This window comes from Kineosporia rhizophila (genome assembly GCF_021277265.1).
GTDB lineage: Bacteria > Actinomycetota > Actinomycetes > Actinomycetales > Kineosporiaceae > Kineosporia > Kineosporia rhizophila.
This window is the reverse complement of record NZ_JAJSOH010000017.1, coordinates 1-56,576: the sequence shown is the minus strand read 5'-3', so window position 1 is coordinate 56,576 and position 56,576 is coordinate 1. Positions and strand designations below refer to the sequence as shown.

Annotated in this window: 52 protein-coding genes; 26 read left to right on the top strand and 26 right to left on the bottom strand. The window is 70.2% G+C overall.

Annotated elements, in window-relative coordinates; translation table 11 throughout:
* Positions 1-175 precede the first annotated feature (175 nt).
* Positions 176-505 carry a hypothetical protein gene (locus tag LWF15_RS22635; protein ID WP_232812907.1) on the bottom strand — a complete coding sequence of 110 codons (330 nt, stop codon included), beginning with the start codon at positions 503-505 and terminating at the stop codon, positions 176-178.
* Between the two features lie 172 nt (positions 506-677).
* Between LWF15_RS22635 and LWF15_RS22630 the strand changes: the two genes are divergently transcribed.
* Positions 678-2,435, top strand: a complete 1,758-nt coding sequence (locus tag LWF15_RS22630) for a DEDD exonuclease domain-containing protein (protein WP_232812906.1) — start codon at positions 678-680, stop codon at positions 2,433-2,435.
* 89 nt (positions 2,436-2,524) lie between these two features.
* On the opposite strand, the gene LWF15_RS37750 is transcribed toward LWF15_RS22630, so the two are convergent.
* The 5 genes from LWF15_RS37750 to ctaE form a co-directional block, all read right to left on the bottom strand.
* The gene (locus LWF15_RS37750) at positions 2,525-3,307 is read right to left on the bottom strand and encodes a phosphotransferase (RefSeq protein ID WP_232812905.1); all 783 of its coding nucleotides are present in this window, start codon (positions 3,305-3,307) and stop codon (positions 2,525-2,527) included.
* Positions 3,308-3,432: 125 nt separating this feature from the next.
* The gene (gene qcrB / locus LWF15_RS22620) at positions 3,433-5,097 is read right to left on the bottom strand and encodes a cytochrome bc1 complex cytochrome b subunit (protein ID WP_232812904.1); all 1,665 of its coding nucleotides are present in this window, start codon (positions 5,095-5,097) and stop codon (positions 3,433-3,435) included.
* Positions 5,094-6,128 (bottom strand): cytochrome bc1 complex Rieske iron-sulfur subunit, encoded by a 1,035-nt coding sequence (qcrA, locus tag LWF15_RS22615; RefSeq protein WP_232812903.1) that lies wholly within the window; start codon positions 6,126-6,128, stop codon positions 5,094-5,096. Before qcrA ends, qcrB begins: the two co-directional genes overlap by 4 nt.
* A 20-nt stretch (positions 6,129-6,148) precedes the next feature.
* Positions 6,149-6,937: a cytochrome bc1 complex diheme cytochrome c subunit gene (gene qcrC / locus LWF15_RS22610; RefSeq protein ID WP_232812902.1), complete on the bottom strand. Its 789-nt coding sequence runs from the start codon at positions 6,935-6,937 to the stop codon at positions 6,149-6,151.
* A gap of 70 nt (positions 6,938-7,007) precedes the next feature.
* Positions 7,008-7,685, bottom strand: coding sequence for an aa3-type cytochrome oxidase subunit III (ctaE, locus tag LWF15_RS22605; protein WP_408623787.1), 678 nt, complete (start codon positions 7,683-7,685; stop codon positions 7,008-7,010).
* Positions 7,686-8,342: 657 nt separating this feature from the next.
* Here ctaE and LWF15_RS22600 point away from each other — a divergent pair.
* On the top strand, positions 8,343-8,741 hold the full coding sequence (locus LWF15_RS22600) for a response regulator transcription factor (protein WP_408623826.1): 399 nt from the start codon (positions 8,343-8,345) through the stop codon (positions 8,739-8,741).
* A gap of 5 nt (positions 8,742-8,746) precedes the next feature.
* Complete coding sequence (gene trpD, locus LWF15_RS22595; RefSeq protein ID WP_232812899.1) at positions 8,747-9,787, top strand: anthranilate phosphoribosyltransferase; 1,041 nt, start codon at positions 8,747-8,749, stop codon at positions 9,785-9,787.
* Positions 9,788-9,907: 120 nt separating this feature from the next.
* On the opposite strand, the gene LWF15_RS22590 is transcribed toward trpD, so the two are convergent.
* From LWF15_RS22590 to ctaC, 4 genes are all read right to left on the bottom strand, one after another.
* Complete coding sequence (locus LWF15_RS22590; RefSeq protein WP_232812898.1) at positions 9,908-11,134, bottom strand: L,D-transpeptidase; 1,227 nt, start codon at positions 11,132-11,134, stop codon at positions 9,908-9,910.
* Between the two features lie 308 nt (positions 11,135-11,442).
* On the bottom strand, positions 11,443-11,844 hold the full coding sequence (locus tag LWF15_RS22585) for a cytochrome c oxidase subunit 4 (RefSeq protein ID WP_232812897.1): 402 nt from the start codon (positions 11,842-11,844) through the stop codon (positions 11,443-11,445).
* Complete coding sequence (gene ctaD, locus LWF15_RS22580; protein WP_232812896.1) at positions 11,841-13,625, bottom strand: aa3-type cytochrome oxidase subunit I; 1,785 nt, start codon at positions 13,623-13,625, stop codon at positions 11,841-11,843. The genes LWF15_RS22585 and ctaD overlap by 4 nt, the downstream gene beginning before the upstream one ends.
* The gene (gene ctaC / locus LWF15_RS22575; RefSeq protein WP_456298977.1) at positions 13,622-14,596 is read right to left on the bottom strand and encodes an aa3-type cytochrome oxidase subunit II; all 975 of its coding nucleotides are present in this window, start codon (positions 14,594-14,596) and stop codon (positions 13,622-13,624) included. Before ctaC ends, ctaD begins: the two co-directional genes overlap by 4 nt.
* A gap of 145 nt (positions 14,597-14,741) precedes the next feature.
* On the opposite strand from ctaC, the gene LWF15_RS22570 reads away from it, so the two are divergent.
* Both LWF15_RS22570 and LWF15_RS22565 read left to right on the top strand, forming a co-directional pair.
* Positions 14,742-15,923, top strand: a complete 1,182-nt coding sequence (locus LWF15_RS22570; protein WP_232812894.1) for a cysteine desulfurase family protein — start codon at positions 14,742-14,744, stop codon at positions 15,921-15,923.
* 10 nt (positions 15,924-15,933) lie between these two features.
* Positions 15,934-16,188, top strand: a complete 255-nt coding sequence (locus tag LWF15_RS22565) for a sulfurtransferase TusA family protein (RefSeq protein ID WP_232812893.1) — start codon at positions 15,934-15,936, stop codon at positions 16,186-16,188.
* Here the strand turns inward: LWF15_RS22565 and aat are convergent.
* The 4 genes from aat to LWF15_RS22545 all read right to left on the bottom strand — a co-directional run bounded on the left by aat (position 16,172) and on the right by LWF15_RS22545 (position 19,695).
* Positions 16,172-16,864, bottom strand: coding sequence for a leucyl/phenylalanyl-tRNA--protein transferase (gene aat, locus LWF15_RS22560; protein ID WP_232812892.1), 693 nt, complete (start codon positions 16,862-16,864; stop codon positions 16,172-16,174). The two genes, LWF15_RS22565 and aat, sit on opposite strands and share 17 nt — an antisense overlap.
* A gap of 84 nt (positions 16,865-16,948) precedes the next feature.
* Complete coding sequence (locus LWF15_RS22555; protein ID WP_232812891.1) at positions 16,949-17,932, bottom strand: carbohydrate kinase family protein; 984 nt, start codon at positions 17,930-17,932, stop codon at positions 16,949-16,951.
* Positions 17,933-18,047: 115 nt separating this feature from the next.
* Complete coding sequence (locus LWF15_RS22550; RefSeq protein WP_232812890.1) at positions 18,048-18,425, bottom strand: HesB/IscA family protein; 378 nt, start codon at positions 18,423-18,425, stop codon at positions 18,048-18,050.
* A 115-nt stretch (positions 18,426-18,540) separates the two neighbouring features.
* Positions 18,541-19,695, bottom strand: a complete 1,155-nt coding sequence (locus tag LWF15_RS22545; protein WP_232812889.1) for a glycerate kinase family protein — start codon at positions 19,693-19,695, stop codon at positions 18,541-18,543.
* 30 nt (positions 19,696-19,725) lie between these two features.
* Between LWF15_RS22545 and nadA the strand changes: the two genes are divergently transcribed.
* Complete coding sequence (nadA, locus tag LWF15_RS22540; RefSeq protein WP_232812888.1) at positions 19,726-20,967, top strand: quinolinate synthase NadA; 1,242 nt, start codon at positions 19,726-19,728, stop codon at positions 20,965-20,967.
* Positions 20,968-21,017: 50 nt separating this feature from the next.
* On the opposite strand, the gene LWF15_RS22535 is transcribed toward nadA, so the two are convergent.
* Positions 21,018-22,400 carry a dipeptidase gene (locus LWF15_RS22535; RefSeq protein ID WP_232812887.1) on the bottom strand — a complete coding sequence of 461 codons (1,383 nt, stop codon included), beginning with the start codon at positions 22,398-22,400 and terminating at the stop codon, positions 21,018-21,020.
* Between the two features lie 80 nt (positions 22,401-22,480).
* Complete coding sequence (locus LWF15_RS22530; RefSeq protein WP_232812886.1) at positions 22,481-23,104, bottom strand: TetR/AcrR family transcriptional regulator; 624 nt, start codon at positions 23,102-23,104, stop codon at positions 22,481-22,483.
* Positions 23,105-23,708: 604 nt separating this feature from the next.
* Here LWF15_RS22530 and LWF15_RS22525 point away from each other — a divergent pair.
* Together LWF15_RS22525 and LWF15_RS22520 are read left to right on the top strand one after the other, a co-directional pair.
* Entirely contained in the window at positions 23,709-24,332 is a 624-nt protein-coding gene (locus LWF15_RS22525; RefSeq protein ID WP_232812885.1) for a DUF3043 domain-containing protein, read from the top strand.
* A gap of 36 nt (positions 24,333-24,368) precedes the next feature.
* Complete coding sequence (locus LWF15_RS22520) at positions 24,369-25,394, top strand: aldo/keto reductase family protein (protein WP_232812884.1); 1,026 nt, start codon at positions 24,369-24,371, stop codon at positions 25,392-25,394.
* 6 nt (positions 25,395-25,400) lie between these two features.
* On the opposite strand, the gene LWF15_RS22515 is transcribed toward LWF15_RS22520, so the two are convergent.
* Entirely contained in the window at positions 25,401-25,613 is a 213-nt protein-coding gene (locus tag LWF15_RS22515) for a hypothetical protein (protein ID WP_232812883.1), read from the bottom strand.
* An 83-nt stretch (positions 25,614-25,696) separates the two neighbouring features.
* Between LWF15_RS22515 and LWF15_RS22510 the strand changes: the two genes are divergently transcribed.
* From LWF15_RS22510 to LWF15_RS22500, 3 genes are read left to right on the top strand one after another with little or no spacing between them, the layout of a single operon-like run.
* The gene (locus LWF15_RS22510) at positions 25,697-26,881 is read left to right on the top strand and encodes a bifunctional adenosylcobinamide kinase/adenosylcobinamide-phosphate guanylyltransferase (protein ID WP_232812882.1); all 1,185 of its coding nucleotides are present in this window, start codon (positions 25,697-25,699) and stop codon (positions 26,879-26,881) included.
* Between the two features lie 52 nt (positions 26,882-26,933).
* Positions 26,934-27,953: a nicotinate-nucleotide--dimethylbenzimidazole phosphoribosyltransferase gene (locus LWF15_RS22505; protein ID WP_232812881.1), complete on the top strand. Its 1,020-nt coding sequence runs from the start codon at positions 26,934-26,936 to the stop codon at positions 27,951-27,953.
* A complete protein-coding gene (locus LWF15_RS22500; protein WP_269810662.1) occupies positions 27,953-28,798 on the top strand; it encodes an adenosylcobinamide-GDP ribazoletransferase in 846 nt (281 codons plus the stop codon). Before LWF15_RS22505 ends, LWF15_RS22500 begins: the two co-directional genes overlap by 1 nt.
* Before the next feature lie 28 nt (positions 28,799-28,826).
* Here LWF15_RS22500 and gcvT read toward each other — a convergent pair whose 3' ends face one another.
* On the bottom strand, positions 28,827-29,966 hold the full coding sequence (gene gcvT, locus LWF15_RS22495) for a glycine cleavage system aminomethyltransferase GcvT (protein ID WP_232812879.1): 1,140 nt from the start codon (positions 29,964-29,966) through the stop codon (positions 28,827-28,829).
* Positions 29,967-30,155: 189 nt separating this feature from the next.
* Here gcvT and LWF15_RS22490 point away from each other — a divergent pair, with 189 nt between their 5' ends.
* A complete protein-coding gene (locus LWF15_RS22490; protein ID WP_232812878.1) occupies positions 30,156-31,664 on the top strand; it encodes a leucyl aminopeptidase in 1,509 nt (502 codons plus the stop codon).
* An 89-nt stretch (positions 31,665-31,753) separates the two neighbouring features.
* Here the strand turns inward: LWF15_RS22490 and LWF15_RS22485 are convergent, their stop codons facing one another.
* From LWF15_RS22485 to LWF15_RS22475, 3 genes are read right to left on the bottom strand one after another with little or no spacing between them, the layout of a single operon-like run.
* A complete protein-coding gene (locus tag LWF15_RS22485) occupies positions 31,754-32,122 on the bottom strand; it encodes an oxidoreductase (protein WP_232812877.1) in 369 nt (122 codons plus the stop codon).
* 59 nt (positions 32,123-32,181) lie between these two features.
* Positions 32,182-32,808 (bottom strand): hypothetical protein, encoded by a 627-nt coding sequence (locus LWF15_RS22480; RefSeq protein ID WP_232812876.1) that lies wholly within the window; start codon positions 32,806-32,808, stop codon positions 32,182-32,184.
* On the bottom strand, positions 32,805-33,470 hold the full coding sequence (locus LWF15_RS22475) for a TetR/AcrR family transcriptional regulator (protein WP_232812875.1): 666 nt from the start codon (positions 33,468-33,470) through the stop codon (positions 32,805-32,807). Before LWF15_RS22475 ends, LWF15_RS22480 begins: the two co-directional genes overlap by 4 nt.
* Before the next feature lie 214 nt (positions 33,471-33,684).
* Here LWF15_RS22475 and lpdA point away from each other — a divergent pair, with 214 nt between their 5' ends.
* The 3 genes from lpdA (at position 33,685) to LWF15_RS22460 (ending at position 38,163) form a co-directional block, all read left to right on the top strand.
* Positions 33,685-35,070 carry a dihydrolipoyl dehydrogenase gene (lpdA, locus tag LWF15_RS22470; protein ID WP_232812874.1) on the top strand — a complete coding sequence of 462 codons (1,386 nt, stop codon included), beginning with the start codon at positions 33,685-33,687 and terminating at the stop codon, positions 35,068-35,070.
* Positions 35,071-35,253: 183 nt separating this feature from the next.
* Positions 35,254-37,074: a 2-oxoglutarate dehydrogenase, E2 component, dihydrolipoamide succinyltransferase gene (sucB, locus tag LWF15_RS22465; protein ID WP_232812873.1), complete on the top strand. Its 1,821-nt coding sequence runs from the start codon at positions 35,254-35,256 to the stop codon at positions 37,072-37,074.
* Positions 37,075-37,272: 198 nt separating this feature from the next.
* Complete coding sequence (locus LWF15_RS22460) at positions 37,273-38,163, top strand: TIGR01777 family oxidoreductase (RefSeq protein WP_232812872.1); 891 nt, start codon at positions 37,273-37,275, stop codon at positions 38,161-38,163.
* 330 nt (positions 38,164-38,493) lie between these two features.
* On the opposite strand, the gene LWF15_RS22455 is transcribed toward LWF15_RS22460, so the two are convergent.
* Positions 38,494-40,278 (bottom strand): serine/threonine-protein kinase, encoded by a 1,785-nt coding sequence (locus LWF15_RS22455; RefSeq protein ID WP_232812871.1) that lies wholly within the window; start codon positions 40,276-40,278, stop codon positions 38,494-38,496.
* A gap of 153 nt (positions 40,279-40,431) precedes the next feature.
* On the opposite strand from LWF15_RS22455, the gene LWF15_RS22450 reads away from it, so the two are divergent.
* Positions 40,432-41,748 carry an NAD(P)/FAD-dependent oxidoreductase gene (locus LWF15_RS22450; RefSeq protein WP_285625171.1) on the top strand — a complete coding sequence of 439 codons (1,317 nt, stop codon included), beginning with the start codon at positions 40,432-40,434 and terminating at the stop codon, positions 41,746-41,748.
* Between the two features lie 494 nt (positions 41,749-42,242).
* Here the strand turns inward: LWF15_RS22450 and LWF15_RS22445 are convergent, their stop codons facing one another.
* The gene (locus tag LWF15_RS22445) at positions 42,243-42,593 is read right to left on the bottom strand and encodes a nuclear transport factor 2 family protein (protein WP_232812869.1); all 351 of its coding nucleotides are present in this window, start codon (positions 42,591-42,593) and stop codon (positions 42,243-42,245) included.
* Between the two features lie 131 nt (positions 42,594-42,724).
* On the opposite strand from LWF15_RS22445, the gene lipB reads away from it, so the two are divergent.
* From lipB to LWF15_RS22420, 5 genes are all read left to right on the top strand, one after another.
* On the top strand, positions 42,725-43,483 hold the full coding sequence (lipB, locus tag LWF15_RS22440) for a lipoyl(octanoyl) transferase LipB (protein WP_232812868.1): 759 nt from the start codon (positions 42,725-42,727) through the stop codon (positions 43,481-43,483).
* 68 nt (positions 43,484-43,551) lie between these two features.
* A complete protein-coding gene (locus tag LWF15_RS22435) occupies positions 43,552-44,040 on the top strand; it encodes an ArsR/SmtB family transcription factor (RefSeq protein WP_269810668.1) in 489 nt (162 codons plus the stop codon).
* On the top strand, positions 44,037-45,161 hold the full coding sequence (locus LWF15_RS22430) for a cation diffusion facilitator family transporter (protein WP_232812866.1): 1,125 nt from the start codon (positions 44,037-44,039) through the stop codon (positions 45,159-45,161). Before LWF15_RS22435 ends, LWF15_RS22430 begins: the two co-directional genes overlap by 4 nt.
* Before the next feature lie 207 nt (positions 45,162-45,368).
* A complete protein-coding gene (gene lipA / locus LWF15_RS22425; RefSeq protein WP_232812865.1) occupies positions 45,369-46,379 on the top strand; it encodes a lipoyl synthase in 1,011 nt (336 codons plus the stop codon).
* A 27-nt stretch (positions 46,380-46,406) separates the two neighbouring features.
* Entirely contained in the window at positions 46,407-47,114 is a 708-nt protein-coding gene (locus LWF15_RS22420) for a DUF4191 domain-containing protein (protein ID WP_232812864.1), read from the top strand.
* Between the two features lie 125 nt (positions 47,115-47,239).
* Here the strand turns inward: LWF15_RS22420 and LWF15_RS22415 are convergent, their stop codons facing one another.
* Positions 47,240-47,710: an RDD family protein gene (locus LWF15_RS22415; RefSeq protein ID WP_232812863.1), complete on the bottom strand. Its 471-nt coding sequence runs from the start codon at positions 47,708-47,710 to the stop codon at positions 47,240-47,242.
* A 506-nt stretch (positions 47,711-48,216) separates the two neighbouring features.
* Between LWF15_RS22415 and glnA the strand changes: the two genes are divergently transcribed.
* Positions 48,217-49,641: a type I glutamate--ammonia ligase gene (gene glnA / locus LWF15_RS22410; RefSeq protein ID WP_232812862.1), complete on the top strand. Its 1,425-nt coding sequence runs from the start codon at positions 48,217-48,219 to the stop codon at positions 49,639-49,641.
* 63 nt (positions 49,642-49,704) lie between these two features.
* On the opposite strand, the gene LWF15_RS22405 is transcribed toward glnA, so the two are convergent.
* Positions 49,705-51,015 (bottom strand): hypothetical protein, encoded by a 1,311-nt coding sequence (locus LWF15_RS22405; RefSeq protein ID WP_232812861.1) that lies wholly within the window; start codon positions 51,013-51,015, stop codon positions 49,705-49,707.
* 42 nt (positions 51,016-51,057) lie between these two features.
* The gene (locus tag LWF15_RS22400; protein ID WP_232812860.1) at positions 51,058-51,834 is read right to left on the bottom strand and encodes a PIG-L deacetylase family protein; all 777 of its coding nucleotides are present in this window, start codon (positions 51,832-51,834) and stop codon (positions 51,058-51,060) included.
* A gap of 482 nt (positions 51,835-52,316) precedes the next feature.
* On the opposite strand from LWF15_RS22400, the gene LWF15_RS22395 reads away from it, so the two are divergent.
* The 4 genes from LWF15_RS22395 to LWF15_RS22380 all read left to right on the top strand — a co-directional run.
* Positions 52,317-53,042 (top strand): glycosyltransferase, encoded by a 726-nt coding sequence (locus LWF15_RS22395; protein WP_232812859.1) that lies wholly within the window; start codon positions 52,317-52,319, stop codon positions 53,040-53,042.
* Positions 53,035-54,426 (top strand): glycosyltransferase family 4 protein, encoded by a 1,392-nt coding sequence (locus tag LWF15_RS22390; protein ID WP_232812858.1) that lies wholly within the window; start codon positions 53,035-53,037, stop codon positions 54,424-54,426. Before LWF15_RS22395 ends, LWF15_RS22390 begins: the two co-directional genes overlap by 8 nt.
* A gap of 44 nt (positions 54,427-54,470) precedes the next feature.
* On the top strand, positions 54,471-55,985 hold the full coding sequence (locus LWF15_RS22385; RefSeq protein ID WP_232812857.1) for an ArnT family glycosyltransferase: 1,515 nt from the start codon (positions 54,471-54,473) through the stop codon (positions 55,983-55,985).
* Positions 55,982-56,576, top strand: a 595-nt coding sequence (locus LWF15_RS22380) for an oligosaccharide flippase family protein (RefSeq protein ID WP_232812856.1), incomplete at its 3' end; no start/stop codon positions are given. The genes LWF15_RS22385 and LWF15_RS22380, both read left to right, overlap by 4 nt.

The window sequence follows — 56,576 nt, the reverse complement described above, 5'->3', positions numbered from 1 at the left end:
CGCATTCCGCTGCCCACCAGGACCAGGCATCCGCTCCACTGAAACTTGACACCTGCCGACGGGTGCTGGATCACCTGCCTACTGGAACTAGGCACTCGTCCCACGAGAAGTAGGCACTCGTCCCACTAGAACTACGCACCTGCCCCACCGCAGCAAGGCACCTGCCTTACTGAAACTAGGCCGCGCCCTCGCGGCGCTCCGGCCTGCGGTTGTGCTCACGGTGCGGCTCACGGCCACCTTCCCGCCCGGCGGGCTCGTGGTCCCAGTTCAGGACTCCGGCCTCGTCCGGGTCGACCGGCCGGGCCACGAGGCGCAGCGGCGGGACCAGCCCGGAGCCGGCCAGGACGGCGATCGCCGCCTGCTCCTTACCGTCCAGGTCGATTCCGGTGCCCGGGAGCCGGTCGCGCCCGGTGCGCCGCACCGTGGGGGCCCCGAGCAGCACGGTGACCACGCAGTCACGGCAGGCCGGGCCACGAACGGCGCAGGAGTCGCAGTCAATCAACATGGTGCCCCTCCGAGAATGCTCACGGGCCTGTGGATCACGATCGATCGTGCTGCCCGGACGGCGCGGTGCCGATGAGGAGAACGCTAGGGGTGACCACCGACAGTCTTGGCGTGAGCGCGGCGGGGACAGGGCCGACGCCAAGACTGTCGGTGGGCTGACATACGGTCCTCGCATGAGCAGTACCGAGTCGGCGGTCGCCACCCAGGAGGCGCTCTGGCCCGAAGAAATAGTTGTCACCGGGGCCGGGAAGAACGATGCCCAGGCCCTGTCCGAAGTCACGTTCGTGGTGTTCGACCTGGAGACCACCGGTGGCGCCCCGGCCGACGCCGGCATCACCGAGTTCGGCGCGGTCAAGGTGCGCGGCGGTGAGGTGCTGGGTGAGTTCCAGACCCTGGTCCGGCCGGAGAGCCCGATCCCGGCGTTCATCTCGCTGCTCACCGGCATCACCGACTCGATGGTCTCCGGTGCCCCCTCCCTCGGCGCCGTGCTGCCCTCGTTCCTGGAGTTCTGCTCCGGCAGCGTGCTGGTCGCCCACAACGCCCCCTACGACGTGGGTTTCGTCAAGGCCGCCTGCGAGCGGTTCGGGCACCCCTGGCCCTCCCCCACGGTGATCGACACCGTGAAACTGGCGCGGCACATCGTCAGCCGCGACGAGGCGCCCAACCGCAAGCTGCACACCCTGGCCACGCTGTTCGGCTCCCCCGTCGAGCCCGATCACCGGGCGCTGCACGATGCCCGGGCCACCGTGCACGTGCTGCACGCCCTTCTCAGCCGGATCGGCACGCTCGGCGTCACCACCCTCGGCGAACTGCGCGGGTTCTCCGCCAAGGTGCCCGAGAGCACCCGCCGCAAGCGCCATCTGGCCGACGGTATGCCCACCGGTCCCGGCGTCTACATGTTCCGCGACGAGAAGGGCGAGGTGCTCTACGTCGGCACCTCGGTCAACATCCGTACCCGGGTGCGTAACTACTTCACCGCGGCCGAGCAACGCAGCCGCATGCGCGAGATGGTCGCCCGGGCCGCCAAAGTCACGCCCGTGCCCTGCGCCACCACGCTCGAGGCCAAAGTGCGCGAGATCCGCCTGATCGCCGAGCACGCCCCGCCCTACAACCGCCGTTCCAAGGCTCCCGAACGCAAGCCGTGGCTCAAACTGACCGCGGAGGCCTACCCCCGGCTCTCCGTGGTGCGCGAGGTGGTGGCCGACGGCGCCACCTACACCGGCCCTTTCCCCTCGCAGGAGCAGGCCGAGCTGGCCGTGGCCGCCATCCACGAGGCCTACCCCCTGCGACGCTGCACGCCCAAACTGCCTCGGCGCCCGTCCAAGAACGCCAGCGCCTGCATCCTCGCCGAGATCGGCCGCTGCGGAGCCCCCTGCATCGGCGGCATCGACATCCCGGCCTACAACGAGGTCGTCGAACAGGTCCGCGCGGCCCTGCTCACCGACGCCGGCCCGGTGGTCGAGGCGTCGCTGCGCCGAGCCACGTCCCTGTCGGAGCTGCAACGCTACGAAGAAGCCGCCCAGCACCGGGATCGGCTGCTGTCGTACCTGCGCGGCGCCGCCCGGGCCCAGCGCCTGGCCCCGATCGCCGCCGTGCCCCACCTGATCGGCGCCCGCCGCCTCGAACGGGGCGGCTGGGAGTTCGCCCTGGTCCGTCACGGCCGTCTGGCCGGCACGAGCGTGTCGCCGCCCGGAGCCGACCCGATGCCCTATGTGGACGCACTGAACCTCACCGGCGAGGTCGTCCAGCCTCGCGACGTGCCCTACCCCTCCGCGCACCCGGAAGAGACCGAGATCGTCCTGAACTGGCTGGAGCAGCCCGGTACCCGTCTGGTCGAACTGGAGGGCACGTGGGCCTGGCCGGTGAAGGGGGCGGCCCAGGCCCGATTCGGGCTACCGAAAGAGGTGCACCGCACGATCCAGCTTCCGTAGGAGCAGCCTGTGGCCCGCACGTACAAAGACCGCTGTTCGCAGTAGGCCGCACACATACCGTTGAAGGACGAACGCGAGCAGACGAAAGCTCAACCCCCGGCCAGCAACTCCCGCTCCAGCGCCGCCCGGTGACCGAGCACATGTTCTACGTCCGCCAGGTAGAGCCGGTCGTGCCCGTCCGCCACGTGCGAGGCGAACGCCGCCGAACCGGCCTGCGCCTGAGCCCTCATGAAGTCGACCAGGGCATGCAACCGCGTCACCACCATGTCGATCAGCCCGGCCCGACCGGCCACGTCCAGACCATAGGCGTCGCAGAATTGCCGGGCCCGCAACGCCTGCTCCGCCACCGCGCCGAACCCGGAGTCGTTGGCCGGGGCGGTCAGTGGCGCCCAGCGGTACACGGCGTAGGCCACGTCCCAGAGCCGAGGGCCGGGGTGGGCCGTGTCGAAGTCGATGATCCCCACAACCTCTTCGCCGCTCAGCACACAGTTGTGCGGCGCGTAGTCGCTGTGGCAGATCACCTCCACCGGTGAGCGTGCGGGCAGCATCCAGCCGTCGCCCGCCGCAGCCGCGTAGTCCACCGTGCAGTCGTGATACGCCCTCAGCAGCCGGGCCGCACTCGTCAGCGCCTGGGCCGAACGCGCGGCCGGGGTCGGCGGGTAGTTGCTCACCTCGCCGGGGATGAAGTCCAGAACCTCATGACCGTCGTCGGTGACACCGTGCACGGCCGGGGCTGCGGTGAACCCTTGCTCCCGCAGGTGCCGCAGGAGCCCGTGGACCGCGGGCGTCCACGGGCCGGTCGGGCGGCGCACCGTGTTCCCGATGCGCACTACCTCGTTCACGCCGCCGATCAGAACTTCCTCTGCGCTCACCCGACCACCCTGCCAGGAAAGCACCCGGCGCAACCCCGGCACGCACGTCCAAAAGCAGAAGGGCCGGCCCCGATCCCGAAGGATCGGCGCCGGCCCTCACGGGTCCTACTGTGATCAGCCTGCGATCAGTGGCCGGATTCGACCTCGGGCCGCGCGCCCCCGCTGGCCGAGACCTCTTCGTGCTCACCGTGGTGGTGGGCGGCGGCGAGCTCGGCCGGCGTCACCGGAGCGACCCGGTCCTCGAAGTAGAACCGGCTGACCTTCTGGCGCAGCTTCTCCAGAGCACCGCCCGGACGGCGGACCCCCGAGGCGTCGGTGGCGGGCAGCGCCCGCGCCGGCTCCGGCGAGTCGAAGCCGACGAGCAGCCAGCGGTCCTCGGCCGACAGCGGGGCGTGCAGCTCGAACACCTCGCCCTCCTCGGTCCGGAACACCCGGCCGGTCTCCCGGCCGTGCAGCACCTTCTCGCGGTCCTTGCGCTGCAGACCGATGCAGATCCGCTTGGTGATCACGTACGCCAGGGCGGGCAGGACGAACACGCCGACCCGCAGGAAGTACGTGATGTCGTTGATCGACAGGTGCAGGTGGGTGGCGATGATGTCGTTACCACCACTGATCCACAGCAGCACGTAGGCCGTGATCGCCATGACGCCCAGAGCGGTCCGGGTCGGCGCGTTGCGCGGGCGGTCGAGCAGGTGGTGCTCGCGCTTGTCACCGGTGACCCACTGCTCGATCCACGGGTATAGCAGCGCCGGCGTCACCATCAGGCCCGGTACCACCAGGGTCGGGATGAAGATGTTCGGCGAGACCGTGTGGCCCCAGATCTCGAACTCCACGAACCCGGGCATTATTCGGACCGCGCCGTCGAGGAAGCCCATGTAGAAGTCGGGCTGGGCGCCGGCACTGATCGGTGACGGGTCGTACGGACCGTAGATCCACACCGGGTTGATCTGGAACAACGCACCCATCAGGGCGATCACACCGAAGACGATGAAGAAGAACCCACCGGCCTTGGCGGTGTAGATCGGGAACAGCGGGAACCCGACCACGTTGTTGTTGGTCCGGCCCGGGCCGGGGTACTGGGTGTGCTTGTGCACGACCACCAGGATCAGGTGGACCGTGATCAGCACCAGCATGATCGCCGGGATCAGCAGCACGTGCAGGACGAAGAACCGCGGGATGAAGGCCTCACCCGGGAACTCGCCGCCGAACAGGAAGAAGCTGACGTAGGAGCCGACCACCGGGATACCCAGCACGATGGCCTGGGCGATCCGCAGACCGTTGCCGGACAGCAGGTCGTCGATCATCGAGTAGCCGAGGAAGCCCTCGATCAGCGCCAGCACCGCCAGCAGCATGCCGATGACCCAGTTCATCTCCCGCGGCTTACGGAACGCGCCGGTGAAGAAGATGCGGAACATGTGCACGATCATCGAGACGACGAAGACCAGCGCCGCCCAGTGGTGGACCTGCCGCATGAGCAGACCGCCACGGACCTCGAACGAGATGTGCAGCGTGGAGTCGAACGCCTCGGAGACGTGCTGCCCGGCGAGCGGGGCGTAGGGACCGTTGTAGGTGGTCTCGGCCGCGCTCGGGATGAACCAGAAGGTCAGGAAGGTGCCGCTCAGCAGCAGGATGACGAAGCTGTAGAGCGCGACCTCACCGAGCATGAACGACCAGTGGTCGGGGAAGATCTTGCGGGAGAAACCCCGGACGACCTTGGAGGCCCCGACGCGTTCGTCGAGCCAGTTCCCGGTCGTGGCACCGGCCTTCTCGAGAGGACTGGTGGTGCTCATGAACGCTCCCAGTAGCTCGGGCCGACGGGCTCACCGAACGGCGCTGCTGCCACCAAGTATCCCTCGTCGTCCACGGTGATCGGAAGCTGGGGCAGCGCCCGCTTCGCCGGACCGAAGATGACCTTGCAGTTCTGCGTGAGGTCGAAGGTCGACTGGTGGCACGGGCAGAGCAGGTGGTGCGTGCGCTGCTCGTACAGAGCCACCGGGCAGCCCATGTGGGTGCAGATCTTCGAGTACGCGACGATGCCGCCGTAGGAGCCGGGCAGCGACTCGGGCGCCAGCTGGTCCTCCTCGAGACGGATCAGCAGCACCGCTGCCTTGGCCTTCTCGTTGAGGACGTGGTCGGCCTCCTCGATGCCCTCCGGCATGATGTGCGCGACGGCCCCCAGGACCATGTCGGATGCCTTGATCGGGCCACCCTCCGGGTCGAGGACGAGCCGGTCGCCCTTCTTCCAGATGGTGGTGGTCAGGGTCTTGCCCGGCAGCGGCCCGGTGTCGCGGAACAGCAGGACACCCGGCAGCGGGAACAGCGCCAGCGCACCGATCAGCGTGTTGCGGATCAGCGGGCGGCGGCCGAAACCGGACTCCTCCACGCCGGTCTTCAGCATCTCGACGGCCTCGGCGCGCTCCTCGTCGGTGCCGCGCTGCAGGTGCCGGTAGTCGATCCGCTCCTCGTCGGACATCAGCGTCTTGGCCCAGTGGACCGCGCCGACGCCGATACCGAGCAGCGAGACCGCCATGCCGACGCCGAGGACCTGGTTCGACAGCGCGAGGCGGTCGAGATAGTCCAGGAAGCCCAGACCGTGGTCCATCTTGACCACGAAGTAGCCGACGATCATCACCAGCGTGCCGACGATCGACAGCAGGAACAGCAGGGCTACCTGCCGCTCGGCGCGCTTGGCGGCCTTCGGGTCGGTGTCGGCCAGCCGGTGCTTGTGCTCCGGCAGGCCGGGGTTCTCGAACCTGGCCGGGAGGTCACCGTCGTGGACGGCGACGTCGGACCCACCGTGGTCCGGTTCGTGCGTGCTCATCGTCCCACCCGTTTCCTTGCTCACGAGGACTTCGCCCCCAGCCAGACCGCGAAACCGATCAGCATCGTGAGACCGACGACCCAGGCCACCAGGCCCTCGGTCACCGGGCCGAGCCGGCCCAGCGACATGCCGCCCGGGTCCGGGGACTCACTGATCGTGGTCAGGAAGGCGATGACGTCCCGCTTCTCCTCCGGGCCGATGGTCTGGTCCGGGAAGACCGGCATCGACTGGGGGCCGCTGATCATGGCTTCGTAGATGTACTTCGGCTCGACGTCGGTCAGCGGCGGGGCGAACTTGCCCCGGGTCAGCGCACCGCGGGAACCGGCCGCGTTGTGGCACATGGCGCAGTTGGTGCGGAAGATCGCGGCACCCTTGGAGACGTCGCCCTGGGCGGGGTCGAGCAGCTCCTCGTCCGGGATGGCCGGGCCGGCGCCGAGGCTGGCGACGTAGGCGGACAGCTGGGCCGTCTGCTCGTCGCTGAGCTCGACGGTGGCCTCGGGGGCCTGCGGGCCGCTCATGGCCAGCGGCATGCGGCCGGTGCCGACCTGGAAGTCGACCGAGGCCGCGCCGACGCCGATCAGCGAGGGGGCCTCGTTGCGGCCCTCCGCGTCGAGGCCGTGGCAGGTGGAGCAGTTGGCGAGGAAGAGCTTGCGGCCCTCCTCGATGTCGTCGGCCGAGGCTGTGCTGGTCGAGGCATCCGCCGTGCTGGGCATCACGGCGGCGTAGGCCACGCCCGTCACGAGCAGGCCGAGCAGCACGATCAGTGCTGTGGCCAACGGGTGCCGCCGCCGGGCAGCGAGTGCGCTCACGATGTAGAACTCCTACGTTCCGAGGTAGGTACAGGCGAAACGGCCTGCGTCGTAGCGGTCATCGGGTTTCTCACTTGATGACGTAGATGACGAAGAAGAGACCGATCCAGACCACGTCCACGAAGTGCCAGTAGTACGACGTGACGATGGCGCTGGTGGCCTCCGCATGGCCGAAGCGCTTGGCCGCGAAACTGCGGCCGATGATCAGCAGGAAGGCGATGAGCCCACCGGTGACGTGCATACCGTGGAAACCGGTGGTCATGTAGAAGACCGAGCCGTACCCGTTGGTGCCGAGGGTCAGGCCCTCCGCGATCAGGTGTGCGTACTCGTACACCTGGCCGCAGATGAAGACGGCGCCCGCGACGTACGTCAGCAGGTACCACTCCCGCATGCCCCAGTTGCGCCACTTGTGCTCGCGGGTCCAGGGGGCCCACCAGGTGCCGAGGGCGCTCGGCTGGAAACGCTCGGCGGCGAACACGCCCATCTGGCACCAGACGGAACTGAGCACCAGGTTGATCGTGTTGATCGTCGAGAAAGGGATGTCGAGCTTGAGCGGCTCGGTCGCCCACAGTTCGGGCTGGACGGCACGGATCGTGAAGTACATCGCGAAGAGACCCGCGAAGAACATCAGCTCGCTGGAGAGCCAAACGATCGTGCCGACCTGAACCATGTTGGGTCGGTTGAGAGTCGCATGAACGTTCGGCCCTGCCGGGCCGTCTACTGCCGCTACGGATGCCACGGGCGTCATTATGGCCTCACGCCGATCCGGATGTAGGACGGGGGGCACTTGTCTGCCCCTCGCCGTGTCCTAACTGTTGCCTGAGCGGGTTTCCCGCAGGTGGTGGAGGGTTTCGCAAGGCTCGTATCACGTAATTCGGCAGAGCCTTCCGGACCGCGGTCACCACCCGCCGGTCGCTGCTCGTCATAGGCCGTCACGTGAGGCTTCATCGGCTCACCGAACGCCTTCCTGTTGCCTTCACCCCACGTTCGCCGGGCAATTCCCTCCGACACGCGGAGTCGTTCACCCGGTATCCCGACGACTTTCCCGTCTCCCGGCGTGTCGGCACTTCGAGACCTCCGGGAGGGCTCGGTCGAACGGGGCCGGCCGTCGCTTTCGGTCACTGCCGGCCGACCATCCGGGTGGGGGCACGATCCGGCCCTTCGGTACGATCACGCTCGACACGCAGGCATCCGTCGGACCCATCGGATCGAGAACCGCGAGCGGGCCGGGCGGGGGCACGTGAGGGAATGAATCACGCCTCCAGGAGAGCGATCGATGACGACGACCTCGGCCCATCGCGGCGCCACTGCTTCCACCGGTGACCACTCGGGCGACGCACTGGTGCCGCTGCCGCCCAGCGAGCCCGACGCCCACGAGGACCCACGGCTGAGCGGCGCCCAGCCGGTGTCCGGGCCCAAGCCGGTCTCGGTGCTGCTGTACAGCGACGACTCGGACGTGCGCACCAAGGTGCGGATGGCCATCGGCAAGCGACTCGCGGTCGACCTGCCCCCGGTGCAGTGGACCGAGTGCGCCACTCCGGCGGCCGTGATCAGCGCGGTGGACAACGGTGGTTTCGACGTCCTGGTGCTGGACGGCGAGGCGGTCCCGGCCGGTGGCATGGGGGTCTGCCGTCAGCTCAAGGAAGAGATCTTCGAGTGCCCGCCGATCCTGGTGCTCACCGGCCGCCCGCAGGACGCCTGGCTGGCCACCTGGTCCCGGGCCGACGCCGCGGTGCCGCACCCGCTCGACCCCCGTGCCCTGGCCGAGGCGGTCACCGTCCTGGCCCGACGTCGCAGAGGCTGATTCTGATGTCGACCACCGCCGGCCTGACCTGGCCGCACCTGATCACCGCCCTCATCTCGGGGCAGGACCTCTCCCGGGAGGACACCGAGTGGGCGATGGAGCAGGTCATGACCGACCGCTCGAACCCGGTCCAGCTGGCCGCCTTCCTGGTCGCCCTGCGGGCCAAGGGTGAGACGGTGCAGGAGCTCGCCGGGCTGGTCGAGGTCATGCTCCGGCACGCGGTCCGGATCGAGATCCCGGGCCCGGCCGTGGACATCGTCGGCACCGGTGGCGACATGCACAAGACGGTGAACATCTCGACCATGTCCTCGCTGGTCGCGGCCGGCGCCGGGGTCCGGGTGATCAAGCACGGCAACCGGGCCGCGTCCTCCTCCTCCGGCGCCGCCGACGTGCTGGAGGCCCTGGGGCTGCGTCTGGACCTGCCCACCGAGCGGGTGGTCGAGGTGGCGGGCGAGGTCGGGATCACCTTCCTGTTCGCCATGAAGTTCCACCCCGCGCTGCGTTTCGCCGGTCCCACCCGGGCCGAGCTCAAGGTGCCCACGGCGTTCAACTTCCTCGGGCCGCTGACCAACCCGGCCCAGCCCGGCATCTCGGCGATCGGCTGCGCCAACCTGCGGATGGCCCCGATCATGGCCGGGGTGCTGGCCGAACGGGGCGACTCGGCGCTGGTCTTCCGGGGCGAGGACGGCCTGGACGAGCTCTCCACCACCGGCCCCTCGCGGGTCTGGCAGGTGCGCGACGGCCAGGTCGACGAGACCCTGTTCGATCCGGCCGATCTCGGTCTCCCCCGGGCCACGCTGGAAGATCTGCGCGGTGGCGACCCGCAGCACAACGCCGACGTGGTGCGCTCGCTGCTGGCCGGCGAGCCGGGTCCGGTGCGTGATGCGGTGGTGCTCAACGCGGGGGCCGCGCTGGCCGCTGCCGGCAACGGCGACGGTGACCTGGTCAAGCAGATCAGCGAGGGTGTGCAGAAGGCCACCCAGTCGATCGACAGCGGCGCCGCGGCCGACGTGCTCGAGCGCTGGGTCGCCGCCACCAACGCCTGATTTCCTGCTTTAAGACGTCCGAACCGGCGAACGCTGGACCCGCACCTATTGGTGCGGGCCGGGTGAACGAAAGAGCCCCTGGTCCGTGGACCAGGGGCTCTTCTCGCTTCAAGAGGCGGATCAGGCCTTCCAGTCCGCGAACGACTCGTTCCAGACGGTGTACCCGTTGCCCCACTCCAGCTTGCGGTCGCTGTTCTCGTAGACCACCACGTCACCGACCTTGGAGTGGTCGAACAGCCACTTGGCCGCCTCGGTGGTCATGCCCGTGCAGCCGTGGCTGACGTTCGCGCTGCCCTGCTGACCGGCCGACCAGGGCGCGGCGTGGATGAACTCGCCGCTGTAGGTGAGGCGCATCGCGTACTTCGCCTCGATGTCGTAGTAGTCGGCGTCGCCCTTCTCGATCCCGATCGTGGAAGAACGCATCCGGTGCGACGTCTCGCGGCTCATGATCACCTTGATCCCGTTGCGGGTGGCCATCGAGGCCTTCCCCGTGGTCACCGGGATGGTGCGGACGACCTTGCCGTTCTTGCGGACCGTCATCTTGTGACCGGCCACGTCGACGGTGCTGATCATCTCGTCGCCGATGGTGAAGTCGGACTGCGACTTCTGCTTCTTGCCGTAGACGCCCTTGGCCACCTCGACCCCGGCCAGGTCGGCGGTCACCTTCACGTCGGTGCCGGGCTCCCAGTACTTCGCCGGGCGCCACCACACCTGGGTGCCGCTCATCCACTGCCAGGCGCCCTCGACCTTGTCGTCGCCGGTGTCGACCTCGAGGGCCTCTTCGACGCCCGCCCGCCTGCTCTCGCTGACCGACTGGGACAGCTCGACCACGACCGGCATGCCCACGCCGACGGTCCAGCCGTCACCGGGCACCACGTAGGCGGAGACCGTGCCCTCGGGGGTCAGGGTGGAGAAGGAGGACCGCTCCTCGGTGGCCACCCCGTCCGCGTTCGAGGCCTTGACCTGGACCGTGTAGCCCATCGCGGCCTTCAGCGCGGTCTTGCTGGTCCACTCGGTCTGGTCCTCGTTTAGCTTGCCCTTGACCTTCTTGCCGGTCGCGGTGGAGACGTTGACCTCGGAGATCGTGCCGTCCTCGACCGCCACCTTGATCTTCTTGGCAAGCTTGACCTTCTTCGTGCCGTCGCCCGGCGTGATCGTCACCGCGGCCGGGGCCGCCGCCGGCGTCTCCTCGACCTGGTTCTGCGAGCCCCCGGAGCCGCCCGCGCCACCCGGTCCGGCACTGTCGGAATCGCCGGACTGGCACCCGGCCAGGGCGATCAGCGCGGCCAGGGCCGCGGCCACCACCCCGGCTCTGCGCGTCCTTCTTGCGCCGACGACACGACTCATCACTTCTACCCACCTGATTCAGACAGATTCCGACTGCACCCGTTCATGCAGCGACGCCCCTAAGACGCGTCGAAGGCGGGCATCGGTTGCAATGTTTCGCTTAAGGGAGTGTATCGGCCGCACTTGAGAACCACCTGAAACATCATGGATCTCTCAAGCATTCCTCCCCTATCGGTCTGCTGAGCGCACCCTGGACCCGCCGGGACCACCCAGACGGCCCACTCCCGGGCCTGCTCGTCCCGCTCGGGCCGGGCAAAACGACGGCGCCCACGGTCCGGGGACCGTGGGCGCCGAGTGGTGCGGGTGGATCAGTGGGCGTGCTCGCCCCGGTAGAACTCGTAGACCCAGCCGACGAGGCCGATGCCGAGCATCAGGACACCCATCGCGACCAGCCAGAAGCCGACCGCCAGACCGGCGAAGATCACGGCGGCGGCGGCCGAGACGGCCAGCGGCCACCACGAGTGCGGCGCGAACTCACCGAGCTCGCCGGCGCCCTCGGCGATCTCACCGTAGGGGTTGTCCTCCGGGCGGGCGTCGATGTGCCGGGCCGTGTAGGCCAGGTACGCACCGATCATGACCGACAGGCCGCCGGTGAGGAACAGGCAGGACGTGCCGACCCACTCGTTCCAGTCGGTGACCACGCCGTAGACGATGCCGAAGGCGAAGAACAGAGGCGTCCCGCCGATGAAGATCCAGCTCTCTACCTTCACTTCTGCACCCCCTGGTTACCGGAGCCGTTACCGGGCTCGTCCGGGGCGTTCAGGCCCGGACCGCGTTCGTGGACGTCACCCTCGCCGTAGATCTTCTGGAGGAGACCCTTGTCCGGCGTGGGGTGATCGGCTGCCGCGATCTCCGGGTGGTGCAGGTCGAGCGCCGGGCGCTCGGACCGGATCCGGGGCAGCGAGTTGAAGTTGTGCCGCGGCGGCGGGCAGGACGTGGCCCACTCCAGGGTGTTGGCGAAGCCCCAGGGGTCGTCCACCGTGATCAGCGGCGCGCTCTTCCAGGTCTTGTAGACGTTCCAGGCGAACGGGACCACCGAGAGCGCCAGGATCACCGAGAACACCGTGGAGATCTGGTTGTAGAGCGTGAAGCCGTCTTCCGGCAGGTAGTCGGCGTAACGGCGGGGCATGCCCTCGACCCCCAGCCAGTGCTGGATCAGGAAGGTGCCGTGGAAGCCGATGAAGGTCAGCCAGAAGTGCACCTGGCCGAGCCGGTCGTCGAGCATCCGGCCGGTGAGCTTGGGCCACCAGAAGTAGAAACCGCCGTACATCGCGAACACCACGGTCCCGAACACCACGTAGTGGAAGTGCGCCACCACGAAGTAGGAGTCGGACAGCTGGAAGTCCAGCGGCGGGGAGCTCAGGATGATGCCGGTGAGACCACCGAAGAGGAAGGTCACCAGGAAGCCGATGGCCCAGACCATCGGGGCCTCGAAGGTGATCGACCCGCCCCACATGGTGCCGACCCAGTTGAAGAACTTCACCCCGGTGGGCACCGCGATCAGCATCGTCATGAAGGCGAAGAACGGCAGCGCGACCTGACCGGTGACGTACATGTGGTGGGCCCACACCGACACCGACAGGGCGGCGATGGCGATGGTGGCGAACACCAGCGTCTTGTAACCGAAGATCGGCTTGCGGCTGAAGACCGGCAGGATCTCGCTGATGATGCCGAAGAACGGCAGGGCGATGATGTAGACCTCGGGGTGACCGAAGAACCAGAACAGGTGCTGCCACAGCAGCGCCCCGCCGTTCTCCGGGTCGAAGATCGTTGCCCCGAACCGCCGGTCGGCGCCCAGCGCCATCAGCGCCGCGGCCAGCGGCGGGAAGGCCATGATCACCAGGATCGAGGTGATCAGCACGTTCCAGGTGAACAGGCCCATCCGGAACATGGTCATGCCGGGGGCACGCATGCAGATGATGGTGGTGATGAAGTTGACCGCACCGAGGATGGTGCCCAGACCGCTCAGCGCCAGGCCGAACACCCACAGGTCACCGCCGAGCCCCGGCGAGTACACCGAGTTGGACAGCGGCGCGTAGGCGAACCAGCCGAACGAGGCCGCACCCTGCGGGGTGAGGAAGCCGGAGACCGCGATCAGGCTGCCGAACAGGTAGAGCCAGTACGACAGCATGTTCAGCCGCGGGAACGCCACGTCGGGCGCGCCGATCTGCAGCGGCATGATCGCGTTGGCGAAACCGGCGAACAGCGGCGTCGCGAACATCAGGAGCATGATCGTGCCGTGCATCGTGAAGAGCTGGTTGTACTGCTCTTTCGTGCTGGCGATCTGCATGCCCGGGGTGAACAGCTCGAGGCGGATCAGCACCGCCATCAGGCCACCGAGCAGGAAGAACATGAAGGACGAGATCAGGTAGAGATTCCCGATCACCTTGTGGTCGGTGCTGGTCAGCCACTTGACCACGGTGCGGCCCTTGACGGCCGGCACGGGCCGGGCGACGTACTCCGGCTCCCCGACGTTGAACGTAGCTGTCATCGCTGGACCTCTGCCGTCTTCGATTCGGTCGAGAAGGACTGGGCGTCGCTGTTGCCCGCCTCCTCGGCGTCCGAGCTCTCCGGGGCCATCTCGCTACGGCCGAGCTCGGTCTCGAGCTGACCGGTCTGGCCGCGCGCCTCGAGGTCGGCCATGTGCTGGTCGTACTCGGCCTGGCTGACCACCTCGACGTTGAACAGCATCTCGGAGTGGTACTCGCCGCACAGCTCCGCGCACTTGCCCTTGAAGCTGCCCTCGACGGCCGGGGTGACCTGGAACTTGTTCTCGATCCCGGGGATCATGTCCATCTTCATCAGGAAGGCGGGGATCCAGAACGAGTGGATGACGTCGCGCGAGGTGAGGTCGAACTGGACGCGCTTGCCGACCGGCAGGTACAGCGTCGGCAGCTCGGCCTCCGCGCCCTCGTTGCCGTCGAGCTGGCCCATCACGCCGGACTCGTAGACGTCGCTGTCCTTGTAGTTGAAGTCCCACGACCACTGCTTGCCCACGACGCCGATGGTGACGTCGGGCTTCTCGCTGGTGTCGAGGATCTCCGACTGGTCACGGGCCGTGTACCCGAAGAGCACCGCGATCATCATGACCGGGATGACCGTGTACATGACCTCCAGCGGGAGGTGGTAGCGGATCTGCGCGGGCACACCGGTCTCGCCCTTACGGCGCCGGTACGCGATCATGCACCAGATCACCAGGCCCCAGACGATCGCACCGACGATCAGTGCGGCGATCCAGGAACCACGCCACAGATCGCTGATCCGCTCGGTGTGGTCGGTGGCCCCCACGCTGTCTTCGGGGAACCACCCTCGCTGCACCGCATCGGTGCAGCCGGACAAAGTCAGTAGAGCAGCGCCGGCCAAACCCACGGCAACTGCACGGGCGCGCCGACGCGCCTTGCCAAACCCCTCGTGCGAACGCAACGGCGGCCTTCCCACGGTCTCGTCCCGGTGCCCGGTCATCGCCTGTGACCCCGAGTGCTTTTGCTGAATTTTCATGCTCCCGATTTCTCGTTCGTGAGCAGGGTAGCGGGTGCCTCCGACAGCGCCCGCGATGGGTCGGACTTGGTATCGGCGTGGCGTGCCAGGGACGAGAGACACTGCGGGGATGACTTACGGTCCCCCGGCTCGACCAGGCGTTCCTCACCCGGAAGGAGTACGGGCGCAACGGACTTATCTGGACGCATCCACTGTCGCACCGCTTCACCCGTCCGGACGGGAAGCCTGGCACACAGCGGTCGCGGAGGGTTGGGCGGACCCGCGCCGACTGCACCGGGAAGGGCGTTCGGCCCGTCTCCTGCTCGAGGGCGCGCGCGAGTCGATCGCCGCTGACCTGGGCGCCCGCACCGAGGAGCTGGTGTTCACCGGCTCCCACACCGAGGCCGTGCACGCAGCCGTGCTGGGCACCCTGCACGCCCGGCGCCGGGTGGGGCGCCGGGTGGTGATGTCGGCGGTCGAGCACTCCGCGGTCCTGCACGCCGCCGAGTTCTCCGGCGAGCCCGTCCTGATTCCGGTCGACCGGCTCGGGCGTGTCGAACTGCCGGCCTTCGGCGAGGCCGTGTCGGGCGAAGGTGTCGCGCTGGCCTGTCTCCAGGCGGCGAACGGTGAGGTGGGCACGCTGCAGCCGGTGGGTGCGGCGGCCGAGGCGACCAAGAAGGCCGGTGTCCCCTTACTGGTCGATGCAGCGGCCGCGGCCGGACACACGTCCATAGATCCGAACTGGGACCTGCTGACGGCCGACCCGCGATCCTGGGGCGCGCCGGACGGGCTGGGGGTGCTGGCGATCCGCGCCAACACCCGCTGGCTCTCGCCCTATCCCGCCGACGAGGGAACCGAGAAGGTCCCCGGCTCGGTCTCGGTTCCGAGTGCGCTGGCCGCGGCGGTCGTGCTGCGGGCGGTCACCGCGCAGCGGGCCGAACTGAGCCGGGTGCGGCGTGAGCTCACCGACCGGATCCGGGCGGCGGCGGCCGCGGTCCCCGACACCGAGGTGGTGGGCGACCCGGACGAGCGACTGCCCCACCTGGTCACTTTCTCCAGCCTGTACGTGGACGGCGAAGCAATCGTGAACGACCTGGACCGTCGGGGGTTCGCGGTGGGTTCCGGGTCGGCCTGCACGGCGTCCACCCTGGAACCCAGTCACGTACTGGCCGCCATGGGCGTACTCACCCACGGGAACGTGCGCGTGGGGCTGCCGGTGGACGTACGGCCCGAGGCCGTGGAGCGCTTCTGCGCCGCCCTTCCCGAGGCGGTGGCCCAGGTGCGTTCGCTGCTGGGCGCCGAGGATCTGTAGCTTTCCACCAATGGACGATGGTGGTCAGTCGGTCGTGGACGCTCGGGGACTGCGGTGCCCCCTGCCGATCATCCGCCTGGCCGCCGCCGCGAAGCTGGCCGTGCCGGGCAGTGTGGTCACCGTGCTGAGTACTGATCCGGCGGCCGAGCCGGACATCGCGGCCTGGTGCCGGCTGCGCGGCGCGGAGGTGGTCGATCAGGAATGGACGATCGACGAGACCGGTCGTTTCCTGCGCAGCGAGGTACGGGTCAGACCGGGCGACTGAACACGGCCGGGCGGGGTAGGAGCAGCGCTTCTTCCAGGCGGGCGCGGTACTCCTGACGGCCGATCTCCACCACCCCGAGGCTGGCCAGGTGGTCTGTACGCCACTGCACATCGAGCAGCCGGCGCTCGTCACCGTCTTCCATCAGCATCCGGACCAGAGCCACCAGCGCGACCTTCGAGGCGTCGGTCTCGCGGTGGAACATCGACTCCCCCGCGAACAGACCGCCGATACCCACGCCGTACAGGCCGCCCGCGAGCCGGCCGTCGCGCCAGCACTCGACCGAGTGTGCCCACCCCAGGTCGTGCAGCCGACGGTAGGCCTCGGCGATCCGCGGGGTGATCCAGCGACCTGGCCGGCGCACGTCCGCGCAACCGGCCAGGACCTCCTCGAACGCCGTGTCCACCCGGACCTCGAAGGTGTTCAGGGCCTTGCGGAGCGAGCGGCTGACCTTGAGCCCGCCCAGCGGCAGGACGCCGCGCGGATCGGGCGACCACCAGCCGAGCGGGCCCCGGCCGTGCCGGCCGAGGCCCATCGGGAAGACCGCCGAGCGGTAGCCGGCCAGCAGCGTGCCGGGTTCCAGGTCGGCGCCCACCCCGATCAGGTCCTCACCCGGCACGGCCACCGACAGGTCGAAGGCGTACCGGCTGGCCAGCGGCTCCACCGGTTGCGCAGTCATTCCGGTCGACCCTCCGAAGCCCGCCTCGTCCCGCCGGTGCCGCTCGTCTTCTCCCCGCACGCCGTCTCGCACTGGCCCTCGGCGCTACGGGCGGAAGGTGACGAGGTGCGGCTCCAGTTCGGCCGCCGCGGCCTCGCCGTAGACGGAGGTGAAGCGCTCGACGAAACCGGCCCGGGACAGGTTGTACTCCTGCGGCCCGACCGTCTCCAGCACCAGCGTGGCCAGCGTGGCCCCGACCTGGGCGCTGCGCTCGGGGCTGAGGCCCCAGGCGATACCGGCCAGGAAGCCGGCCCGGAAGGCGTCGCCGATACCCGTCGGGTCGGCCAGGCGGGTGGCCGGGACGATCGGCACGTGGATCGTCTCCTCGCCCTTGACCTCGATGAACACGCCCTTCTCGCCGTGCGTGGTGACCCGCATGCCGACCCGGCCGAGGATCTCCTCGGCGCTCCAGCCGGTCTTGGACTCGATCAGCCCGGCCTCGTAGTCGTTGCTGAACAGGTAGGTCGCGCCGTCGATGTACTGGCGGATCAGCGGGCCGTCGGCCCAGGCCAGCTGCTGGGAGGGGTCGGCCGCGAACGGGATGCCGCGCGAGCGGCACTCCTCGGTGTGCCGGAGCATCGCCTCGGGGTCGTTGGGGCTGACCACGACCAGGTCGAGCGGGCCCTCGGCGGACAGCGGGCCGAGCTCGATCTGGCTGGCCTCGGACATCGCCCCCGGGTAGAAGGAGGCGATCTGGGCCTGCTCGGAGTCGGTGGTGCAGATGAACCGGGCGGTGTGCAGGGTCTGCGAGATCCGCACTCCGGAGCAGTCCACGTTGTGCCGCTCCAGCCAGGACCGGTACTCGGCGAAGTCCTCACCGGCCGAGCCCACCAGCAGCGGCCGCAGCCCGAGGTTGCCCAGGCCGAAGGAGATGTTGCAGCCGACGCCACCGCGCCGGATCTGCAGGTCCCCGACGAGGAAGGAGAGGGAGACCTTCTCCAGCTGCTCCTTGAGCAGACTGTCGGCGAAACGCCCGTCGAAGGTCATGAGGTGGTCGGTCGCGATGGATCCGGTAACGGCGATACGCACGACTGGGAAGCCTACCGGTGACTGCGCTCCGGGGAACCGACCAACCGCCCGCGAGTGCCCACAAAACCGAACAGGCCGCACCCGGTGGGTGCGGCCTGTTCGAAGGCGGTGCGGATCAGTGGAAGCTGTCTCCACAGGCGCAGCTGCCCTGGGCGTTCGGGTTGTCGATGGTGAAGCCCTGCTTCGCGATCGTGTCGGCGAAGTCGATCGAGGCACCCTCGAGGTACGGGGCGCTCATCCGGTCGACGACGACACCGACGCCGTCGAAGTCGCGGACCAGGTCACCGTCGAGCGTGCGCTCGTCGAAGTACAGCTCGTAGATCAGACCGGAGCAGCCACCCGGCTGGACTGCGATGCGCAGCCGCAGGTCGTCGCGGCCCTCCTGCTCGAGCAGGCTCTTCACCTTGCTGGTGGCGACGTCGGTGAGCAGCACGCCGTGCGCCGGCTTCGCCTCGGTCGCGACGGTGCTCTGCTCGGTCTCGTTGACGGTCATGCGTAGATCTCCTGCTCGTTGAACGGTCAGGTCGGCCAGTTCTGCGTACCGGTCAGCAGCGATCAGGCCCGGGGAATTCCCGGTTCTGCCGACGAATCCGTGCCTTCAGCGTACGTCACCTGCGGGGCGACCAGGTGCGGGCCACCCGCTGGGCCCGGTCGGCCAGGCGCCCGGCCGGATCGGCGAGCGAGGCCTGCACCTCGGCGGCGTTACGGGCCACCGGGTAGGCCGACTCGACGCCGACCGACAGCAGCTCGCGCCGCCCGACCAGGACCTGACCGGCCACCGCCACCGTGGGTACGGCGGCCTCCTGGGCCAGCCGGGCCACCGCGGTGACCACCTTCCCGCGCAGCGACTGCCAGTCCAGGCTGCCCTCACCGGTGACCACCAGGCCCGCTCCCTGGAGCCGTTCGGCCAGGCCCACCGCCTCGGTGACCAGGGCGGCGCCGATCTGCCGGGTGGCGCCGAGCAGGAGCAGCCCGAAGGCCAGGCCCCCTCCGGCGCCGGAACCGGCCTCGGCGACCAGCCGCTGCGGCTGCCCGAGGGCGTCCACCGCCGCCCGGGCGAAGTCGCCCAGGGCCAGGTCGAGCTCCTGGGCCTGTTGCGGGCTCGCCCCCTTCTCCTTGGCGTGCAGCGCACTGACGCCCTTGAAGCCGAGCAGGACCACGTCGGAGTCGGTGGCCGCGATCAGCTCGACCCCGCTCAGGCGCTCGCGCAACTGGTTGAGGGAGGTCAGTCGCTCGGCCGTGATGCCCTTGAGCGCCAGGCCGCCCGCCCGCAGCCCTTCGGGTACCGGCAGCCCCAGGGAGGTGGCCAGGCCGGCCAGCATCCCGGCCCCGCCGTCGTTGGTGACCACTCCCCCGACGCCGACCACGATGCGGGTGGCGCCGGTCTGCACCGCCGCGCCGATCAGGGTGCCCAGCCCGAAGCTGGTGGCCGTGCCCGGGTCGCGCCCACCGGGCGGCACCAGCTCCGGCCCGCAGGCCTGGGCCGCCTCGAGATATGCGGTGTTCTGCACGCTTTCGCCAGGCGTGACGAAGATAACGGCCAGCGCCGGGCCGTCGGCCGGACCGGTGACCTCGACCGGGACCAGACGGCCGGGCAGCCCCGCCGCCAGCGCGTCCACGAATCCCTGCGCGCCGTCCGACAGCGGGCAAAGATCCAGGTCATCGGTGGGTGCATGACGTTGCCAGCCCTCGGCCAGGGCCTGCGCCGCGGCCGGCGCGGTGAGGGTGCCGGAGAAGCTGTCGGGGGCGATTACCACACGCACTGCGAAATCATGTCATGGGATGATGACCGAATGACTACGAGGACCGAAGGACCGGTCGAGTCCCTCCCCGAGAGCAGGCCTTCCGGCGTGTCCTCGTTCGCCGAGCCGGCCTCCTCCCCCACCGCCCTGCTGCTCCTGGGCCAGGCCCAGGACCTGGGCAGCGAGCGCGGGGTCGAGTGCCCCGGAGACCTGCCGGTGGCCTCCGACCCGGACCTGGTGGCCCGGGCCCACGCCGCCCGCCAGAAGCTCGGCAGCAACGCCTTCGTGCTGGGCCACCACTACCAGCGCGACGAGGTGATCGACTTCGCCGACGTCACCGGCGACTCGTTCAAGCTCGCCCGCGACGCCGCCAACCGCCCCGACGCCGAGTTCATCGTGTTCTGCGGCGTGCACTTCATGGCCGAGAGCGCCGACATCCTGACCGCCAGCCACCAGCAGGTCGTGCTGCCGGACCTGGCCGCGGGCTGCTCGATGGCCGACATGGCCGCGATCGGGCAGGTCGAGGAGGCCTGGGACGCGCTGGTCGAGGCCGGGGTGGCCGAGGACGTGGTGCCGATCACCTACATGAACTCCTCGGCCGCGATCAAGGCCTTCACCGGCCGGCACGGCGGCACGGTGTGCACCTCCTCGAACGCGCGGGTGGCGCTGGACTGGGCCTTCGAGCAGCGCCCGGCCGGCCGGGGCAAGGTGTTCTTCCTGCCCGACCAGCACCTGGGCCGCAACACCGCGGTGCGGGACCTGGGCTTCTCGCCGGACGACTGCGTGGTCTACAACCCGCACAAGCCGATGGGCGGGCTCACCGTCGAGCAGCTGAAGAACGCCCGGATGATCCTCTGGCGGGGGCACTGCTCGGTGCACGGCCGTTTCACCGCCGACAACGTGGCGACCGTGCGTCGCCGGGTGCCGGACGTGAACGTGCTGGTCCACCCCGAGTGCACGTACGAGGTGGTCTCGCAGGCCGACCAGGTCGGCTCCACCGAGTACATCATCCGCACGATCGAGTCGGCTCCGGCCGGCAGCGCCTGGGCGATCGGCACCGAGCTGAACCTGGTGCGGCGCCTGGCCAAGGCGCACCCGGAGCTGAAGATCAGCTACCTCGACCGCACGGTCTGCTTCTGCTCCACGATGAACCGGATCGACCTGCCGCACCTGGTCTGGTCCCTGGAGTCGCTGGCGGCCGGGCGCCCGGTCAACCGGATCGTGGTCGACCCGGAGGTGGCCCACTGGGCCCGGGTGGCGCTCGACCAGATGCTGGCACTGCCCGGTATCTGAGGGCTGGACCCGAAGAGGGGACGCATGAGGCGTCCCCTCTTCGATCGTCCCTAGTTCTCTGAGTTCGGCGGGGTCGGTGATCCGAGCGCGGTCAGCATCAGCGCCTCGGCCAGGCAGGCCCGCTCGAACTCGGCCAGGTGCAGCGACTCGTTGGCGCCGTGGGCCCGGGAGTCCGGGTCCTCCACACCGGTGAGCAGCACGGTCGCCTTCGGGTAGACCTCGAGCAGGTCGGCGATGAACGGGATCGAGCCGCCGATCCCGATGCCCACCGGCGCCGTGCCCCACGCCTGTTCCATCGCCCAGCGGGCCACGTCGTAGACCGGCCCGCTGACGTCGGCCTGGAACGCGTGCCCGGCCTCCCCCTGCGCCACCTGCACCTGGGCGCCGAACGGCGCGTTGGCCCGCACGTGCGCCTCGATCGCGGTGAACGCCTCGGCCGGGTCCTGGCCGGGCGCGATCCGCATCGAGAACTTGACCCGGACCTCAGGGATCAGGGTGTTCGAGGCCTGCGCCACGGTGGGCGCGTCGATCCCGATGATGCTCAGGGCCGGACGGGTCCAGATCCGCGAGGTCAGCGACCCCGCCCCGATCAGCTCCACCCCCTCGAGCAGCCCCGAGTCGGCCCGGAAGTCGGCCTCCGGGTAGTCGAGCGGGTCGCTCTCGCCCGACTTCAGCCCGGCGATCGCCAGCGTGCCGTCCTCGGTCCAGAACGAGTTGAGCAGACGGGTGGTGGCCATCATGGCGTCCGGCACCGGGCCGCCGTACATGCCCGAGTGCACCGCGTGCCCGAGCGTGCGCACCGTGATCGTGCCGTCGACCAGACCGCGCAGCGTGGTGGTCAGGCCGGGCACGCCGATCTTCCAGTTCGCCGAGTCGGCCACCACGATCACGTCGGCGGCCAGCCGCTCGCGGTACTCGTTGAGGAACGGGGTGAAGGTGGGGGAACCGATCTCCTCCTCGCCCTCCACGAAGACGACCAGGCCCACTCCCAGTTCGTCGCCGAGCAGCCGTAGCGCCGCGACGTGGGCCATCACTCCGGCCTTGTCGTCGGCGGCGCCGCGCGCGTACAGGCGGCCGTCGCGCTCCGTGGGCTCGAATGCCGGGGTCTGCCAGTGCTGCTCAGCCCCCGGGGGCTGCACGTCGTGGTGTGCGTAGAGCATGACGGTGGGGGCGCCCTCGGGACCGGGACGCCGGCCGACCACGGCCGGGCGCCCTCCTTCGACCCGGAGGATCTCGACGTCGTCGATCCCGGCTCCGCGCAGCAGTCCGGCGACCGCCTCGGCGCTGACTTCCAGCGTGGACTGGTCGAAGGCGTCGGCGGAGACGCTGGGGATCCGGACGAGCCGCTCCAGATCGGCCCGCACCCCGGGCATCAGCTCGGACAGGCGCAGGCGGAGGGCTTCGACATCGGGGGTACGACTGTGCTGACTCATGGTCCGAAAACTATCCAGCAGCGACGGTGTGGCGCGAAACACCGTCGCCGCTTTGTGCGTACTGCCTGCCTACTGCCTGCCTAGCTGGGCTGTTCGGCCAGGTCCCGCTCACGTTCGGCCCCGGGCCGGCAGAGCCGGTCCAGCATGCCCACCACGTCTTCGGTGAAGGCCGCGGCGGCGAGCGAGTCGGGCTGGTTGGTGACCTCCCGGGCCCCGGCCGCGATGACCGACCCGATGACCAGCAGGTGGGCGTGGTTCAGCGGACGGCCGTCGGCCGTGCGCAGACTCGTCCCGCTGCGCTGCGCCCAGCCGGTGAAGCCGTCGCGCAGCACCTGGTCGAACCCGGGCGGGCCGTCGCCGGTCAGGAACAACCGGGCCAGGTCCCGCTCGGCCCAGGCGCCCTGGAGGAACGCCCGGGAGCCGGCGGCGGTGAGCCGGACCGGATCCCACTCGCCCTCGGCCATGGCCTCCCGCACCGCACCGTCGGCGCGGGCGTCCTGCCTGGTCTGGAAACCGTCGTAGAGCGCGGTGTACAGATCGGCCTTACCACCGAAGTGGTGGTACATGCTGCCCACGCTGGACCCGGCCCGCGACACCACCTCGGCAACGCTCGCGTCGCTGTAACCCACGTCGGCGAACACCTGCCGGGCCGCGTGGAGCAGCGCAGAGCGGGTGTCCTGGGCACGCCGCTGGATGACCGGCATCTCGACCCCCCAATGCTGTTGTTGCTCGGATACGGACAGTGCACGACACAGTGAATTCCAACGAGCCGGGTCACCGAATGGTTCGGACCCGCCGACCGGTTCCCTGACGGCCGTGGCTAGGCCGGGACGCGGTCTCCCCGTTGTGCGACGCCGTGTCGTTTGACGCGTGATGCCCGTGAGGACAGGCCCGGTGCCGACGCGGTCCCTCCACGCGCCGTTCCGTTGCCACCCCGTATTCGCCGGTCCTGTTCATCGACCCGACCGGCTACCTCACGCACGGCGCACCGTGCACCCATCCCGGACCCCTGAGGGCCGGGTGGTGCTCCCAGCTGCCTACCCGCCCGGCGGGCTGCGGAAGCACGATGACCGCAGGACAACGCTCCCACGTCAGGGGTGCCCTTGTCCGCTTCTTCGCACAGCCGGTTCCGCTCCGATTCCGCTCCGTTGCCGTTCGAAGGGCGCTCAGGCCGGTCTCGGCGAGGTCTCGGGCAGGCTCGGGGCAAGGTTCGGGCAGGGGCCGGGCGGCGCCCGGGCGACCTGATCGGTACCAGGCGGTGACCTGTGGGTGAGCACAGCACGTGTCCGCGGCGGTTACCCTGATGTGGTGTTCGGACGTGACAAGGCCGCAGCGACCGCCGCCCCCCAGGAGACCGAGGCCGAGCGCCCGGTGAAGGTCGGGGGCAAGGGGCGCCCCACGCCCTCCCGGCGTGAGTCCCAGGCGCGCAACAAGCGCCCGCTGATCGGCGCGCCGCCGGCCCCCAAGGGCGCCACCCGGGCCGAGCGCAAGGCCGCCCGCCAGGCGCGCAACGCGGTCGCCCGGGAAGAGCGGGTGAAGGCCCGTCAGGCGATGGCCGACGGCGACGACCGCTACCTGCCCGCCCGGGACAAGGGCCCGGCCCGCCGGTTCGCCCGCGACTACATCGACTCGCGCCGCAACCTGGGCGAGTACTTCCTGCCGATCGCGCTGTTCTCGCTGCTGCTCGGGGTGGTCAACGTGCCCGCCCTGCGGTTGTTCTCGCTGGTCCTGCTCTACGGCTTCGTGCTGGTCATCGCGGTCGACTCGTACCTGCTGCGGCGTCGTGTGCAGCGCGCGGTCGATGCCAAGTTCGAAGGCCGCAACGTGCCCGGCGTGGCTGGCTCGGGCACCTACGGCATGATGCGCGCGCTGCAGTTCCGCCGTGGCCGCATGCCCAAGCCGATGGTTGCCCGGGGCCAGAAGCCCTCCTGAGGCGAGATTGTCGGGGGTGCCCAATAGAGTCCCCGCATGGAGTATCGGTATCTCGGCCGTAGCGGCCTGAAAATCAGTGAGCTGACCTACGGCAACTGGATCACGCACGGGCTCCAGGTGGAGAACGACGTGGCCTCCCAGTGTGTACGGGCGGCGCTCGACGTGGGCATCACCTCGTTCGACACGGCCGACGGCTACGCGAACGGGGCGGCCGAGTCGGTCCTGGGCGAGGCTCTGGCCGGCGAGCGCCGCGAGAGCCTGGAGATCTTCACCAAGGTCTACTGGGCCACCGGGCCCAAGGGCGCGAACGACGCGGGCCTGTCGCGCAAGCACATCACCGAGTCGATCAACGCGTCGCTGCGCCGGCTGCGGACCGACTACGTGGACGTGTACCAGGCGCACCGGTTCGACGTCGAGACGCCGCTGGAAGAGACCATGCTGGCCTTCGCCGACGTGGTGCGCTCGGGCAAGGCCCTGTACATCGGGGTCAGCGAGTGGACGGCCGACCAGCTCCGGGCCGGTCGGGTGCTGGCCGACGACCTGGGCATCCACCTGATCTCCAACCAGCCGGAGTACTCCATGCTGTGGCGGGTGATCGAGCCCGAGGTGGTCCCGGCCAGCCAGGACCTGGGTATCTCGCAGGTCGTCTTCTCCCCGCTGGCGCAGGGCATCCTGACCGGGAAGTACCAGCCGGGTCAGGCTCCCCCGGCGGGCTCGCGGGCCACCGACACCAAGGGCGGCGCCGACTTCATCTCCCGCTGGATGAAGGACGAGGTGCTCGAGCGGGTCCAGGGGCTGAAGGCGGTCGCCGACGAGGCGGGCCTGAGCATGGCCCAGCTCGGGGTGGCCTGGGTGCTGCAGAACCCGAACGTCGCCTCGGCCATCATCGGCGCCTCCCGGCCTGAGCAGGTCAAGGAGAACGTGGCTGCGGTCGGCGTGAAGCTCGAGCCGGAGCTGCTGGCCCGGATCGACGAGGCGCTGGGCGACGCGGTCAACACCGACCCCACGTGGACGAGCCGGCGGGCCCCGAAGGGCCGTCCGCCGGTACAGCCGCGGGTCTGAGCCGGCTCAGGCCAGGGGGCGCAGGCTCATCGGGCCGTAGACCTTCTCGCCGGAGTTGAGCAGGGTGACCTGCTCGACTCCGGCGGCGAGCAGGTCGTGCCAGCTCTCGCCGACCCAGCTCTCCGCGTCGGCCTGATTCGGGAAACCGGTGCGGGGCAGTTCGGTGCCCGCCAGGGTCGAGCCGTCCGCTGCCTCGTACTGCCAGGTCCAGGAGTTCACCCGCCCTACGGTAATTGAAAGTGCCTTCCCGGCCAGTGGTTCGCCGGCCCTTTCCTCCCCTTTTTGACCATGAGAGGTCAGCGATGAGGCTTACGCTCACCGGAATCGGCCCAGCAGCAGGTTTCCCCCTGCCGGACTGCCCCTGCGCGACCTGTTCCCGGGCTCGGCGCGATGGGGTGGTCTCCCGGCCCGCGCAGCTGGAGTCGTCCGACGGGTGGGCGCTCGGGGTCGACGGGGAGGTAGAGCTTTCCAACGATCGTCTCGACTCGGTGGCGGCCGGCGAGGGTGTGCGGGTGGTCCGGTTGCCAGAACTAGGGACGATTGTCTGGGCCCCCCAGGGCGGCGAACCGGAAGAGGCGGTGGTCGGGTCGCTGGTCGAACTGCTGGCCGGTGAACCGGCCCGGGCCGTCTACCTCGGCCCGGCGGCCGAGCCGGCCACAGAAGACGGCGAGATGCCTTCGGTGGGCTGCGCTCGCACCCTCGCCCGGCTGCGGGCGAAGGGCGTGATCGGCCCGCAGACCCGCAGCATCCTGCTGGGCTTCGGCCATGAGGAGTCGCACCCGGGCCGGCTGGCCGCCTGTCTGCCGGTGTGGGGGGCCGAACTGGGTCGCAGCGGGCTGGTCCTCGATCTGAGCGAGAGCGAACCGGCCGTCCCGCCACTGGGCGGGCGGGTACTGGTGCTCGGCGGGTCCGGCTCGGGCAAGTCTGCCTTCGCGGAGCAGATGTTGTCGGCCGCGCCCGAGGTGGTCTACATCGCCACCGGGCCGAAACCCCTGGACGAGACCGACGCCGCCGACAGTTCGGCGCAGGAGAGTCAGCCCGGCGACGAGCCCCTGCCCACCGAGCACCCGGAGGACGACGAGTGGGCGGCCCGGGTCGAGAAGCACAAGAACCGGCGCCCCGACTGGTGGGGCACGCTCGAGACGATCGAGGTGGCCGGGCCCCTGGCCGACGACCGCCGGGCCGTTCTGCTCGACTCGGTCGGCACCTGGCTCAGCGGTGTGCTGGACGCCTGCGGAGCCTGGGAGGAGCGGGAGGGCTGGCGGGAGGCGCTCGACGCGCAGATCGAGGAGCTGCTGCGGGTCTGGCGTGAGCGCCCCTTCCCCTTGGTGGCGGTGTCCGACGAGGTGGGCTGGTCGATCGTGCCGGCCACCGAGTCCGGCCGGCTGTTCCGCGACCAGCTCGGGCGCCTGAACGCGAAGCTGGCCGACGCCAGCGAGGACGTGTTCGTGGTGGTGGCCGGGCGTCTGGTGCGCACCGAGCCGTAGGTTCGCCCACCCCGTTCGGCGGCTCCCGCCGCGGGCCGTCATGATGGGCGCCGTGCTGGAGGATGAACTCACCCGGATCGCTGCCCTCGTCACCACGCCGGACGGTTCCTCGGGCAGCCTGCGGGCGCGGCCGAAGAACGGTGTGCCGACTCCCGGCGGAGACCGGCTGGACGAGCTGACCCGGTGGTGGAGCGGGGTGGTCGGCGGGCAGCTCCCCCAGCGGGTCGAGCACTTCTGGCTGCCCCACACCGGCGCGGCCGGACCGGTGCGCTCGGAGGTGGTGCTGCACCGCTTCACCGCGCCGCGCGATCCGGAGGACGCCCTGGACTGGGGTGTGGCCACGGCCGACGACGCGGTCGACGACGGCACCGACCTGGTGCTGTTCAGCGTGCCGGTCCCCGAGAACGACGTCACCTGGCAGGTGGCGGCCGCCCAGGTGCTCGGGCTGGACGCGGTCGAGGCAGCCGGCTGGCCGGGGCCGGGGCAGACCGACAGCGAGTGGATCGCCCGGGTGGCGTTGATCCGCGACGGTCTGAAAGTGGTGCGGGGTAACCGCAAGAACCCCTACCGGGTCCTAGAACTGCTGGAGCATCGCGAACTGCGCGCGGGGACGGGTCTGCTGCTGCAGCTGGCGGCTCGGCGTACCCCGGCGATTCTGGACGGCCCGGTCGCCATCGCCTGTGCGCTGCTGGCGGCGCGGCTGGCTCCCGCTACGCGTAGTTGGTGGCTGGCAGCCGATTCAGGGCGTGCAGTGCTGACCCGGCGGATGCTCGAAGAACTTCGGCTTACGGCGGTCACCGACCTGGGATTGGACGACGGGGACGGCACCGCGGCCCGGTTCGCGCTGCAGTTGCTGGAGACGGCGGTGCTGAGGGCGCAGGAGCGGAACGACAACGAGGCGGTGGAAGCGGCGCCGGTTCCGGTGGACGATGCCACCGCTGACGACCCGGCGCTCGCCCCCGATGCAGACGCTGCGGCGCTCGACGGATTCGACGCCCGCGAATCCGCCTTCGAGGCCGTGCTTCCGGAAGAAGACGCAGCTCCGGACTCCGACAGCGGCGAGCGACGCTGATGAGCTCGTCCCAGGGCGAAGGAGTCCTGGGCTCTTCCCCGTCTGCAGTTGACGCTCTACGGCTGGCCTTCGGAACTCTCACCGCGTTCCCCGTGCCCGCCCCCACGAGCGTCGCGCCGCCGGTGCCGGGCCGGGCCATGGCGCTGGCACCACTGGCCGGGGTGGTGCCCGGTCTGGCCGGCGGGCTGGCGGCGTTCGCCGCCCTGCGGCTCGGACTCGCCCCCCTGATCGCAGCGGTCCTCGTCGTCGCGGCCTTCGCCCTGGCCACCCGCGCGCTGCATCTGGACGGCCTGGCCGACACCGCAGACGGGTTCACGGCGAGCTTCGACCGGGGTAAGGCGCTGGACGTGATGCGGCGCGGCGACAGCGGCCCAGCCGGCGTGGTGATGCTTGTGGTGGTGCTGATGCTGCAGGTCACGGCACTGAACCAGGTGCTGGTCGAGACCCGGTGGGAGCACGCGGAGGGCTGGCTCGGCGACCTGGCCGCGGCCTGCGCGGTGGTCACGGTGGCCCTGGCCGCGCGAGTCGCCATCCCGATGCTCTGTCGTTCCGGCGTGCCGTCGGCCCGGCCTGATGGGCTGGGCGCAATGGTGGCGGAGTCGGTGCCAAAGCTGTTGCTGGGGGCCTGCATCGTGGTGACGGTCGGGGTCACCGCGCTTACGGGCCGAGCGGCCGGGCTGACGTGGTGGGCCGGACCGCTGGCCGTTGCCGCCGTTGTCGGGGCGGCTCAGATACTGGCGCACCGGGCGACGAAGCGGCTGGGTGGGATAACCGGGGACATCATCGGTGCGGGGGTCGAACTCGGCACCGCTGTAGCGCTACTTGCCCTGGCCGCCGCGGCCTGATCGAGACCACGGCGACCAGACCCGTCCTTCAATTTTCTCTGGTGGTCGCCCCGACGAACGGCGGGCGTACCACCTTGCAGGCCAGCGGACGTCCTCGGACCGAGACCGTGACCTCGTCGCCCTCCGGCACCGAGGGATCGAGCAGGGCCAGCGCGATGCCCTGTTTGAGGGTGGGCGAGAAGGTGCCCGAGGTGGTGCGGCCGACCACGTTCTGCTGAGCATCCAGCACGTCCATCTCGGCGCGGGGCACTCCGCGGCCGAGCGCCACCAGCCCCCGGGAAACCCGGCGGGGACCGGCCTCCTTCTCGGCCAGCAGCGCCTCACGCCCCCAGAACCGGGGCTTCTTCCAGCCCACCGCCCAGCCCAGCCGGGCCTGGACCGGGGTGATCTGCATCGTCAGCTCGTGGCCGTGCAGCGCGTAGCCCATCTCGGTACGAAGTGTGTCGCGGGCCCCCAGCCCACAGGGCAGCCCGTCCCATTCCTGCGCCGCCTCCACCAGCCTGTCCCAGAGCGCAGGCGTGACCTCCCAAGCGGGCAGGAGCTCGTACCCCCGCTCGCCGGTGTACCCCGTACGGCAGACGATCAGCGGCAGCCCCTGCCAGATCACGTCCACGAAACTCATGTACTCCTGCCCGGCCGGCAGCCCCAGAGCCGCGAGCGTCTGGTCCGCCTTGGGGCCCTGCACCGCGATCACGCCGTACCCGTCGTGGCGGTCGCTGACCTCCAGCTCCGGCGGCGCGGCCGCCGTGAGGCGCCGGGCGACCTCCGCACAGTTGGCCGCGTTGGGCACCAGCAGGACGTCGTCCTCCGAGCGGATGTAGACGATCAGGTCGTCCACCACACCGCCGGACTGCGGGTCACAGCACACCGTGTACTGCGCCTGACCAGGCCCGATCCGGTGCAGGTCGTTGGTCAGACAATCGTTGACGAAGTCCACCGCGCCCTGGCCGCGGACCTCGATCTTGCCCAGGTGGCTGACGTCGAACACGCCGACCCGTTCGCGGACCGCCTCGTGCTCCTTCAGCACGCCGCCCGCCGCGTACTCGATCGGCATCTCCCAGCCGCCGAAGTCGGCCAGCTTCGCGCCGAGCGCCCGGTGCCGTTCGTACAGCGGGGTCCGCCGCAGGTTCGTTCCCCCGACCTCGAATGCCTGCGGTGCCTCGGGCATGCGTGCTTCCCCTCCCCCTCGCGCGTACGAGCGCGGCCAAACGTACCGGGGCCGATTGTGGACCTGTCCGAGGCGCTGGTCACGTGAGCGGGGCAAACCGGTGCGGCGTGCGGGGGACTCCCTTCTGCAGGCCGGCCCGGGGCGGGCCTAGGATTCGTCGGTCAGCCCGTTGACCTCAAAGGATTCCTGTTGCCCACGCTCAGTGTCACAGCCAAAGAAGCCGTCAGTCAGTCCGCCGATGCCCTGGTGGTCGGGATCGGCACCAACAAGTCCGGCGCGGTCCTGGCCGGGGCGCAGGCGCTGCCTACCCCCGTGCGTACTGCGCTGACCCAGGCGCTGAAGGCGGTGGGGGCGAGCGGGGCCAAGAACACCCTGCACCGGATCCCGACGGTGGCTGGGGTTTCCGCCAAGTCGGTGGTCCTGGTCGGCCTGGGGCCGGTTCGCGAGGTGGACCACGAAACGCTGCGGCGGGCCGCCGGTGCGGCCACCCGTGAGCTCGCCGGTCTGGGCAAGGTCGTTCTCGGCCTGCCCGCCACCACCGGCGAAGAGGTCACCGCGATCGCCGAGGGTGCCCTGTTCGGCGCCTACTCCTACAACCGCTACCGCAGCAACGGTGGCGGTAAGACGCCCGTCGGCGCGATCGTGGTCTCCGCCCCCGCCACCGCGAACGCTGCTGCGCGCGCCGGGATCCGCCGGGCGAAGGTTCTGGCCGATGCGGTGCACGGCACCCGCGACCTGATCAACACGGCGCCGCTCGACCTCTTCCCGGCCCAGTTCGCCGAGGACGCCCAGCAGGTGGTCAAGGACCTGCCGGTCACGGTCACCGTGCTGGACGAGAAGAAGCTGGGCAAGGGCGGCTACGGCGGTCTGATCGCGGTGGGCCAGGGCTCCTCGCGCCCGCCGCGCCTGGTCAAGCTGGAGTACCGGCCGGCCGGGGCCACCACGCACGTCGCGCTGGTCGGCAAGGGCATCACGTTCGACTCCGGCGGCCTGTCGATCAAGCCGGCCGCGAACATGGACGAGATGAAGAGCGACATGTCCGGCGCCGCGGCCGTGCTGCACGCCGTCGCCGCGGTCGCCGAGCTGGGTCTGCCGGTGCAGGTCACCGGCTGGCTGGCGCTGGCCGAGAACATGCCCTCGGGCACCGCCCAGCGGCCCTCCGACGTGATCACGATCCGCGGCGGGCGCACCGTCGAGGTGCTGAACACCGACGCCGAGGGCCGGCTGGTCCTGGCCGACGCGATCGTCGCCGCCGGTGAGGCCAAGGCCGACGTGATCGTCGACATCGCCACGCTGACCGGCGCCCAGATGGTGGCGCTGGGCTCGCGGACGTCGGCGGTCATGTCGAACGACGACGACCTGCGCAGTCTGGTGCACGAGGTCGCCGAGGAGGCCGGTGAGGCGTTCTGGCCGATGCCGCTGCCGACCGAGCTGCGCTCCAGCATGGACTCCAAGGTCGCCGACATCGCGAACATCGGCGAGCGGTTCGGCGGGATGCTGGTGGCCGGGCTGTTCCTGAAGGAGTTCGTGCCGGCCAAGGACGACGACGGCCAGGTTCCGTGGGCGCACCTGGACATCGCGGGTCCCGCCTACAACCCCGGCTCGGCGTACGGCTACACGCCGGTCGGGGGCACCGGGCACGGGGTGCGCACCCTGGTGGCGCTGTGCGAGTCGCTGGCGGCCCGTCCGCTGCGCTGATCGTCTTTCGGGGCTGATCGTCTTTCGGGGCTGATCGTCTTTCGGGCAAGAAGCCCCGGCCGGAGGTCTCCGGCCGGGGCTTCGGCGTTCTACGTGGGCCAGGGCGGCAGCTCGGTGTCTTCCACCGGTTGCGGCTCGCCCCGCTTCTCCCGCGCGTCCCAGTCCCGCTTCCGCTGGGGGTAGCCCACCAGCTGGATGTCGTAGACCGGGATCATCAGCCGCTCCGAGAGTTCGCGCAGGACCCCGGGGTGCGGGACGCGACGTCTTGTCCACTCCCCCGTCGAGGCCACCAGCAGCACCGTCGGCGGGTTCATCGTCGTGGCGGGCTCGACGAACGCCTCCACTCCGCGCCGGGTCCGGACGAACTCCTCCAGGTGCTCACGCACCCGGTTCACCTCGGCCCGCTGCTCCGCACGCCCCTCGGTCGGCGAGGACTTACGTCGTGAGAACCAGCCCATCCGCCACCTCCCTCACCGGCCGCAGTCGCATCGACCACTCGCCACCATTTCTCCCAGCATCAACGATGCCCTGTCCCGGGGCGTTCCCGCACGGGTGGGTCATCGACCACGGGACCGGTGAAGTCCGTTTCACCGGCCGGCTCGTCCCGGCCGCGGCCCGCGAAGGCGGGCCCGGCCAGGAACCAGATGAGGACGATCATGCCGAGCAGAAGCATCGTCGACCAGTAGGGGTGCTGGGAGGCCTCCTCCGGGGAGCTCGGCACGCCGTGCCCCTCGACCGCGATCATCAGCCCGAGCCCGGCCACCGAGACCGCCGCGGTGACCACCACCCGGAACCACTCCACCCAGAGCGCCCGGACCGCGGCCCGCGACCCCTTGGCCGGTTTGACCGGCCGCGGCCCGCCGGCGAAACGATGGTGGAACCAGCCGTCGGCCCAGCGGATCGTGTGATGCCCGAAGGCGACGGTGAAGCCCAGGTAGACGGCGGCGAGAGCGTGCGCCCGGGACGGTTCCGCCCCGTTCGCGACGTCGACGCTGACCAGGACCAGCAAGGTCAGGTCGATCAGCGGCACACAGGCCAGGACCACGCTGCTCAGGGTCTGGGCCCGCGCGAGGTAGCGCAGGGCCAGGCCACCGAACAGCACCACCCAGAAGGTGATGTCGGCGACGAGGATGGCGATGATCACGGCTGGTCCCCCCGGAGGTTCTCGACGAAGGCGGTGACGGTGTCGCGGATGTCCTCGACCGCCAGCAGGTGCGGGGCGGTGAGCCGGCGCAGGGCCAGCCCGTCCAGGACGACGCCGAGGTCGGAGGCGGTCCGCCCGACGTCCAGATCCGCAGGTGCGGCCCCGGTCTGCACCAGGAACCCGATCAGTTGCAGGTAGGTGTCGTGCAGCAGGTCGGCCGTCTCCTTGGCGACCGGGGCGAGCGCCGGCTGCAGCATCGCCTTGATCACGAACTGCGTGCTGACCAGGAACAGCTCGGACTGCTCGACGGTCATCGGCTGGGTCTCCAGGAGCACCGCGACCACCCGGGCCCGGGCCTGTCCGGGCCCCCACTCCCCCGCTTCGCCGGACCCGCCCGCTCCCCCGTCGGGCCCGAACTCGGCGGGCCCGCGGGACAGCACCTCCTGCACCCGTTCGGTGACGATCCGGAAGAGCTCGCGCATCGCGAAGACGTGCAGTTCGTCCTGCGAGGCGAAGAAGTGCCGGACCGACCCGGTGGCCAGTCCCGCCTCGGCGGCCACGGCCCGGACCGAGGCGGCCTCCAGACCGCCCCGGCGCATCAGTCGCCACACCGCGTCGGCCAGCAGCCGGCGGCGGGCCTCACCGTCGATGGATCGCACCACGAATCCAAACTAGCACGGGTGTGCTAGTTCGAATTTGCGTCTCCGGACCACCGCAGAACGCAGAATTTGTGTCCCAGGACTCATTGACGTGACGAATGACGCTGTCAGGGCGCGCCGGATCCGACGTGACCCCCCACTGCAGTGATGACAGGATGGCCGCAGGCTCACCGGCAACCAGGGCGCCGGTGGCGTGTGAACGCGAGGGAGCACCCAGGTGTCCGAATCCGGCCCCGGACAGACCCATGACGTCGTGATCCTCGGAGGCGGCAGCGGCGGGTACGCCGCAGCGCTGCGCGCTTCCCAGCTCGGCCTCGACGTGGTCCTCGTCGAGCGGGACAAGGTCGGTGGTACCTGCCTGCACCGGGGGTGCATCCCGACCAAGGCACTGCTGCACGCCGCCGAGGTCGCCGACTCCGCCCGGGACAGCGAGCGCTACGGGGTCAAGGCGTCGTTCGAGTCGATCGACATGCCCGGTGTGAACAAGTACAAGGACGGCGTGATCGGCCGTCTGTACAAGGGCCTGCAGGGCCTGATCGGCGCCTCGAAGATTACCTACGTCGAGGGTGAGGGGCGGCTGGTCGCCAGGGACACGGTCGAGGTGGGCGGTACCCGCTACACCGGCCGCAACGTCGTGCTGGCCACCGGCTCCTACGCCCGCACCCTGCCCGGCCTGGAGATCGGCGGCCGGATCATCACCAGTGACCAGGCCCTGACCCTCGACACGGTGCCGAAGAGCGTGATCGTGCTCGGCGGCGGCGTGATCGGGGTCGAGTTCGCCAGTGTCTGGCGCTCGTTCGGGGCCGACGTGACCATCGTCGAGGCCCTGCCCCGGCTCGTCCCGGCCGAGGACGCGGCGGCTTCGAAGGCCCTGGAGCGAGCGTTCCGCAAGCGTGGCATAGCGTTCAGGACGGGGATCCGGTTCGCCGGCGCCCAGCAGGACGACGAGGGAGTCACCGTCTCGCTGGAGTCCGGGGACACCCTGCGGGCAGATCTTCTGCTGGTCGCGGTCGGGCGTGGCCCGAACGCGGACGGCTTCGGCTACCAGGAGGCGGGGGTGACGATGGACCGGGGCTTCGTGCCCACCGACGAGCGCCTGCGCACGAACGTGGAGGGCGTGTTCGCGGTCGGCGACATCGTGCCCGGCCTGCAGCTCGCCCACCGGGGCTTCGCCCAGGGCATCTTCGTCGCCGAGGAGATCGCCGGCCTGAACCCGGCCCCGCTGGTGGAGTCGGGCATCCCGAGGGTCACGTACTGCGACCCGGAGGTCGCCTCGGTCGGCCTGACCGAGGCCCAGGCCCGTGAGCAGCACGGTGACCAGGTGCAGACCTACGAGTACAACCTCGGCGGCAACGGCAAGAGCCAGATCCTGGGCACCGCCGGTTTCGTCAAGCTGGTCCGCCGGGTGGACGGGCCGGTCCTGGGTGTACACATGGTCGGCGCACGGGTCGGCGAGCTCATCGGCGAGAGCCAGCTGATCGTCAACTGGGAAGCCCTCCCGGAAGAGGTCGCGCAGCTGGTGCACGCCCACCCCACCCAGAACGAGGCGCTCGGCGAGGCTCACCTCGCGCTCGCCGGGAAGCCCCTGCACGCTCATGCCTGACCGCCCCGGCACGAACGCGGCCGGGAGGACGGTGCCGGAACCTCCGGCATAGTTCCAGCCGGCGCGATCCGGTGAACCAGCACCAACAGATGTACCCGCTCTCCAGCACGCCGAGCGGTTGACCGAAAGCCAGCGCCACGGCGGCCATGACGCCGACGAACCACGAAGGAGAGCGGAGAGCAGATGTCGGACTCCGTGCAGATGCCCGCACTGGGCGAGAGCGTCACCGAGGGGACCGTCACCCGGTGGCTCAAGCAGGTCGGTGACCAGATCGAGGTCGACGAGCCGCTGCTGGAGGTGTCCACCGACAAGGTCGACACCGAGATCCCCTCCCCGTTCGCGGGGGTGCTCGAGCAGATCCTGGTCTCGGAGGACGAGACCGTGGAGATCGGCGCGCAGCTCGCGATCATCGGCGACGGCTCCGGCGGCGGTTCCGCGCCCGAGCAGGAGGCCCCGGCCGAGTCCCGGCCCGAGCCGCAGTCCCAGCCCGAGCCGCAGTCCCAGCCCGAGCAGCAGGAGCAGTCCCGGCCGACGCCGGAAGACGTCCCCACCGCTTCGGCCGGCGACGACGAGGGCACCACCGTCTCGATGCCGGCCCTGGGTGAGAGCGTCACCGAGGGCACCGTCACGCGCTGGCTGAAGCAGCAGGGCGAGTCGGTCGAGGTGGACGAGCCGCTGCTCGAGGTCTCGACCGACAAGGTCGACACCGAGATCCCCTCGCCGGTCGCCGGTGTGGTGCAGAAGATCCTGGTCAACGAGGACGAGACGGTCGAGGTCGGCGCTCCGCTGGCGATCGTCGGCTCGGGTGCCCCGGCCGCTCAGGAGGCTCCGGCCGAACCCGAGCCGGCTCCCGCCCAGGCTGCTGCCCCGGCCCCGCAGGCGGCTCCGGCTCCCGCGGCTGCTCCCGCCCCCGCTCCGAAGGCGGCCCCGGCTCCGCAGGCGGCCCCCGCCCCCGCGGCTGCCCCCGCTCCGGCTGCTGCCCCGGCTCCGGCGGGTTCCCCCGCCGCCGCCAACCCGGCTGCCGCCGCCCCGTCGAACGGTTCTTCCGACAACGGCCCGGGGTACGTCACCCCGCTGGTCCGCCGGATGGCCGCCGAGCAGGGTGTGGACCTGTCCTCGATCACCGGTACCGGGGTCGGCGGGCGGATCCGCAAGCAGGACGTGATCGACGCGGCCAAGGCCAAGCAGGCCGAACAGCCTGCCGCCGCCCCGGCCGCTCCGGTCGCCGCCGCTGCTCCGTCGGGTCAGGCCGCTCCGGCCGCCCCGAAGCAGATCAAGGTCTCGGAGCTGCGCGGCACCACCGAGAAGATGTCGCGCCTGCGCAAGGTGCTGGCCAAGCGCATGGTGGAGTCGCTGCAGACCTCCGCCCAGCTGACCAGCGTGGTCGAGGTGGACGTCACCAAGATCGCGCGGCTGCGGGACCGGGCCAAGGGCGCGTTCCTGGCCCGGGAGGGCGTGAAGCTCTCGTTCATGCCGTTCTTCGCCCTGGCCGCGGTCGAGGCGCTGAAGCAGCACCCGAAGCTGAACGCCAGCATCGACGGCGAGAACGTGGTCTACCACGCCCAGGAGAACCTGGCCATCGCCGTGGACGCCGAGCGCGGTCTGACCGCCCCGGTCATCCCGAACGCCGGTGACCTGAACATCGCCGGGCTCGCCCGCAAGATCGTCGACGTGGCCGAGCGCACCCGCACGAACAAGCTCAGCCCGGACGACCTGTCCGGCGGCACGTTCACGCTGACCAACACCGGCAGCCGCGGCGCCCTGTTCGACACGCCGATCCTGTTCCCGCCGCAGACCGGCATCCTCGGCACCGGTGTCGTGGTCAAGCGCCCGGTCGTGGTGAAGGACGAGGACGGCGCCGAGAGCATCGGCATCCGCTCGATCGTCTACCTGGCGCTGTCCTACGACCACCGCCTGGTCGACGGTGCCGACGCCGCGCGGTTCCTGGGCACGATCAAGGCCCGCCTCGAAGAGGGCGCGTTCGAGGGCGACCTCGGTCTCTGAGAAAGCCTCTTCGGCGAGTTCGGCGTGCGGCCGGCGCCACCCCCACCGGGGTGGCGCCGGCCGCACGGCGTTTGTGGGGATAAAGACGTTCCAACTGAGGACGCTCGTGGTCACCATCGTTTCGGCGGGCGAGGAGATCACGGACACGGCAGGCTGGGCAGGCAACGTCCTGCCCCCCAGAACGGAGATGACACCGTCATGAAGGTCGCGGTGACCGGCTCGAACGGCCTGATCGGCTCGGCCCTGGTGGAACGCCTCACCGCCCGGGGCGACGAAGTGGTCCGGCTGGTGCGCCGGGCCCCCTCGGCGCCGGACGAGATCCGCTGGGACCCGGCCGGCGGCAGCGTGGACCTGGAGGGGCTGGCGGGCATCGATGCGGCCGTGCACCTGGCCGGTGCCGGGGTGGGCGACCGCAGGTGGTCGGAGGCCTACAAGCGCGAGATCCGCGACTCCCGGGCCCTGGGCACCCGCACCCTGGTGCGAGCGCTGACAGCCCTCGAGACACCGCCGAAGGTCCTGGTCAGCGGTTCGGCGATCGGGTACTACGGTGAGCGCGGCGACCAGATCCTGACCGAGCAGTCGGGCCCGGGCGACACCTTCCTGACCAGCGTGGTCCAGGCTTGGGAGGGCGAGGCGGGGCCGGCCGCCGAGGCCGGGATCCGGGTCGTGCACCCGCGGACGGGCCTGGTCATGGCGCAGCAGGGCGGCGCTTTCCAGCCCCTGCGCCTGCTGGCCAAGCTGGGTCTGGCCGGGCCGGTGGGGAGCGGGCGCCAGTGGTGGAGCTGGGTGACCCTGCCCGACACCCTGGCGATCCTGGAGCTGATGCTGGACAGCGAGCTCAGCGGACCGGTGAACGTGGTCGGCCCGGAGCCCGCCCGCAACATCGACGTGATGAAGGCCCTGGCCTCCGCCGCCCACCGCCCCGCCCTGGTTCCGGCGCCCGCCTTCGCCGTGCGCGCGGCAGTCGGTGAGTTCGCCGGGGAGATCCTGGCGAGCCAGCGCGTGGACCCGGGCAAGCTCCGCGCGGCAGGATTCCGCTGGGAACACGACACCCTGGCGAAGGCCGCGGCCTGGGCGACCAACCGCTGACCGTCTCGGCGCGGAAAGCACAGTCGGCGAAGCGCTTTCTGCGCTGTTGAGAAGGTCACTCGGCCGAGCCGACGCACAACGCTCACCGGCTCTTCGTGGAGGCCGGTAAACCGACCAACATCAGCGCCACTGCACAACCAGCACGGGCCAGCACGGCCAGCACGGCGGTGGGGTCAGCACGGCCGTGGGGGCCAGCCCGGCTGGCAGAGCGGTGGGCGGTGGGCGGTGGGCGGTGGGCCCTCCACCGGGCGGTTCGTAACAGGACAGCGCCCGGTCGGAGACCCGAAGCGGGCCCATCCCAGCTCCTTGGGCTGATGTCCACCAGCCTCATCACGTTGGGGCCCGGATGTCGCGAACCCGCCACCGCCCCGCTCCTTCGCCTGGCTCAGCGACGGCCCGAAGCGTGAAGATCATGACCGCCGGCTCAGTGGCCGGCACTCCGGCTGCATAGTCACCACCGATACGGGCCTGCCGGTGGGCCGCGGTACTGACCCGGGCCGATACCTCCGCAGTGCGCCCCTTGCTCTGCAGCACCCGGACCCGGTCGATGCGGAAAGCCACGTCTTCCAGCCGGTATCCCGTGGCCTGGAGACGCTTCAGGAGTGCCCGGTCGGCCCGGTCGGCGGGTGAGCCCGTCTCGTTGGCGAGGGCGAGCTGCCGGGCCGAGACCATCTCGAAAGCCTGGGCCCGGGCTTTGCCGATGCCTGCGAGGGCCTGCGCGAGCTCCACCCGCAAGGCAACCTTCCCAGCCCGCTTCTTCTCTGCCCCAGCACCGTCGGCCTTGGTCTGACCATCGTCCCCGCCAACCCTGGCCTTCTCGGCAACCGGGTCTCGATCGGCCGCCCTTGCAGCCACCTCTGCCGAACCACCACCCGGGCTCGGTGAACGCAAGAGACGCCACCCCACACCCACGGTCACGGCCCCCACCAGCCCGATAGCGACGAGAAGCACCAGCAATCGCGAGGCCGGAACGGTACGCCGCCTCGGATCCCGCGTCTGGGCAACCGCCGCGTTCTGGACATCACCGCCGTTCAACGAGCCACTCCAGGAGCCGGTCGACGACACCGGAGCAGTTTGCGTAACTCGTTTCGTGGTCTGCATTTCCAGCGACGACAGACGGGAATCGCCGGACCCACCAGGCCCTCGCTCCAGGCGGATCGGGACCGGCCGGGCCGCCCGCCAGGCCAGATCCGCGAACTCGGCCAGATCGGGCCGGTCTTCCACATCGGCCGACAGACTCCGGACCAGCAGGGTCTGCAGCTCGTGCCGCTGCCCCTCGACCTCCGACTGCCCCTCGACCTCTCGCTGCCTCCCGACATCCGGCTGCGCTCCAACCCCCAACTGCCCTTCGACCCCCAACTGCCTTCCGACCTCCGACTGCCTTCCGACCCCCGGCTGCCCTTCGACCTCCGACTGCGTCGGCGCACGACCGGTGAGTGCGAACCAGCAGCAGGCGGCCAGCGCCCACAGGTCCGCGGCCTGCAGCACCTCGGCCGGCACAGGAGGGGCCTGGGCTGCCGTGATCAGTCGGGGATCGGTGAAACCGGGAGTGCTCCAGGCCTCCTCGTGCCGCTCACCGAGGACGCGGGCGACGCCGAGGTCACCCAGTTGTGGACATCCGTCGGCCGCGAAAAGCAGGTTGCCCGGAGAGACGTCGCCGTGGGTAAGACCGCTCATATGCAGATGCTCCAGGGCGGACACGATGGGGATGGCCATCGTCACCACCTCTTGCGGTGTGAGCGGGCCGCGCGCAGCCACTAGGGCGGCCAGACTGCCACCCGCCGCGAGATCCAGGACTAGAGCGAGATTCTCGTCGGGTAGGGCGACGACCCGGCGCAACCGCACGATGTGCGGATGCTCGATCCGGCTGAGCAGCGCCGTCTCCCGATCGGCCCGCTCGCCCACCCCGCCTTCCGAAGCACCACCGTCATAGGGGTTCTCGTCGGGGCCCGGCTCGCAGCGGCGGCCGATCTTCAGGGCCACCTCGTCGCCGGTGATCAGGTCTTCGGCCCGCCAGACCTCGCCGTGGGCGCCGAATCCCAGCAACTCGTACAGCCGGAAGCCCGGCACCTCGGGCGGTGCCGCGGGCGGTCCGGGGAACGGGGTGAGGTCCATGTCCCAACTGTGCCGCGAAGTACCGACAAGCCGTTCTGGTTATCCACAGGCCGGGTTGTCCACAGATCCGGGTCGTCGCTCTTGCCTCACCCGCCGAACCTGACATGCTTTCGAACGGAAGGGCGTCAGAGTTCGACCGCACCGGAGGCAGCCGTGACCGAGCAGGGCCCACCCCAGAGCACGGCTCCCCGTGAGCTCCCCCGGGCGGCCGACGTCGTCGTGGTGGGCGCGGGCCTGGCCGGTCTCGCCTGCGCCCGGCAGCTCGCCCGGCGCGGCATCGACGTGGTGGTTCTCGAGGCTGCGGATGCTCCGGGCGGGCGGGTGCGCAGCGACACGGTGGGCGGTTTCGTCTGCGACCGCGGGTTCCAGTTGCTCAATCCGGCCTACCCGGAGGTCCGGCGGGTGCTCGACGTGGGCGCGCTGCGGCTGCAGCCCTTCCCGGCCGCCGTCGTTGTAGCGGGCGCCCAGGGCCGTCAGGTCCTTGCCGATCCGCGCCGGTCTCCCGGCCTGCTGCCGCTCACCGCCCGCAGCCTGCTGCGGGAGGCCAGCGGATCATGGCGCGAACAGGCCGCTTTCGCCCGGTGGGCGCTGCACGCAGCCCGGGAGAAGCCGGAAGGCATTCTGTCCGAGTCAGATCTGCCCTGGGGTGAGGCGCTCACCCGGCGCGGGGTCGACGGCGCCCTCAGGCAGCGCGTGATCGAGCCGTTCCTGGCCGGGGTTCTCGGAGAAGACGAGGGCGTCAGTTCTCACCAGTTCGTGCAGTTCCTGGTTCGTTCCTTCGTGCGGGGTACGCCTTCGGTGCCGTGGCGGGGGATGCGGGCCGTTCCCGAGCAGCTGGCCGCCAGCTTGCCGGGCATCCACTACGGCGTGCGGGTGGAGTCGGCCGAGCCGGGCCGCGTGCGTTCCGATGCCGGCGAGATCCAGGCCCGCGCGGTGGTGGTGGCCACCGACCCCAAGGGCGCCTCTGCCCTGCTCGGGCTGCCTCCGGTGCAGACCCGGGGGCTGACCACCTACTGGCACGCGAGCCCCGAGCCTCCTACCCGCTCAGGTGCTCTCCACGTGGACGGAGACCGGCGGGGGCCGGTGATCAACACCGTCGTGATCAGCAACCGGGCCCCCAGTTACAGCCCGGACGAGCGAGCCCTGATCGCCACCACCGTGCTGGGCGGCAGCCCCGACCTGGCCACCGAGCGTGCCGTCACGGCCCAGCTCGCCCTGATCTACGAGCAGCCCACGCACTGGTTCGAACTGGTCCGACGCGACGCCATCCCCGACGCCCTCACCGCCATGCCCGCCCCGCTCGAGATCCGCAAGCCGGTGTCGCTGGGCGAGGGCATGTTCGTCGCCGGCGACCACCGGGACACCGCCTCCACCCAGGGCGCCCTCGTCTCCGGCCGCCGCACCGCCGACGCTGTCCTGGCCGAACTGGGTCTGCCCGCCGTGCCCCGGGAACCCATCTCGGCACGGTAGGAGTCGGCCGCAGGCTGGACAACAGGTTGCGATCAGAAGCCGTCAGGTAGCGCCCCTGCCCCGGTCGGGCGCGAGACAGCAGTTGCGCCTTGGCCAGGCACGAGACGACAGCTGCGCCCTCGGCCGGGCCGAACTGCGACGCTGCCCGCGAGCGTGACGTTGACCGAGGTCCCGGCAAGAGACGGGAGCGAGAGCCGACCAGCACAACGTCGGCCTGGCTCCGACTCCAGCCCGGCCCCAACTCAGCCGACGAGGCACGGAAATGCCGCCGGCGTCGAGGCGATGGTCTGGGACCTCGTTTCTGACGTCGGCCCGGCTCTGACTCCGGTCTCGCCGCTCACCTTCGGGCCGTGGGCAGCGCGACCAACCGGGCGGCCAACGCGTCCCACTCGTCTAGCTCGGCCTCGGGGTCTCACCCGTGAGCTGGGCAGCGACCGCCAGCCCGTACCCCCACCGTGCGCCCCATCCCCTGCCCCAAGGCCAGGAAGCCTGAGCTACTCCACCACCATCCGGCGGACCAGGCCGTCCCTGAACGAGTAGCGGTGCCGGACCTCGCGCCGGTCCACCAGCACCTCACCGCCCAGGCCACGCACCTCCTGCTCGACCACGGCCACGATCTCGTCCTCGTCGCTGCCGGGCTCGAAGTCCGTGGGCACCACCTGCGGGTCGGTGATGGCGAACTGGCCGAACCAGTACTCCCGGATCTCGTCCTTGCTCCTCAGCACGGACTGGTTCGGCACGTCGGGCCACTCCACGTCGTCCGTCATCATCGACAGCAGCCCATCGACGTCCCGGCCGTTGAACCGGCGGTACGCGTCGATCAGCAGCGCCTTGCGCGCGTCCATGGTCAACAAGCCTAGAGGGTGTTCTCCGTCTCCTCCCCGACACGTGTGGGACCGCAGACCGCACCTGCGGGTGCCCGCGCTCACAGGCCACGCGCCCGCTGCCCACCCGCATCCGGCGTACGCTCCCAGGCATGGGTTCGCTGCGGATCGAGCATCTGGGATTCGGCGCCGACGCCGTCGAGTACACGGCCGGCTGGGCACGCCAGCGGGAGGTCCACGCCGAGGTGGTGGCGGGCGCTCCGGACACCGTGCTCCTGCTGGAGCACCAGCCCGTCTACACGGCCGGCAAGCGCACCGAACCGCAGGAGCGGCCGGTGGACGGCACGCCGGTGGTCGACGTGGACCGTGGCGGCAAGATCACCTGGCACGGGCCCGGGCAGCTGGTCGGCTACCCGATCGTGCTGCTGGCCAAGCCGGTCGACGTGGTCGCCTACGTCCGCCGGCTGGAGCAGATGCTGATCGACGTGTGTGCGCAGATCGGCATCGAGGGCACCCGGGTGGACGGCCGTAGCGGGGTCTGGATCCCGGCGGGCGGTGGGCGGCCCGAGCGCAAGGTCGCGGCCATCGGGATCCGGGTGGCGCAGGGCATCACCATGCACGGCTTCTCCCTGACCTGCGACTCCGACCTCGGCGCGTTCGGCCAGATCATCCCCTGCGGGATCGCCGACGCCGGGGTCACCACCCTCAGCGCCGAAGCCGGGCGCACCGTGTCCGTCCAGGAGATCCTGCCGCTGGTCGAGGCCGCCCTGCCGGAGTACGACCTGCCCGGCCACCATCACAAGCGCCGGCGTCCGGCGCCGAAGCAAGTGGCAACGGCGCAGCCCCGGCCGATCGAAACGGTCAGCGGCGCGATCCAGGACCTGGCGCGCGAACTCAGCCGCACCAACTAGCAGCAGCAGGGCTCCTGGATGTCACCTCATCCGCTCGCTATCATCGGCATGTGGCGATACCAACCGGGCTGACCAATGCCGAGCGCAGGCGCACCGCCGAGGCGAGCACGGCACCCGAGGGCGAGGAGAACGTGGCTGCGGCCGCCATCCTCTTCCGCACCCTCGGCGATCCCACCCGGTTGCTGATCCTGCGCCATCTGGCCCGGGGTGAGCACCGGGTGGTCGATCTGATGTCCCACCTCGGTCTGGCCCAGTCCACGGTCTCCGGCCATCTGGCCTGCCTGCGCGACTGCGGCCTGGTGCGGTCGCGAGCGCAGGGGCGCGCGTCGCTGTACTCCCTCGCCCGGCCGGAACTGCTCGACCTGTTCCACGCCACCGAGTCCTTCCTCGAGGCCACCGGCGAGCGGGTCGTGCTGCACCACACCGGGCACGACCACGGCCTGCCGCACGAGCACGAGAGCCCGCGCCCCCTCACCCACCGCCGCGCCCAGCGTCCCGGCCTGGAACTCACCCACCCGGCCGGCGACACGCACCAGACCAGGGAGCCCCAGGCATGAGCACGCGCCCCCACACCGGGCACGCGCACGAGCACACCGGGCACGACCACGGTGGGCACCCGCAGTCGTCTCCCAAGCGCCCGACCTGCGCCCCCACCGAACCCGGCGACCAGGCCGACCCGACCGACCAGACCACCTCGTCCGCTGATCTGCAGGCCCCCTGCGCCCCCTTCACCTCCCGCCGCACCACCCAGAAAGACCACGGGCACGGCCACTCCCACGACCTGCCCCAGGGCCCGGGCGCCCGCCGAAGGCTGGCGATCGTGCTGGCCATCACCCTCACCGTGCTCGTGGTGGAGGTGGTCGGCGCCGCCGTCACCGGCAGCCTCGCCCTGCTCGCCGACGCCGGTCACATGTTCACCGACGCGGCCGGTCTCACCCTGAGCCTGGTCGTCGCGATCCTCGCCGACCGCCCGCCCACCGCCCGCCTGACCTGGGGCTGGAAACGCGCCGAGGTGCTCTCCGCCGCCCTCCAGGCCACCGCCCTGCTCGCGATCGGGCTCTACATCCTGGCCGAGGGCGTGCACCGGCTCGTCGACCCGCCCGAGGTGGCCGGCCCGGGCATGATCCTGTTCGGCGCCATCGGCCTGGCCGCCAACGCCGTGGGCATCTGGATCCTCACCCGCGACGGCGGCCACAGCGAGAACATGAACACCCGCGCCGCCTTCCTCGAGGTGGTCAACGACGCGCTCGGCTCGGTCGCCGTGCTGGTCGCGGCCGCCACGATCTGGCTCACCGGCTGGCACCGCGCCGACGCCGTGGCCTCGATCCTGATCGGCGCCCTGATCCTGCCCCGCTGCTGGCTGCTGCTGCGCCAGGCCGTCACCGTCCTGCTCGAGGCCACCCCCGGCACCGTCGACCTGGAAGAGGTGCGCACCCACATCCTGGCCGTCCCGCACGTGGTGGGCCTGCACGACCTGCACGCCTCCACCGTCGCCACCGGTCTGCCCGTCCTGTCCGCGCACGTCGTGGTCGAGGACGGCTGCTTCCTCGACGGCCACCTCACCGTCATGCTCGACCAGCTCCAGGGCTGCCTGGCCGGGCACTTCGACGTCGAGCACTCCACCTTCCAGTTCGAGGCCGCCGGCCACGCCGACCACGAGCACCCCACCCACGCCTGATCCAAGAACTGAAGGGCCGCACGTGATAGCGCCCACGTCCACCCCCTTCCGGAATGAGTCACCCCCACCCGGACGCTTAGAGTGGGCAGGGCGACGGCGGCCGACCGCCGCCGCGGAACCAGGCCGGCGAACCCGCCGGTGCTGCCGACCCGGGCGTGATCCCGGGCCCGGAGAGATCCGGGACCAGCGTGCGGACAGGGAGCACAGGTGACGATCGCACCGGAGGGCAGGCGGTTGCTGCGGGTCGAGGCCCGTAACGCCGAGACGCCGATCGAGCGGAAGCCCTCGTGGATCCGTACCACCGCGAAGATGGGCCCGGAGTACACCTCCCTCACCGGCCTGGTGAAGAAGGAGGGCCTGCACACGGTCTGCCAGGAGGCGGGCTGTCCCAACATCTTCGAGTGCTGGGAAGACCGTGAGGCCACCTTCCTGATCGGCGGCGACCAGTGCAGCCGCCGCTGCGACTTCTGCCAGATCCACTCCGGCAAGCCGCAGCCGCTGGACCGCGACGAGCCCCGCCGGGTCGCCGAGAGCGTGGCCACCATGGGCCTGCGCTACGCCACCGTCACCGGCGTCGCCCGCGACGACCTGGAGGACGAGGGCGCCTGGCTCTACGCCGAGACGATCCGGGCCATCCACCAGGCCTCGCCCGACACCGGCGTCGAGATCCTCACCCCCGACTTCTCCGGGCACCCCGAGCTGCTGCAGCAGGTCTTCGACGCGCAGCCGCAGGTCTTCGCCCACAACCTGGAGACGGTCCCGCGGATCTTCCGGCGCATCCGGCCGGCCTTCAACTACGAGCGCTCGCTCGACGTGCTGCGCCTCGCCCGCAGCAAGGGCCAGGTCACCAAGTCGAACCTGATCCTGGGTATGGGCGAGACCCGCGAGGAGATCTCGCAGGCGCTGGCCGACCTGAACGAGTACGGCTGCGACCTGATCACCATCACCCAGTATCTGCGGCCCTCCCCGCTGCACCACCCGGTCGAGCGCTGGGTCAAGCCGGAGGAGTTCGTGGAGCTGAAGGAGGAGGCCGAGGAGCTCGGCTTCGCCGGCGTGATGTCCGGTCCGCTGGTGCGCTCCTCCTACCGGGCCGGCCGGCTCTGGGCCCAGGCCAAGGCCAAGCGCGGCGAGGAACTGCCGGCCAACATGGCCCACCTCGCCGTGGAGACCAGCGCGCGGCAGGAGGCCACGAGCCTGCTGAGCCGCCCGTCACACTGAGACTCGGCTGGGAAGTATCCTTCGCTCATGGCTCGCAACACTCCCTCACAACCCGTCGACCCGGAAAAGATGGGCCGCTTCGCCCAGTTCCGCGCGGTGTTCAGCATGCTGCGCAAGGCCGACCCGATGGCGGTCGTCTGGATGGTCGTCGCGCTGGTCGGTTCCACCGCGGCCGGCGTCGGTATCGGCCTGGCCGTCGATCACCCGATCTACGTGGGCATTCTCGGCTTCATGGTCGGCCTGCTGATCGCGATCATCATCATGGGCCGGCGGGCCGAGCGAGCCGCCTACACCCAGATCGGTGACCGCAAGGGCGTGGTCGGCTACGCCCTGAAGGGTCTGCGCCGCGGCTGGAACGTCGAGGAGCAGCCGGTCGCCGTCGACCCGCGCACCCAGGACCTGCTGTTCCGCGCGGTGGGCCGTCCGGGTGTCGTCCTGGTCAGCGAGGGTCCGCTGCCCCGGGTGGCCAAGCTCGCCGAGAACGAGCGCAAGCGCACCGCCCGGCTGATGCCCGACGTGCCGGTGCTGGTGGTGCACGCCGGTGACGGGCCCGACCAGGTCCCGGTGCAGAAGCTGGTGCGTCACCTGATGCGCAAGCGCCCGGCGATCACCAAGCAGGAGGTCTCCGAGGTGAGCAAGCGTCTGCGCGCGCTGGGCAACGCCCGCCTGCCGATCCCCAAGGGTGTCGACCCGATGCGGATGCGTCCCGACCGTCGCGCCACCAAGGGTCGCTGACCCCAAGAGCCAAACCACAAATGGTGGACGTTCGTGGGCACCGAGACCACGGACGTCCACCATTTGGTTTGTACCCCGGCTTCGACAGCGGCCGACCGTTCACCGCAAAGCCATGAGCAAGCGGATCAGGTGCGGACCACCACGGAGCCGGAGAGCAGATCGTGCAGCCCCCGGCGATCGGCGTCCCAGCCCATCGTGATCGGGGGCACGACCAGAATCATCAGAACGGCACGGATCAGGCTGCGGTAGAGCCCGATCGGGCCCCCCACGGAGACCCGCTCGACGCGCAGGCCCAGCACCCGCTGGCCGATCGTGTAGCCCGTCGTACCGGCCAGCAGCAGGTTCTCCACGAAGAGCACACCCAGCGGGATGAGCGCCCCGGCCGTACCCGGATCCATCTGCTCGGGGAAGAAGCTCCGGGCGATGACCAGGCAGATCACCCAGTCGATGAGCAGGCTGAAGAAGCGCCGGCCGGGCCGGGCCAGCGACCCCCGCCCGGTCTCGGGGAACCCGAGCCGCTCCCCCGGGTACCCGGAGACACCCGTTACCGACTCCGGCCCCTGGAGCCACGACCCAACATCACGCCTGTTCACCACACCGTAGAGACTACGGCCCCACCCGACCGGCCCCCCGGCGGAGGCGACCGCTGGGCGCTGCGGGCCCACCGACGTCCACCGACGTCCACCGACGTCCACCGGTAATTGGCCGCACTTACCACGCCGGTAGCCGCACAGTAAAAGTGAGAAACCTGCCATCGCCGCGCAATTGTTTCCGGCTTGTCACACAGCCATTTCCTGTCGATGACAACCCTACGGATCCAGCAGGGAAAGTGACCGACAGAGCCCCATTTCGAAGCATTACGCAGCTCGGGCGATCATGCTCCGACCGGTGAACACAACGCACTGCCCGCGGGGTAGGGTCAGCCCCAGTAGCCCCGCGATCAGCGCCGATCGTGGAGTTGGAGACGACGGCGGTCCCGCCCGGAATCATCGGTAAACGTCTGGAACACTCGCGCCCGGACGTTGACCGGCGGTATAAGGCAGTGCACCACCGGCGGTTCCCGCCCGGAATACCCGCGACCGTTCCCGACCGTGGAGGTTGGATGTTCAACAACGCCGAAGAGGTGACCAAGTACATCGCGGAGAACGACGTCAAGTTCGTCGACGTCCGGTTCTGCGACGTTCCCGGTGTGATGCAGCACTTCAACGTGCCGGCGTCCACCGTGAACGAGGACTTCTTCACCGAGGGCCAGATGTTCGACGGAAGCTCGATCCGCGGCTTCCAGGCGATCAACGAGTCCGACATGAAGCTCATCCCGGACCTGACGACGGCCTACATCGACCCGTTCCGCGTTGAGAAGACGCTCAACGTGAACATGGACATCGTCGACCCGTACACGAACGAGCCGTACAGCCGCGACCCGCGTCAGATCGCGAAGAAGGCCGAGGCGTACCTCCAGTCGACCGGGATCGCCGACACCGCGTTCTTCGCCCCCGAGGCCGAGTTCTACATCTTCGACGACGTCCGCTTCATCACGAAGCCGAACACGTCGTTCTACGAGATCGACTCGATCGAGGCCGCCTGGAACACCGCGCGCGCCGAGGACGGCGGCAACCTGGGGCACAAGACCCCGTACAAGGGTGGCTACTTCCCGGTCCCGCCGGTCGACCACTACTCCGACCTGCGTGACCAGATGGTCCTGGCCCTGGACGCCCTCGGCCTCGAGGTCGAGCGCAGCCACCACGAGGTCGGCACCGCCGGTCAGGCCGAGATCAACTACCGCTTCGACAGCCTGGCCAAGTCCGCGGACAAGGTCATGCTGTTCAAGTACGTGATCAAGAACGTGGCGCACGCCGCGGGCAAGACGGTCACGTTCATGCCGAAGCCGATCTTCGGTGACAACGGCTCGGGCATGCACTGCCACCAGTCGCTGTGGAAGGACGGCGAGCCGCTGTTCTACGACGAGAGCGGCTACGGCGGCCTCTCGGACATCGCGCGCTGGTACATCGGCGGTCTGCTGCACCACGCCCCGTCGCTGCTGGCCTTCACCAACCCGACGGTGAACTCGTTCCACCGTCTGGTGCCGGGCTTCGAGGCGCCGGTCAACCTGGTCTACTCGGCCCGTAACCGCTCCGCCTGCGTGCGGATCCCGGTCACCGGCTCGAACCCGAAGGCCAAGCGCGTCGAGTTCCGCGTGCCGGACCCGTCGAGCAACCCGTACCTGGCGTTCTCGGCGATGCTGATGGCCGGCATCGACGGCATCAAGAACCGGATCGAGCCGCCGGCCCCGGTCGACAAGGACCTCTACGAGCTGCCGCCGGAGGAGCACGCGGGCATCGCGCAGCTGCCGGCCTCGCTCGACGAGGCGCTGAACAACCTCGAGAAGGACCACGCGTACCTGGTCGAGGGCGGCGTCTTCACCGAGGACCTGATCGAGACCTGGATCCAGTTCAAGCGCTCGGCCGAGATCGACCCGATCCGGCTGCGCCCGCACCCGCACGAGTTCGAGCTGTACTACGACGTCTGATCGTCGGACCAGCGGCCGCCGCTCTCGCGAAAGCGAGGGCGGCGGTCGTGCTTTGCGGAACACCTAACGGGTGCGACTGATGGCCGCCCTCAGGTCCGCATAGGTGACGCCCTTGCCGGAGGTCAGCGTCCGATCGTCCAGCCAGGCGAGCCCCTCGTAGCCGTGAGCGAGGGCCTGGTGCCGGACCACCCGGTCGAGGTCCGCGAGCGACTGCCCACCGGTGTTCTCCCCCCACAGCCGCCCCGATCGTCCGTGCTTTCGGGCCGCTACCAGCAACGCCCACCAGGGAGCCCCGTTGCCGTCGTGCACCAGCGAATAGCCCGCCTGGGCGCGGAAGTGGTCGGAATCGATCCAGGTGGTGTACGGCCGGACGCCCTCGTCGGGATAGGCCGCGATGGTGGCGTCCCAGTCCAGGCCGGACCCGAGGTTGACCTGGTAGTTGTACGCCTGCCGGGGGGACGTCGGGGTCTGACTGACCGGCCGGATGCCGGCGCCCGGGTGCATCATGTAGACCGGTCCGCTGAAGTGCTCGCGGAACCGGCTGACCAGCCACGTCATCCAGTTGATCAGCGACTGCACGTACCAGGTGGCGAAGGCCTCGTCGCGGTCCGTCCAACCGGCGGCGCCCCCGGTCTGGCGGTTTGCGGGGGTAGGCACATGCCCCGGCACTGGGCAGGGACTCATCTGTGGGGCCAACTCCTGCTTGCCCTGGGCAGCCGCCGAATAGGCCCAGAACTGAGGACGATTGTGCGATGACGGGTACTGGAGCTCACCTTTGGTGAGCCCGCCGGTCTTCACCCGCTCGATCTTCGACCAGTCGAGCCGGCCGAAGAGCTGGTCGAGGAAGTCGGTCACGTAGCCCCGGCCGGGTGCCGACCAGATCCAGTCCCGGATGTTGTCGCCGGACTCCTGGGTGGGCGACCACTGCGTTCCGTACTGGTCTTTCAGCTTCGGCAGGTGGTCGGTCACGAACGGCGGCGGGTACTGCAGACAGACCTCCAGACAGACCTTGAGCCCGGCTGCCCGGACCGCTTCGACCTCGCGCAGCACCGGTTCGGCGTCCACCTCGCCGCCCGCGGCGTTCTGCAACTGGTCCCAGAAAGCCCGGACGTGGCCATGAGTCGCACCGGCCCGCTTCGCCCGGGCCTTGGCGCCCTCCCGCTCGGTGGCCAGGACCATCCAGGCCGGGCCGAAGTGCTCCGGGGCGGCAGTGGGCATCACCGTTTCCGGCCGGACACCGTGCGCAAGGCCTGTCCCACCCGCTCCGACCAGCAGGCCGGCTGCAGTCCCGGTCGCACCGATCAGCAGATCTCTGCGGGTCAGCGGACCCGCCACCGAAGGACTGCCGGTCCAGCCGGGCTTCGGACGTGTCATCGCCCGCTCCTCTCCGAGGGCACCGTGAGTCTATCCAGCCCCTCAGGCCGCAGCCCGGGGCAGATACACGTATTCCTCCAGATGCGGAACGGTTTCGGTACCGAAGAGCGCGGTGACCTGGGTGCCGTACCAGCTGATCAGCTCAGTCTTGACCCCCCGATCCACCTCGTGCACCACGCGTTCGGTGTTCGTGGGGGCCTCCCCGGGGGCACCCGCCCGCAGGACGTACGGCTGGTCGGCGTACCAGCCGATGCTGCGATGGCGGGACAGCCGGGCCCCGAGTTCGTGGGTGAACACGTGGTCGACGTGACCGCCCAGGCCGAGCGGGGCCAGGACAAGGTCGCCCTTCCCGCTGGCCAGCAGGATCCGCTTCTCCAGCGCGTCCAGAAGGGGCCGGTCGTGCGGGGAGACCCGGCCGGCGTCGATGTGGCGGCGGAAAGTCGGGTAGACACAGCTCAGTTCAGGCACCAGGCGGCTGGCGATGCGCAGGAGGCGGGACTTCTCGCGCTGCCGGAACAGGGCGTCGGCCAGGCCCAGATGCACACCGGTCACCCCGATCGAGCGCAGGGCCACGCGGTCCTCGGCGCGCCGCTGCTCGAAGAGCAGTGAGGCGGAACGAGCATTGCACTGCCGCAGAAAGGCTCTTGCGGAGAGTGAGACCCGACCCGCCGTGGAAGAAGTGAACAGAGTCATTACTGTGACCGGTTGGGAAATCGCCGCCCGGGCTATCAGAGAGCCGCAGGAAAGCGCCGCGTCATCCAAGTGCGGGGAAAGGACGATGATGGAGTCGTGATCCTGCAGAGAATCCGATCCGGTCATGTCGGCTTCCTTTCTCGACATTTAGCCATTGTCCATCAGACGCAGAATGCCACCCGCCAGTGGCAACTCGGTCGGTCAATTCTGAGGGCCGGCTGAGAACGGTGATCAAAACCGCAGGCCACGATCGCCTACTGAGGAGTTTCGCAGGTCATCGGGTCAGAAGCGGGCGAAACGGGCTCGGTCCGCAGGCTGCACCCTCAGGGAAATCGATCCGAATCAGGACAGCCTTAAGCTAGTTTAAAGACCTTTTGTCAGGACGGAACAGGTCGACGCCCCCTCGGTCTCGTGGACGACTGCACCGACGGCGAAGCCGACATTACCAGGCGGTTTGCCACCTACGGGTGTCATTGAATAACGGAAAGTCGCTCCGCCGGCTGATAAAACCATCCCTGCCTGCCGGCGACGACGAGGTTCGCCGGGCAGCGCAATTCTGGTTCGCGTATTGGTCAGTCACGCCCCCTGATGACTTCGTGGAGCTTCGCATGCCTGGTTTCACCCCACCACCGGTGCCTGTCGACCTGGTCATTCCCGTACTGAACGAGGAACTCCGGATCGGCCGGACCCTCACGGCGCTGGCCGCCCACGTCGCCGCCGGAGGACTTCCGGTCCGCCTGATCGTGGTCGACAACGGCAGCGTCGACGCCACCGTGTCCGTCGTCGAAAGGCACTGCCGGGGAATGGACATCGAGGTGATCAGCTGCCGCCAGCGGGGCAAGGGCGCCGCGGTCCGGGCCGGCGTGCTGCATTCGCGGGCGCCCCGGGTGGGCTTCTGCGACGCCGACCTGTCCACCCCACTGAGCACTTTTGCCACGGCACTGAGCCTGCTGGACGACGGGTACCAGGCGGTGATCGCCTCGCGCCGGGTGGCCGGGGCGAGCTACCAGGTGCGGCAGCCGATCGTGCGCCGGGCCGGCAGCCAGGCCTTCAGCCTGGTCGCCGGGTCACTGGTCGGGCCGATCCGGGACACCCAGTGCGGTTTCAAGCTCTTCGACGGGGAACTGGCCCGCCCGGTGTTCGCCGACCTGCAGCTGCACGGCTTCGCCTTCGACGTGGAACTGCTCGCCCGTCTGCGGCGCCGCGGTGTGGAGGTGGCCGAGGTGGCGGTGGCCTGGACCGACGACGCCGACTCCACGTTCAGCCCGGTCCGCGACGGCTACGAGGCCTTTCGCGACCTGCGGCAGATCAGGCGGGCCCTGAGGCATGTCTGAGGCACCCGGCCCGACCCACATCGTCGTCACCAACTGGCGCGACCTGAGACATCCCCAGGCCGGGGGCGCCGAACTGGTCTGCCAGGAGTTCGCCGCCCGGGCCGCGGCCTCGGGCCACCGGGTGACCCTGTTGTCCGCGAAAGTGCCGGGCCGACCGCGGCGGGAGGTGATCGACGGCTACACCGTCCGTCGCGCGGGGGGTCGCTTCACCGTCTACCTACATGCCCTGGTCTGGCTGTTCCTGCACCGGCGCGCGGTGGACGCGGTGCTGGACTCGCAGAACGGCATCCCGTTCTTCACTCCCCTGGCAGTCAGCCGTCGCACCCCGGTGATCCTCCTGCTGCACCACATCCACCAGCAGCAGTTCGGCCAGTACTTCCCGGCCCCGGTAGCGGCGGTGGGCCGCTTCCTGGAGTCCCGAGGGTGCCGGTTCGTGTACGGGCGCCGCTCGATCGTGGCAGTCTCGCCGTCCACCCGACAGGGTGCCCGGCGTGAGCTGAAGCTGAGAGGCGAGGTCCGGATCGTGCCTCCCGGCTGGCGGGTCACCCGGCCGGTCACCGACAAGACGACCAGCCCTTCCATCGTCTGTGTCGGCCGTCTGGTCCCGCACAAACGCACGCGGCTGCTGATCGAGGCGCTGCCCAAGATCCTGGTCGAGCATCCGGACACCCAGGTCCACGTGGTCGGCGTCGGGCCGGAGCACGCCCGGCTGGCCGCGCTCGCGGCCGAGCACCAGGTGATGCACGCGGTCACCTTCCACCAGCAGGCCGGCGACGCCGAGCGGGACGCTCTGGTGGCCGCCTCCTGGCTGGCGGTGAGCTGCTCCGCCGGTGAGGGCTGGGGCATCTCGGTGATCGAGGCGAACGCGCTGGGCACCCCGGTACTCGCCTTCGACCGGCCGGGCCTGCGCGACTCGATCAAGGACGGCGAGACCGGCTGGCTGATCCCGGAGGGCAGCGACCTGGGCGCGGCGCTGGCCGAGAAGCTCGATCTGCTCGGCCCCCGGCGGCGCTCCACGACGCTGGCTCAGGTGACCGTGCGCTGGGCCGACCAGTTCACCTGGGAGCGGATGACCGCGAAGCTCCTCACCGTGATCCAGCTGGAGCACCGGCGGCTGGGCCTGACCCGCCCGGAACGCCGGCACCTCAGCGATGTGGCCACGGTGGTCCGGATCCCGGCCGCCGACCTGCCCGTGGGCTGGACACCGGACCGACTGCGCCGCGGTGACTCGGTCAGCCACACCGACCGGGAACTCACCCTGCTGCTCGCCGGGGTCGACATCCCCGGTGCCCAGCAGGTCCTCAACCGCGTCGGGCTCACCCGGGGGGAACCGGTGCTGAGAGTCGCCCGGGGCAGCGACCATCTCTTGCCGTTCGGCCCGTGACCAGCCGCCCGAAGACAGCGACCTACCAGAGCCCAGGAGCCGGGATGCAAGCGACCGTACTGGCCGCGGCGGAGCACCGTGCCCCGTCCGAGGCCGGGGAGCGTCCCCGGCGGGACGCGCTGTGGTGCGCAGGCCTGTTCGTCGTGGCCCTCGGGCTGCGGCTGTTCCACATCGTGCCGGCCTACAACCTGTTCATCGACGAGGTCACCTACGCGGAGATCGCCCGCAACATCGCCGACGGGCGCGGGGTCACCCACCACGGCCAGACATTCGCTCTGCACCCCCCTTTCGTGCTGGGCACTTACGGCCTGGTGATCCGGGGGTTCGGGCTGGACGGCGACCTGGCCACGCTGGCGTTCGCGCTGCGGCCGGTGGCGGCGGTGTTCGGGGCCGGAACGGTGGCCCTCACCTATCTGATCGGCCGCCGGGCCGGCTTCGGCACCGCCTTCGGCGTGGCCGGGGCCGCGCTGGTGGCCCTCGACCCGTTCCAGATCCGCTACGACAGCCAGGTGATGCTGGAGGCCCAGACCCAGTTCTTGGTGGCCCTCACCATCCTGCTCGTGATGGGGCTACGGCCGGCCGGAACGCCCCCGTGGCTGCTGGTCGTGACCGGGCTCAGCGCGGGGGCGGTGTTCTGCAGCAAGGAGACCTTCGGTCTGGTGCTCGGCGTGGCGTTGATCCTGATCGGCCTCTCCGGCCGGCTCGGACGGCGGAAGGAGCTGGCCGCCGTCGTCGGGATCGGGCTCGGCGTATACCTGACCAACGTCGGGCTGACCATCGGCCTGGGCGGGCTGGACGCCTGGCTGCAGGCCCGGGGCAACGGCCTGACCCGACTGATCGGGACGAACCAGGAGACCGGTTTCAACTCCGACGCGGTGAAGGTGTCGCTGGTGTCCCGGCTGACCGCCAACTTCGACCGGCTGGCGGTGACCTACGCGGTGCTGCTGCTCGGTGGTCTGTGTTGTCTCCTGCTCCTGTACCGGCTGCGTCGGCCGCAGAGCCTGCCCCGGCCGCTGACCGCGCTCGTGGCCTGGGCCCTGGCCGCCTGCGGATACCTGGTCTACGCGACCGCCTTCGGGTCGATCGAGGAGCAGATGTACTACATCCCGCTGGTGCCGTGCGTCCTCTGCTTGGTCGCCGTCCTGGCCCAGGCCCGGGGCACCCGGACCGCTTGGGCCGGGATCGCGCTCTTCGTGGTGCTGAACAGCCTGGTGTGGGCGCGGGTCCACACCACCGACAGCAACATCTACCGCCAGTTCTTCACCTGGGCCAGGACCGGTGTGCCGCAGGGCAGCCGGGTGGCGCTGACCGAGGACTCGGCCCAGTTCGTGCTCAGCGGAATGGATCTGGGCCAATGGCACACCGCTCAGGCTCTGCAGAGCAACCACGTCGACTACGTACTGATCAACCCCCGGCTCGTGGAACACGGCTACGGACTGGGTGATCCCGCCTTCCTGGAGCATCTGAGAAGCACCGGCAGACCGGTCTTCAGCGCCTTCTCGTCAACGGACGGCAGCCTGATCCTGTTCGATGTCCGCCCGAGGGGCGAGGAACGATGACGGCAGTCGCGGCGAGCCCGAAGCAGGAACTCGTCGTCGGCGCAGGCTGGCTGACCGTGAGCACCCTGACGGTGGGCGGCCTGAACTACGGCTATGCCCTCGCTCTCACGCATCTGCTGCCCGCCGACCGCTACGCCCAGTTCGCGGCCGCCCAGGCCCTGCTGCTGACTGCCGGAACGGTCGCCTCGGCATCCATCCCCTGGGTACTGGCCCAGCAACTGGCCCGGAACCCGGACCCGGCCGACCGGGCGGCCCTGACCCGGATGGCTCTGCTCGGCAACTGCATTCAGGGCCTGCTCGCAGCCGCCGTGATCCTTGCTGTGGCCCAGTCGTTCGCCGATCCGCAGACCTCCTTCACCCTGGCGGTGTGCGTCTTCCTGATCTTCGTCAGTTCCACCACCCCGGGCTGGCTGCAGGGGCAGCAGCGGTTCGGCGCCCTGGCCGCGGTCAAGGTGGTCGAGGTGCTGGTGAAGTGCGCCGCCGGTCTCGTCCTGGCCCTGGCCACCGCGACCGCCGCCGCTCCGCTCGGCGCGTTCGGGGCGGGCGCGGCGGTCGTGCTGCTGTTCGGTCTCGGCTGGTTCCGGCGCGAGT

Excerpts from the sequence above, each read along its gene's own strand:
- LWF15_RS22635 (WP_232812907.1), bottom strand. The coding sequence starts at position 505 with ATGTTGATTGACTGCGACTCCTGCGCCGTTCGTGGCCCGGCCTGCCGT.
- LWF15_RS22630 (WP_232812906.1), top strand. The coding sequence starts at position 678 with ATGAGCAGTACCGAGTCGGCGGTCGCCACCCAGGAGGCGCTCTGGCCC.
- qcrB (WP_232812904.1), bottom strand. The coding sequence starts at position 5,097 with ATGAGCACCACCAGTCCTCTCGAGAAGGCCGGTGCCACGACCGGGAAC.
- qcrA (WP_232812903.1), bottom strand. The coding sequence starts at position 6,128 with ATGAGCACGCACGAACCGGACCACGGTGGGTCCGACGTCGCCGTCCAC.
- ctaE (WP_408623787.1), bottom strand. The coding sequence starts at position 7,685 with ATGACGCCCGTGGCATCCGTAGCGGCAGTAGACGGCCCGGCAGGGCCG.
- trpD (WP_232812899.1), top strand. The coding sequence starts at position 8,747 with ATGTCGACCACCGCCGGCCTGACCTGGCCGCACCTGATCACCGCCCTC.
- LWF15_RS22590 (WP_232812898.1), bottom strand. The coding sequence starts at position 11,134 with ATGAGTCGTGTCGTCGGCGCAAGAAGGACGCGCAGAGCCGGGGTGGTG.
- ctaD (WP_232812896.1), bottom strand. The coding sequence starts at position 13,625 with ATGACAGCTACGTTCAACGTCGGGGAGCCGGAGTACGTCGCCCGGCCC.
- ctaC (WP_456298977.1), bottom strand. The coding sequence starts at position 14,596 with ATGACCGGGCACCGGGACGAGACCGTGGGAAGGCCGCCGTTGCGTTCG.
- LWF15_RS22570 (WP_232812894.1), top strand. The coding sequence starts at position 14,742 with ATGACTTACGGTCCCCCGGCTCGACCAGGCGTTCCTCACCCGGAAGGA.
- LWF15_RS22565 (WP_232812893.1), top strand. The coding sequence starts at position 15,934 with ATGGACGATGGTGGTCAGTCGGTCGTGGACGCTCGGGGACTGCGGTGC.
- aat (WP_232812892.1), bottom strand. The coding sequence starts at position 16,864 with ATGACTGCGCAACCGGTGGAGCCGCTGGCCAGCCGGTACGCCTTCGAC.
- LWF15_RS22550 (WP_232812890.1), bottom strand. The coding sequence starts at position 18,425 with ATGACCGTCAACGAGACCGAGCAGAGCACCGTCGCGACCGAGGCGAAG.
- nadA (WP_232812888.1), top strand. The coding sequence starts at position 19,726 with ATGACTACGAGGACCGAAGGACCGGTCGAGTCCCTCCCCGAGAGCAGG.
- LWF15_RS22535 (WP_232812887.1), bottom strand. The coding sequence starts at position 22,400 with ATGAGTCAGCACAGTCGTACCCCCGATGTCGAAGCCCTCCGCCTGCGC.
- LWF15_RS22530 (WP_232812886.1), bottom strand. The coding sequence starts at position 23,104 with ATGCCGGTCATCCAGCGGCGTGCCCAGGACACCCGCTCTGCGCTGCTC.
- LWF15_RS22520 (WP_232812884.1), top strand. The coding sequence starts at position 24,369 with ATGGAGTATCGGTATCTCGGCCGTAGCGGCCTGAAAATCAGTGAGCTG.
- LWF15_RS22510 (WP_232812882.1), top strand. The coding sequence starts at position 25,697 with ATGAGGCTTACGCTCACCGGAATCGGCCCAGCAGCAGGTTTCCCCCTG.
- LWF15_RS22500 (WP_269810662.1), top strand. The coding sequence starts at position 27,953 with ATGAGCTCGTCCCAGGGCGAAGGAGTCCTGGGCTCTTCCCCGTCTGCA.
- gcvT (WP_232812879.1), bottom strand. The coding sequence starts at position 29,966 with ATGCCCGAGGCACCGCAGGCATTCGAGGTCGGGGGAACGAACCTGCGG.
- LWF15_RS22485 (WP_232812877.1), bottom strand. The coding sequence starts at position 32,122 with ATGGGCTGGTTCTCACGACGTAAGTCCTCGCCGACCGAGGGGCGTGCG.
- sucB (WP_232812873.1), top strand. The coding sequence starts at position 35,254 with ATGTCGGACTCCGTGCAGATGCCCGCACTGGGCGAGAGCGTCACCGAG.
- LWF15_RS22460 (WP_232812872.1), top strand. The coding sequence starts at position 37,273 with ATGAAGGTCGCGGTGACCGGCTCGAACGGCCTGATCGGCTCGGCCCTG.
- LWF15_RS22455 (WP_232812871.1), bottom strand. The coding sequence starts at position 40,278 with ATGGACCTCACCCCGTTCCCCGGACCGCCCGCGGCACCGCCCGAGGTG.
- LWF15_RS22445 (WP_232812869.1), bottom strand. The coding sequence starts at position 42,593 with ATGGACGCGCGCAAGGCGCTGCTGATCGACGCGTACCGCCGGTTCAAC.
- lipB (WP_232812868.1), top strand. The coding sequence starts at position 42,725 with ATGGGTTCGCTGCGGATCGAGCATCTGGGATTCGGCGCCGACGCCGTC.
- LWF15_RS22430 (WP_232812866.1), top strand. The coding sequence starts at position 44,037 with ATGAGCACGCGCCCCCACACCGGGCACGCGCACGAGCACACCGGGCAC.
- LWF15_RS22420 (WP_232812864.1), top strand. The coding sequence starts at position 46,407 with ATGGCTCGCAACACTCCCTCACAACCCGTCGACCCGGAAAAGATGGGC.
- glnA (WP_232812862.1), top strand. The coding sequence starts at position 48,217 with ATGTTCAACAACGCCGAAGAGGTGACCAAGTACATCGCGGAGAACGAC.
- LWF15_RS22405 (WP_232812861.1), bottom strand. The coding sequence starts at position 51,015 with ATGACACGTCCGAAGCCCGGCTGGACCGGCAGTCCTTCGGTGGCGGGT.
- LWF15_RS22400 (WP_232812860.1), bottom strand. The coding sequence starts at position 51,834 with ATGACCGGATCGGATTCTCTGCAGGATCACGACTCCATCATCGTCCTT.
- LWF15_RS22395 (WP_232812859.1), top strand. The coding sequence starts at position 52,317 with ATGCCTGGTTTCACCCCACCACCGGTGCCTGTCGACCTGGTCATTCCC.
- LWF15_RS22390 (WP_232812858.1), top strand. The coding sequence starts at position 53,035 with ATGTCTGAGGCACCCGGCCCGACCCACATCGTCGTCACCAACTGGCGC.
- LWF15_RS22385 (WP_232812857.1), top strand. The coding sequence starts at position 54,471 with ATGCAAGCGACCGTACTGGCCGCGGCGGAGCACCGTGCCCCGTCCGAG.